At 58.2% G+C, this 57671-nt stretch carries 49 protein-coding genes, 1 tRNA gene and 1 pseudogene (2 of these 51 running past the window's edge); 22 read left to right on the top strand and 29 right to left on the bottom strand.

Going from position 1 to position 57671, the window contains the following annotated elements; translation table 11 throughout:
• Nucleotides 1-1427, top strand: partial view of a DEAD/DEAH box helicase gene (locus tag J8G15_RS08575; protein WP_210547069.1) — the 3' portion only. Its footprint begins 112 nt before the window's first position; 1427 of the gene's 1539 nt are visible here — the last part of the coding sequence; its start codon lies beyond the left edge, outside the window; it ends in the stop codon at nt 1425-1427.
• On the opposite strand, the gene J8G15_RS08570 is transcribed toward J8G15_RS08575, so the two are convergent.
• Nucleotides 1424-2278: a symmetrical bis(5'-nucleosyl)-tetraphosphatase gene (locus J8G15_RS08570; RefSeq protein ID WP_210547068.1), complete on the bottom strand. Its 855-nt coding sequence runs from the start codon at nt 2276-2278 to the stop codon at nt 1424-1426. The genes J8G15_RS08575 and J8G15_RS08570 overlap by 4 nt on opposite strands.
• Before the next feature lie 24 nt (nt 2279-2302).
• Here J8G15_RS08570 and J8G15_RS08565 point away from each other — a divergent pair, with 24 nt between their 5' ends.
• Nucleotides 2303-3595 carry a hemolysin family protein gene (locus J8G15_RS08565; protein ID WP_210547067.1) on the top strand — a complete coding sequence of 431 codons (1293 nt, stop codon included), beginning with the start codon at nt 2303-2305 and terminating at the stop codon, nt 3593-3595.
• A gap of 9 nt (nt 3596-3604) precedes the next feature.
• Here J8G15_RS08565 and J8G15_RS08560 read toward each other — a convergent pair whose 3' ends face one another.
• From J8G15_RS08560 to J8G15_RS08540, 5 genes are all read right to left on the bottom strand, one after another.
• A complete protein-coding gene (locus J8G15_RS08560; protein WP_210547066.1) occupies nt 3605-4618 on the bottom strand; it encodes a diguanylate cyclase in 1014 nt (337 codons plus the stop codon).
• 52 nt (nt 4619-4670) lie between these two features.
• Nucleotides 4671-5219, bottom strand: coding sequence for a hypothetical protein (locus J8G15_RS08555; RefSeq protein ID WP_210547065.1), 549 nt, complete (start codon nt 5217-5219; stop codon nt 4671-4673).
• Between the two features lie 204 nt (nt 5220-5423).
• Nucleotides 5424-5499, bottom strand: a tRNA-Lys gene (locus tag J8G15_RS08550).
• A 55-nt stretch (nt 5500-5554) separates the two neighbouring features.
• Nucleotides 5555-6424 (bottom strand): NAD(P)-dependent oxidoreductase, encoded by an 870-nt coding sequence (locus J8G15_RS08545; RefSeq protein ID WP_210547064.1) that lies wholly within the window; start codon nt 6422-6424, stop codon nt 5555-5557.
• Nucleotides 6425-6474: 50 nt separating this feature from the next.
• On the bottom strand, nt 6475-7452 hold the full coding sequence (locus tag J8G15_RS08540; RefSeq protein WP_210547063.1) for a GMP reductase: 978 nt from the start codon (nt 7450-7452) through the stop codon (nt 6475-6477).
• 169 nt (nt 7453-7621) lie between these two features.
• Here J8G15_RS08540 and J8G15_RS08535 point away from each other — a divergent pair, with 169 nt between their 5' ends.
• Nucleotides 7622-10036: a UvrD-helicase domain-containing protein gene (locus tag J8G15_RS08535; protein WP_210547062.1), complete on the top strand. Its 2415-nt coding sequence runs from the start codon at nt 7622-7624 to the stop codon at nt 10034-10036.
• Between the two features lie 212 nt (nt 10037-10248).
• Nucleotides 10249-11103: a hypothetical protein gene (locus J8G15_RS08530; RefSeq protein ID WP_304621858.1), complete on the top strand. Its 855-nt coding sequence runs from the start codon at nt 10249-10251 to the stop codon at nt 11101-11103.
• 170 nt (nt 11104-11273) lie between these two features.
• Here the strand turns inward: J8G15_RS08530 and J8G15_RS08525 are convergent.
• Nucleotides 11274-12560: pseudogene (locus J8G15_RS08525) on the bottom strand (alkaline phosphatase).
• A 482-nt stretch (nt 12561-13042) separates the two neighbouring features.
• On the opposite strand from J8G15_RS08525, the gene ppsA reads away from it, so the two are divergent.
• Both ppsA and J8G15_RS08515 read left to right on the top strand, forming a co-directional pair.
• A complete protein-coding gene (gene ppsA / locus J8G15_RS08520) occupies nt 13043-15469 on the top strand; it encodes a phosphoenolpyruvate synthase (protein ID WP_210547061.1) in 2427 nt (808 codons plus the stop codon).
• A 150-nt stretch (nt 15470-15619) separates the two neighbouring features.
• Nucleotides 15620-17557 (top strand): PhoX family phosphatase, encoded by a 1938-nt coding sequence (locus tag J8G15_RS08515; RefSeq protein ID WP_210547060.1) that lies wholly within the window; start codon nt 15620-15622, stop codon nt 17555-17557.
• A gap of 598 nt (nt 17558-18155) precedes the next feature.
• Here J8G15_RS08515 and dnaQ read toward each other — a convergent pair.
• From dnaQ to J8G15_RS08470, 9 genes are all read right to left on the bottom strand, one after another.
• On the bottom strand, nt 18156-19241 hold the full coding sequence (gene dnaQ / locus J8G15_RS08510; protein WP_210547059.1) for a DNA polymerase III subunit epsilon: 1086 nt from the start codon (nt 19239-19241) through the stop codon (nt 18156-18158).
• Between the two features lie 58 nt (nt 19242-19299).
• A complete protein-coding gene (locus J8G15_RS08505; protein WP_210547058.1) occupies nt 19300-19848 on the bottom strand; it encodes a hypothetical protein in 549 nt (182 codons plus the stop codon).
• Between the two features lie 15 nt (nt 19849-19863).
• Nucleotides 19864-20283: a helix-turn-helix transcriptional regulator gene (locus tag J8G15_RS08500; protein WP_210547057.1), complete on the bottom strand. Its 420-nt coding sequence runs from the start codon at nt 20281-20283 to the stop codon at nt 19864-19866.
• Between the two features lie 44 nt (nt 20284-20327).
• Nucleotides 20328-20600 carry a hypothetical protein gene (locus tag J8G15_RS08495; protein WP_240538487.1) on the bottom strand — a complete coding sequence of 91 codons (273 nt, stop codon included), beginning with the start codon at nt 20598-20600 and terminating at the stop codon, nt 20328-20330.
• Between the two features lie 46 nt (nt 20601-20646).
• Complete coding sequence (locus J8G15_RS08490) at nt 20647-21711, bottom strand: hypothetical protein (protein WP_210547056.1); 1065 nt, start codon at nt 21709-21711, stop codon at nt 20647-20649.
• Nucleotides 21712-22389: 678 nt separating this feature from the next.
• Nucleotides 22390-22602, bottom strand: a complete 213-nt coding sequence (locus tag J8G15_RS08485; protein ID WP_210547055.1) for a hypothetical protein — start codon at nt 22600-22602, stop codon at nt 22390-22392.
• Between the two features lie 130 nt (nt 22603-22732).
• Entirely contained in the window at nt 22733-23521 is a 789-nt protein-coding gene (locus J8G15_RS08480) for a BPSS1780 family membrane protein (protein WP_210547054.1), read from the bottom strand.
• On the bottom strand, nt 23518-24513 hold the full coding sequence (locus tag J8G15_RS08475; protein ID WP_210547053.1) for a homoserine kinase: 996 nt from the start codon (nt 24511-24513) through the stop codon (nt 23518-23520). The genes J8G15_RS08480 and J8G15_RS08475 overlap by 4 nt, the downstream gene beginning before the upstream one ends.
• 3 nt (nt 24514-24516) lie before the next feature.
• A complete protein-coding gene (locus tag J8G15_RS08470) occupies nt 24517-24780 on the bottom strand; it encodes a hypothetical protein (protein ID WP_210547702.1) in 264 nt (87 codons plus the stop codon).
• A 52-nt stretch (nt 24781-24832) separates the two neighbouring features.
• Between J8G15_RS08470 and polA the strand changes: the two genes are divergently transcribed.
• A complete protein-coding gene (polA, locus tag J8G15_RS08465) occupies nt 24833-27655 on the top strand; it encodes a DNA polymerase I (RefSeq protein WP_210547052.1) in 2823 nt (940 codons plus the stop codon).
• A gap of 24 nt (nt 27656-27679) precedes the next feature.
• Here the strand turns inward: polA and J8G15_RS08460 are convergent, their stop codons facing one another.
• The 3 genes from J8G15_RS08460 to J8G15_RS08450 form a co-directional block, all read right to left on the bottom strand.
• Entirely contained in the window at nt 27680-28747 is a 1068-nt protein-coding gene (locus J8G15_RS08460; RefSeq protein ID WP_210547051.1) for a GGDEF domain-containing protein, read from the bottom strand.
• Between the two features lie 234 nt (nt 28748-28981).
• Complete coding sequence (locus J8G15_RS08455) at nt 28982-29632, bottom strand: response regulator transcription factor (RefSeq protein ID WP_210547050.1); 651 nt, start codon at nt 29630-29632, stop codon at nt 28982-28984.
• Between the two features lie 11 nt (nt 29633-29643).
• Nucleotides 29644-31368, bottom strand: a complete 1725-nt coding sequence (locus J8G15_RS08450) for an ATP-binding protein (RefSeq protein WP_210547049.1) — start codon at nt 31366-31368, stop codon at nt 29644-29646.
• Between the two features lie 296 nt (nt 31369-31664).
• On the opposite strand from J8G15_RS08450, the gene J8G15_RS08445 reads away from it, so the two are divergent.
• Nucleotides 31665-32612, top strand: coding sequence for an AEC family transporter (locus J8G15_RS08445; protein ID WP_210547048.1), 948 nt, complete (start codon nt 31665-31667; stop codon nt 32610-32612).
• Here J8G15_RS08445 and J8G15_RS08440 read toward each other — a convergent pair.
• Nucleotides 32599-33681 carry a LacI family DNA-binding transcriptional regulator gene (locus J8G15_RS08440; RefSeq protein WP_210547047.1) on the bottom strand — a complete coding sequence of 361 codons (1083 nt, stop codon included), beginning with the start codon at nt 33679-33681 and terminating at the stop codon, nt 32599-32601. The two genes, J8G15_RS08445 and J8G15_RS08440, sit on opposite strands and share 14 nt — an antisense overlap.
• A gap of 148 nt (nt 33682-33829) precedes the next feature.
• Here J8G15_RS08440 and J8G15_RS08435 point away from each other — a divergent pair, with 148 nt between their 5' ends.
• The 8 genes from J8G15_RS08435 (at nt 33830) to J8G15_RS08400 (ending at nt 42458) form a co-directional block, all read left to right on the top strand.
• Nucleotides 33830-35509: an IlvD/Edd family dehydratase gene (locus J8G15_RS08435; RefSeq protein WP_240538549.1), complete on the top strand. Its 1680-nt coding sequence runs from the start codon at nt 33830-33832 to the stop codon at nt 35507-35509.
• A complete protein-coding gene (locus J8G15_RS08430) occupies nt 35509-36306 on the top strand; it encodes an HpcH/HpaI aldolase/citrate lyase family protein (RefSeq protein ID WP_210547046.1) in 798 nt (265 codons plus the stop codon). The genes J8G15_RS08435 and J8G15_RS08430 overlap by 1 nt, the downstream gene beginning before the upstream one ends.
• A 1-nt stretch (nt 36307) precedes the next feature.
• Nucleotides 36308-37384: an ABC transporter ATP-binding protein gene (locus tag J8G15_RS08425; protein ID WP_210547045.1), complete on the top strand. Its 1077-nt coding sequence runs from the start codon at nt 36308-36310 to the stop codon at nt 37382-37384.
• Between the two features lie 119 nt (nt 37385-37503).
• Nucleotides 37504-38760: an ABC transporter substrate-binding protein gene (locus J8G15_RS08420; RefSeq protein ID WP_210547044.1), complete on the top strand. Its 1257-nt coding sequence runs from the start codon at nt 37504-37506 to the stop codon at nt 38758-38760.
• A gap of 21 nt (nt 38761-38781) precedes the next feature.
• The gene (locus J8G15_RS08415) at nt 38782-39672 is read left to right on the top strand and encodes a carbohydrate ABC transporter permease (RefSeq protein WP_210547043.1); all 891 of its coding nucleotides are present in this window, start codon (nt 38782-38784) and stop codon (nt 39670-39672) included.
• Nucleotides 39669-40499 (top strand): carbohydrate ABC transporter permease, encoded by an 831-nt coding sequence (locus J8G15_RS08410; protein ID WP_210547042.1) that lies wholly within the window; start codon nt 39669-39671, stop codon nt 40497-40499. The genes J8G15_RS08415 and J8G15_RS08410 overlap by 4 nt, the downstream gene beginning before the upstream one ends.
• Nucleotides 40500-40538: 39 nt before the next feature.
• Nucleotides 40539-41651: a Gfo/Idh/MocA family protein gene (locus tag J8G15_RS08405; RefSeq protein ID WP_210547041.1), complete on the top strand. Its 1113-nt coding sequence runs from the start codon at nt 40539-40541 to the stop codon at nt 41649-41651.
• A gap of 21 nt (nt 41652-41672) precedes the next feature.
• Nucleotides 41673-42458 carry an SDR family NAD(P)-dependent oxidoreductase gene (locus J8G15_RS08400; RefSeq protein ID WP_210547040.1) on the top strand — a complete coding sequence of 262 codons (786 nt, stop codon included), beginning with the start codon at nt 41673-41675 and terminating at the stop codon, nt 42456-42458.
• Between the two features lie 40 nt (nt 42459-42498).
• Here J8G15_RS08400 and J8G15_RS08395 read toward each other — a convergent pair whose 3' ends face one another.
• Together J8G15_RS08395 and J8G15_RS08390 are read right to left on the bottom strand one after the other, a co-directional pair.
• Complete coding sequence (locus tag J8G15_RS08395; RefSeq protein WP_210547039.1) at nt 42499-42873, bottom strand: hypothetical protein; 375 nt, start codon at nt 42871-42873, stop codon at nt 42499-42501.
• Nucleotides 42874-42966: 93 nt separating this feature from the next.
• Entirely contained in the window at nt 42967-43626 is a 660-nt protein-coding gene (locus J8G15_RS08390) for a LysE/ArgO family amino acid transporter (protein WP_210547038.1), read from the bottom strand.
• A 132-nt stretch (nt 43627-43758) separates the two neighbouring features.
• Between J8G15_RS08390 and J8G15_RS08385 the strand changes: the two genes are divergently transcribed.
• On the top strand, nt 43759-44670 hold the full coding sequence (locus tag J8G15_RS08385; RefSeq protein WP_210547037.1) for an HTH-type transcriptional regulator ArgP: 912 nt from the start codon (nt 43759-43761) through the stop codon (nt 44668-44670).
• On the opposite strand, the gene pdxH is transcribed toward J8G15_RS08385, so the two are convergent.
• A complete protein-coding gene (gene pdxH, locus J8G15_RS08380) occupies nt 44667-45305 on the bottom strand; it encodes a pyridoxamine 5'-phosphate oxidase (RefSeq protein WP_210547036.1) in 639 nt (212 codons plus the stop codon). The two genes, J8G15_RS08385 and pdxH, sit on opposite strands and share 4 nt — an antisense overlap.
• A gap of 57 nt (nt 45306-45362) precedes the next feature.
• On the opposite strand from pdxH, the gene J8G15_RS08375 reads away from it, so the two are divergent.
• From J8G15_RS08375 to eda, 3 genes are all read left to right on the top strand, one after another.
• Entirely contained in the window at nt 45363-45854 is a 492-nt protein-coding gene (locus J8G15_RS08375; RefSeq protein WP_210547035.1) for an OmpA family protein, read from the top strand.
• 142 nt (nt 45855-45996) lie between these two features.
• Complete coding sequence (gene edd, locus J8G15_RS08370; protein WP_210547034.1) at nt 45997-47817, top strand: phosphogluconate dehydratase; 1821 nt, start codon at nt 45997-45999, stop codon at nt 47815-47817.
• Nucleotides 47818-47838: 21 nt separating this feature from the next.
• Nucleotides 47839-48471: a bifunctional 4-hydroxy-2-oxoglutarate aldolase/2-dehydro-3-deoxy-phosphogluconate aldolase gene (eda, locus tag J8G15_RS08365; RefSeq protein ID WP_210547033.1), complete on the top strand. Its 633-nt coding sequence runs from the start codon at nt 47839-47841 to the stop codon at nt 48469-48471.
• Between the two features lie 84 nt (nt 48472-48555).
• Here the strand turns inward: eda and gloA are convergent, their stop codons facing one another.
• Genes gloA through J8G15_RS08350 form a run of 3 tightly spaced genes read right to left on the bottom strand, consistent with a single transcriptional unit; the run spans nt 48556 to nt 51341 of the window.
• Nucleotides 48556-48969 carry a lactoylglutathione lyase gene (gene gloA / locus J8G15_RS08360; RefSeq protein WP_210547032.1) on the bottom strand — a complete coding sequence of 138 codons (414 nt, stop codon included), beginning with the start codon at nt 48967-48969 and terminating at the stop codon, nt 48556-48558.
• Between the two features lie 25 nt (nt 48970-48994).
• Nucleotides 48995-49705 (bottom strand): NAD(P)H-binding protein, encoded by a 711-nt coding sequence (locus J8G15_RS08355; RefSeq protein ID WP_210547031.1) that lies wholly within the window; start codon nt 49703-49705, stop codon nt 48995-48997.
• Entirely contained in the window at nt 49599-51341 is a 1743-nt protein-coding gene (locus J8G15_RS08350; RefSeq protein ID WP_210547030.1) for a DEAD/DEAH box helicase, read from the bottom strand. Before J8G15_RS08350 ends, J8G15_RS08355 begins: the two co-directional genes overlap by 107 nt.
• 324 nt (nt 51342-51665) lie before the next feature.
• Between J8G15_RS08350 and J8G15_RS08345 the strand changes: the two genes are divergently transcribed.
• The gene (locus J8G15_RS08345; RefSeq protein WP_210547029.1) at nt 51666-53876 is read left to right on the top strand and encodes a DUF1631 family protein; all 2211 of its coding nucleotides are present in this window, start codon (nt 51666-51668) and stop codon (nt 53874-53876) included.
• Between the two features lie 88 nt (nt 53877-53964).
• Nucleotides 53965-55626: an energy-dependent translational throttle protein EttA gene (gene ettA / locus J8G15_RS08340; RefSeq protein ID WP_210547028.1), complete on the top strand. Its 1662-nt coding sequence runs from the start codon at nt 53965-53967 to the stop codon at nt 55624-55626.
• A 55-nt stretch (nt 55627-55681) separates the two neighbouring features.
• Here ettA and J8G15_RS08335 read toward each other — a convergent pair whose 3' ends face one another.
• The 3 genes from J8G15_RS08335 to J8G15_RS08325 form a co-directional block, all read right to left on the bottom strand.
• Entirely contained in the window at nt 55682-57040 is a 1359-nt protein-coding gene (locus J8G15_RS08335) for a TAXI family TRAP transporter solute-binding subunit (RefSeq protein WP_210547027.1), read from the bottom strand.
• A 62-nt stretch (nt 57041-57102) separates the two neighbouring features.
• A complete protein-coding gene (locus J8G15_RS08330) occupies nt 57103-57579 on the bottom strand; it encodes a DUF411 domain-containing protein (protein WP_210547026.1) in 477 nt (158 codons plus the stop codon).
• 62 nt (nt 57580-57641) lie between these two features.
• Nucleotides 57642-57671 carry the 3' end of a copper-binding protein gene (locus tag J8G15_RS08325; protein WP_210547025.1) on the bottom strand. The gene runs 162 nt beyond the window's last position, so the window shows 30 of its 192 coding nt (coding positions 163-192); its start codon lies beyond the right edge, outside the window; the stop codon is at nt 57642-57644.

The raw sequence follows: 57671 nt of genomic DNA, 5'->3' as shown, positions 1-57671 counted from the left end.
TGACCCCAATCCAGGCCCAGGCAATTCCTGTTGTGCTGGAAGGGCGTGACGTGATGGGTGCCGCCCAAACGGGCACCGGCAAGACTGCTGCCTTCTCCCTGCCCCTGCTGCAGCGCATGCTCAAGCACGAGAACAGCTCCACATCCCCCGCCCGCCACCCTGTGCGCGCCTTGGTGCTGTTGCCAACCCGAGAGTTGGCCGATCAGGTTGCTCAGGCGATCAAGGCCTACGCCCAGCACACCCAGTTGCGCTGCACAGTGGTTTTTGGTGGCATGGACATGAAGCCGCAGACCCTTGAGTTGAAAAAAGGCGTTGAGATTCTGGTGGCAACACCTGGTCGCTTGCTCGATCACATCGAGGCCAAGAACACGGTGTTGAATCAGGTTGAATACGTGGTGCTGGACGAGGCAGACCGCATGTTGGACATTGGCTTCCTGCCAGATTTGCAACGCATCCTGTCCTATTTGCCGAAACAACGTACGACGCTGCTTTTTTCTGCGACCTTCTCCGGCGAAATCAAGCGCTTGGCTGGCAGCTATTTGCAGGACCCGGTCACCATCGAAGTGGCGCGCTCAAATGCCACTGCCTCGACTGTGGAGCAGCATTTTTACAGTGTCGGCGACGACGACAAGCGCCACGCCTTGCACCAGATCTTGAAGCAACGCGAGTTGAAGCAAGCCTTTGTGTTTGTGAACAGCAAGCTGGGTTGCGCCCGTTTGGCGCGCTCGCTCGAGCGTGAGGGTCTGAAGACCGCCGCGCTGCACGGTGACAAGAGTCAGGACGAGCGCTTGAAAGCGCTTGAGGCCTTCAAAAGCGGCGAGGTCGATTTGTTGGTGTGTACCGATGTGGCCGCGCGCGGACTGGACATCAAGGATGTGCCCGCAGTTTTCAACTTTGACATTCCCTTCAATGCCGAAGACTACGTGCACCGCATTGGACGTACCGGCCGCGCCGGAGCGTCCGGCTTGGCCGTCAATTTTGTGTCCAAGAGCGATGCCCGGCTAATCGCAGACATTGAAAAACTGATTAAAGTCAAGATTGAGCTGGAAGCGGTCGAGTTTGACGAAGACCAGCCTGACATTCGCAAACAGGGTCGCATCAACGATGGTCGTCGCATGTACGCCGAAGGCGCGCAGGACGAATCCCGCTACGCTGGTTCCCGCTCGGGTGGCCTGCGTGATGTGTCCCACGAGGGGCAGCATGCGCGGGGTGAACGTGCGCCACGACGCGACTTCAATCGCCCGGCACCGGCCTCCCGTGACCCATTTTTTGACAAGCCTTACGAGCCAACCCCGGTCGCTGAAGAAGGCGCGCCGTCTTGGGAGGCGTCGGCCAAAGCCAATGCGCCTCGCAGTGTCTCAGCCAACATCAAATCAAAGCGCCGTGTGGCTGCGCTGTTCAGGGCTGCGCCTGAGGTGACTGCTTAACCCGGCACCTGCGCTTGCTTGCACTGGATCTGAATAAGCTCCTGTGCAAGACCCGAGCCAGCCCTTGAGTGGCCCAGACGCATGGCGCTCAAGCAACCGCCCCACACGCAACCGGTATCCATCGCCAGAACGGTCGGACGATCGAGCCAACCCAAAGTGGACCAGTGGCCAAACGCCACGGTGACGGCTTCAGTTTGTCGTCCTGGTACATCAAACCAGGGCATATAGCCCTCGGGGGCCGCGTCTAACCCACCTTTGGCTTTGAATTCCATGCGGCCCTCGGCGTCGCAGAAGCGCAGCCGGGTGAGGGTATTCACAATCACGCGAAGGCGACTTGTCCCCGTCAAGGCCTCGCTCCATTGCGCAGGCTCATCGCCATACATCACCTGAAGAAACTCATTCAAGTCGGGGCCGCGAAGCACGCTCTCGACCTCCGACGCCAAGGTGATCGTTTTTTGCGCGCTCCAGGCGGGTAGCACCCCGGCGTGCACCATCAGCACGTCGTGGCCGCTGACGGACTCGAGTAGCGCCATTTTTTGGCCGCGCAGCCAGTCCAGCATCGCGGTTCGGTCGGGTGCGTTCAGAATGTCGTTCAGGGTGTCTTTGCGGTGGGGCTGGCGCACGCCGTGTGCCAGGGCCAGCAAATGCAGGTCGTGGTTACCTAGCACGCACGCCGCGGCTTCGCCAAAGGCCATGAGCCGCCGAAGCACACTTGCCGAGTCTGGTCCACGGTTGACCAAGTCACCTAAAAAGAACAATTTGTCCCGGCTGGGCGAGAACGAAATCTCATCCAGCAAGTGCTGCAGGGCGCTGTCGCAGCCCTGCACGTCGCCAATCAAGTAAAGTGCCATGGTGTTTATTCTCGCTTGCGCTCAATGGAATTTCTGCTGATTGTTTTTTTGACCGTCCTGAACGGTGTATTTGCCATGTCGGAACTCGCGCTCGCGGCGAGTCGCAAGGCGCGTCTGGCAGCCATGGCGGAAGCCGGTGACAAAGGCTCGCAAGCGGCCTTGAAGCTGTTATCCGACCCCAATCAGTTTCTTTCGACCGTCCAGGTCGGCATCACGTCGATTGGCGTTTTGAACGGAATCGTGGGCGAGTCTGCCTTTAGTCCCGCCGTGTCGGCTTGGTTGGAGGGCTTCGGTCTGGCTGAAAGTGTGGCAGATGTGTCAGCCACGGCCATTGTCGTGACTTTGATTACTTTCACCACCATCATCTTTGGGGAGCTGGTGCCCAAGCGAATCGGGCAACTTCACCCGGAAGCCGTGTCGCGCTATGTCTCTCGTCCCATGCTGTGGCTGGCGGCCGCTGCCGGGCCGTTTGTGATGTTGTTGTCCGGCACCACGGCGGCGGTGCTCAAGCTGCTGCGTATTGACACCACTGCTGCACGGGGGGTGACTGAAGAAGATGTGACCGCGAGTCTGGAGGAGGGCGTCGATGCGGGCGTCATTGAACAGCACGAGCATCAAATGGTGCAAAACGTATTTCATCTGGATGACCGAACGCTGACCTCGCTGATGGTGCCGCGTGGGGACGTGGAGTGGTTGGACGCGGGCGACACCGTGCGGCACTGTTTGAGTCAGGAAGGCGTAGGGAGCATGCAGGGCACCCATTCCTGGTACCCGGTCTGTCGCGGCTCCCTGGACGATGTGGTGGGGGTAATCAGCGTGGCGCGGTTGCTTCAATTGGGGGTCGATTCTTTCGAACCCATTGGCCAACACATCATTCCTGCGACCTTTGTGCCAGAAACATTGAGTGGCATGGAGTTGCTGGAGCAGTTCCGGGCCAAAGTGGGACGCTTGGTGCTGGTCGTGGATGAGTGGGGCGTGGTGCAGGGACTGGTGACGCCCCGTGACCTGTTGGAGGCCATCACAGGGGAGTTGCAGCCTCATGAGAAAATTGATGCTTGGGCTACCCTGCGCGAAGATGGCAGCTGGCTGATCGATGGTTTGATGCCAGTGGGGGAGCTCAAAGTCAGGCTCGACATCGATGCGTTGCCAGAGGAGGATGGTGGACGCTATAACACTGTCGCCGGGCTTCTCATGTCTGTCTGTGGGCACTTGCCCTCAGTCGGTGAGCATATCGAGGGCGCAGGCTGGTTGTTTGAAGTCGTGGACCTGGATGGAAAACGGATCGACAAGGTTCTGGCCACCCGCATGGAAGGCTGAGCGGGACGCTCACCCCCGGGCAACAACTGTGTTGCGGCCCTTTTGTTTGGCTTCATAGAGGGCGGCATCTGCGTCCTTGATCAGAGACTCCGGGCAGGTGATCGCTGGATAGCCTGACACTCCTGTTGAGAAAGACGCTTCAAACCACTGGTCGGACAGTGCATGTTTGATGGTCGCAAAGTCCTGACGAATCCGGTCCAAAATGTCACGAGCTTGAGATGAGTCAGAGTCGGGCAAGACGACCAGAAACTCTTCTCCTCCATATCGCCCCACCAAGTCACTTTTTCTCAAGCGCTGTTTGAGCAGCCAGGCCAATCCGCGAATCATCTGGTCGCCAATGGGGTGCCCGTACTTGTCGTTGACATGTTTGAAATGGTCAATGTCAATCATGGCTACGCTCAGCAAGCCATTGGTGCGCGCGGCCAGGTGGATGGCGGTGGCCAACCGATCCTTGATGGCGCGATGGTTGAGTAGACCCGTGAGACCGTCATGCTGCATGGAACGGCGCAGGGCGCGATAGCGCTCAATCTTGCTTTTGACGACGGCATTCAGAAAAACGGGGTTGAATGGCTTGGTCAAAAAATACTCACCACCCAATCGCAGAGCATCCACTTGCAGTCCCATATCGCCCTCTCCAGAGAGGTAAATGATGGGAGTGGACAGAAACTCCGGGTGCTGGCGAATCACGCGCGTCGCTTCAACACCGGTACATTTAGGCATGAACATGTCCATCAGCACCAGATCTGGCTGGTAGCTTCGCAAACTATTCAGGATTTCGGCCGGGTCAGTCACCGCGTGGGACTCGATGCCGCTTTGTTTCAAGGTCCGCTGGATGGAGATGCTGGCCGTCGTGGAGTCTTCCACCACCAGTACGCGAAATGGAGGTTCGTCTTCATGACTGCACAGATCGATCAGTTTTGCCAGAATCTCTGATGGATGGGTGGCCAATCCGAAGCAATGATCTGTTCCAGCGCGAAGCGCTGCCTTGATGCTCGAGAAGTCAGCTTGCAAGTTGTAAACCACCAACGTACCGGTGGCGAATCGGGTGCGAAGTGTTTTGATGTTTTTGCAAGCCTCATCCAGCGGTGTGGCCCCGGCATTCAGTTAAAAATATCTGGGGACCGACCGCATTCAGTGAAAGGTCCTTGAGAAGGTGTTTTTCGGTGTGAATGCCCAAATCTTTCAACTGCGTCAACTGCGTCAACAGCGTCTCAGATGTCGGAGTGATATCGCCAATAAACCAGATTCGAGGCATCGACAACAATTCGGTGGACGCATCAGGCGTCAAGGTGGCGGCCAGTTGCGACACCAGTCGCTGATTGGTGCCTATGAACAGGGTCACCCGGCTCACCAGAGTTTCCAGACCGGAATTCAGTGCCTCAACGGTTGCATGCGGTATCGGGTAACGGTCTGCGTCATCAAACAGGGTAAGCACCTGTTGCTCCAATTGGTGGGCGGTCTGATGCAGTCCCGAGAGTCCCCTGCCTTGAAGAAACTCGGAAAAGCTGGAGATGCAAACCGCAAACTCAACGAAGGGCTCGAACCCAGGCGAAGCCACATAGGTTCGCCACCTGCGGTGCAAGGCATCGCATTTTTGATGAAGATCCGACGGTTGCATTGACATGACTGGTGCGTCAAACGAAGATCAGGAAATTATGTCCGTAACAGCCTGTTACGGGTGGGGTATTTCGGCTGTCGGTTTGCGGCACATCAGAGACTGTTCGCCACTTCAAGGCCTGGGCACTTCGACAGCAGTCCATGCTCTCGCCGTTCGCCGAATAAAAAAGGCCTAGTCGCTGTGTGCAACAAGGCCTTTTTATCGAAAAAATGGTGGGATGTGCGGGGGTCGAACCCACGACAAACGGATTAAAAGTCCGCTGCTCTACCAACTGAGCTAACATCCCATTTTTTACCGCGCCAGTTAATTAGTACGGATCAAAAGTATAGCAGCCGAATCGGTCAATTCATGCCGTTGCGGCTCGCAAGTTCAACAAAAAGACCGGCGTGGTCCAAATCGGCAAGCCCGTGGTCGATTCCATCGGCGTAGAGTTTTTCAAAAAGTTGAGTAATCGGCGCGCTCAGGCCAATCGCCTCGGCCGTGGCTAGGGCGTTTCTCAGGTCTTTGAGTTGGATCGACATTCGGCCATGGGGTGTGAAGTCACGGTCAATCATTCGTTGACCGTGAACCTGCAGAATTCGGCTGTCAGCAAACCCGCCGGTAATGGCTTCCCTGACCTTGGCCATGCTGGCGCCGCCTTTCTCACACAGCAGCAGCGCTTCCGCCACCGCCCCGATGGTGATGCCCACAATCATCTGATTCGCCAATTTCGCGAGTTGGCCCGATCCGTGCGGACCCACGTGCGTGGCTCGCCCGAACACATCCAGCACGGGTTTGATGTCATTGAAGACTGCGACTTGGCCGCCCACCATGATGGCCAGGGTGCCGTCTTGCGCGCCATGGGTGCCGCCTGACACTGGGGCGTCCAGGTGCAGGGTACCCATTTCACTAAGCTGTGCCGCATGGTCGCGTGCCTCTGCGGGTTGGATGGAGGACATGTCCATGACCAGAGCGCCTGGCTTCAGCGCGCGTGCCACGCCTTGGTTGAACAGCACGTCACCAACCACCGGTCCGTTTTCGAGCAGGCAGATCACGGTGTCCACCGACCGCACCGCATCCGCCGCTGCGGCGTGCACCGTGGCCCCCAAGGGGCGCAAGCGTTCGGCTTTGTAGGCGGTCCTATTCCAGACGTGGACGGTGTGCCCGGCCTCAATAAGGCGCAGCGCCATGGGGTAGCCCATGGCGCCAATGCCCAATACCGCGATATTCATGGTTGCTCCTTCCCTGATTATTAAACGGGCGCATGCAGCGCCCGACGGGTTTACATCAGCAGATGCTCTCCGGCGTTGTCGCCACCCAGTGTGACGTAATTCACCTTGCGAATGTCCATCAGCTTTTTGCCGCCGGAGTAGCTGATCGAGCTTTGGATGTCCTGCTCCATCTCGATCAGCGTGTCGGCCAGCTTGCCTTTGACCGGCTCCAGAATGCGCTTGCCTTCCACGTGCTTGTATTCGCCTTTGTTGAAGTCACTGGCCGAGCCGTAGTATTCCTTGAACAGTTGGCCGTCCACCTCCACCGTCTTGCCCGGGCTTTCTTCGTGACCGGCCAGCATGGAGCCAATCATCACCATGGTGGCGCCAAAACGGATGGATTTGGCAATGTCGCCGTGCTCGCGGATACCGCCGTCGGCAATGATGGGCTTGGTCGCCACCCGGGCACACCATTTCACCGCACTCAATTGCCAGCCGCCGGTGCCGAACCCCGTTTTCAGCTTGGTGATGCAAACTTTGCCGGGGCCAATGCCAACCTTGGTGGCGTCGGCGCCCCAGTTTTCCAGGTCAATGACGGCTTCGGGCGTGGCCACATTGCCGGCAATGATGAAGGCGGCTGGCATCTTTTCTTTCAGGTGAATAATCATGTCGCGCACGCTGTCGGCGTGGCCATGGGCGATGTCGATGGTGATGTACTCGGGCACGAGGCCCAAGGTTAGCAACTTGGTCACGGTGTCGTAATCGGGTTTTTTCACGCCCAGCGAGATGGAGGCAAACAGGCCGCGCGCCTTCATGTCTTGCACAAACTTGACGTTGTCTAGATCAAAGCGGTGCATGACGTAGAAGTAGCCGTTCTCGGCCAGCCAGATGCAAATCTCTTCGCTGACCACGGTTTTCATATTGGCTGGCACCACGGGCAGGCGGAATTCGCGCTCGCCCAGCGTCACGCTGGCATCACATTCGGAGCGGCTTTCCACGCGGCATTTGCGGGGGAGCAAGAGAATGTTGTCGTAATCAAAGATTTCCATGGCGTAAGGTCCTGCGTCTAACGGTTGATAGAAGAGCGCTTGGAGTGGACCCGGACCTTGTTCAGCGCAGTCGTGTGGACGGCATAAACAAAAAACCGGGCCACAAATGCTTGGGCCCGATGATTGATTCTATCGAGTTTGTCCGGAGCCTGCTTTCTACAATAGGGGCATGTTTGCAGCCAACACCACTCCGGGCGACCAGAACTCCCCCCTCCTGAATAATCTCAATCCCGAGCAGCGCGCCGCCGTGGCCTTGCCCGCCGAGCACGCCTTGATTCTGGCCGGGGCCGGGTCTGGCAAGACCCGTGTACTCACCACCCGCATTGCCTGGCTGCTGCAAACCGGGCAGGTGTCGCCCGGTGGCGTCTTGGCGGTGACCTTTACCAATAAGGCCGCCAAGGAGATGATGACGCGCTTGTCCAGCATGTTGCCGGTCAACGTGCATGGCATGTGGATTGGCACTTTTCATGGCTTGTGCAACCGGTTTTTGCGGGCCCACTTCAAGCTGGCCAACCTGCCGCAGAGTTTCCAGATTCTGGATACACAAGACCAGTTGTCAGCCATCAAGCGGCTGTACAAGCAGTTCAAATTCGACGAAGAGCGCTTTCCGCCCAAGCAAATGCAGTGGTTCATTGGCAGTTGCAAGGAAGACGGCCAGCGCGCCAACATGGTGGATGTGCGCGACGACGAAACCCGCAAAAAAGTGGAGATTTACCAGCTCTATGAGGAGCAGTGCCAGCGCGAAGGCGTGGTCGATTTTGGCGAGCTGATGCTGCGCAGCTTTGAGGTGCTACGCGACAACGATCCGATTCGCGAGCACTACCAACGCCGTTTTCGCCACATCCTGATTGACGAGTTTCAGGACACCAACAAACTGCAATACGCCTGGATCAAGATGTTGGCCGGCACCGGCGCCCATGGCTCGGTGGACGATGCCGCCAGCTTTAATCCCAGTGGTTGCGTGTTGGCGGTGGGGGACGATGACCAGAGTATTTACGCTTTTCGCGGCGCCCGTGTGGGCAATATGACGGACTTTGTGCGTGAGTTCAAGGTCAAGCACCAGATCAAGCTGGAAGAAAACTACCGCAGCGGCAGCAATATTCTGGACTCCGCCAACGAGCTGATCAGCCACAACAACAAACGCCTGGGCAAAAACCTGCGCACCAGCCAGGGCCCCGGTGAGCCGGTGCGGGTGTTCGAGGCCAGCAGTGACTTTGCCGAGGCGCAGTGGATGGTGGACGAGATGCGCCAGTTGATTCGCGATGACGTGCCACGCAAGGAGATTGCGGTGCTGTACCGCAGCAACGCCCAGAGCCGGGTGATTGAGACCGCCTTGTTCAATCACGGCGTGCCCTACAAGGTGTATGGCGGCCTGCGCTTTTTCGAGCGGGCCGAAATCAAGAACGCGCTGGCTTACCTGCGCCTGTTGGAAAACCCGCGCGATGACACCAGTTTTCTGCGCGCCGTGAACTTTCCGCCCCGCGGCATTGGCCTGCGCAGCCTGGAGCAGTTGCAAGACGTGGCGCGGGCCAATGGCTGCGCCTTGAGCGATGCCGTCAGCGGCCTCGGTGGCAAGGCCGGCACCAAGATTGGTGCTTTTTTGGCCGGCATCGACGTGCTGCGCGAGCAGACGCAGGACAAGAAGCTGAGCGAGATGGTGGTCATGATGCTGGAGCACAGCGGCTTGCTCACTCACTACCGCGCCGACCGCGAGGGTGCCGACCGGGTAGAAAACTTGGAGGAGCTGGTGAACGCGGCGCAAAGCTTTGTGTCGCTTGAGAACTTTGGCCGTGACGCCTCGCTCGTTCCGATGGACGATGAAGGGCAAGCGTTGACACAATCCCCGGCATCACAAGGCTTGGACTTCAGTCAGCCGTTTGTCGAAGAGGCCGCGCCCGACGCCGAGACAGGCGAGACCCTGTCGCCACTGGCCGCCTTTTTGTCGCACGCTGCGCTGGAGGCGGGTGACAACCAGGCCCAGGCCGGACAGGACGCCATTCAACTCATGACCGTGCACTCTAGCAAGGGGCTGGAATTTGACTGTGTGTTCATCACAGGCATGGAGGAGGGCTTGTTCCCGCATGAAAACTCCATGAGCGACCGGGAGGGGCTGGAAGAAGAGCGGCGCCTGATGTATGTCGCCATCACCCGCGCTCGCAAGCGCTTGTACCTCAGCCATTCCCAGACGCGCATGTTGCACGGCCAGACCCGCTACAACCTGAAAAGCCGTTTCTTTGAGGAGTTGCCCGAGCCGGCGCTGAAGTGGATCACACCCAAGAACCCCGGGTTTGGCGCGGGATATGCTCCTGTTTCAGGAGCGGTTTCCGCAGGCTACACAGGCACTAGAGGCTCATTCGGCACAAATTTTGACAAGTACTCGGCACCCGCGCCTGTGCCCGGTCAAAAGGCCGCGCCATCACATGGCATTCGTGCCGGCATGAATGTGTTTCACGCTAAGTTTGGCGAGGGCACGGTGCAAAACCTGGAAGGTACAGGCGACGACGCCCGCGCGCAGATCAACTTTCCCCGTCATGGGGTGAAGTGGCTGGCCCTGAGTGTGGCCAAGCTGACGCCGTTGCCTTGACCTGAGATTAAATAAAGAGCCCCTTTGGCAGGGGCTCTTTATTGGGGTGGTCTTCATCACCCATCTATTGATAGCGAATAGTCAAAGGCAGGCAAGCGCCGGCCGGCTAATTCTTCCAAATTTTTTCTGGCACAAGGGCATACCAAGATCGCTCCTGGTTGTTTTTCAATAAACGATATAAACTGTTTACCTCGTTTAATCAAGGCACACTCATGAACACCACAGAAACCGCTGTCACAGAATCCACTCCTGAAGAGATTGTGTCGGCCCAGTCCGAGTCCACCAGCGTGGTTGACGTCGCACCCGTCAACACCCCCGTCGAAGAAGTCGCCGTGGAGGCCGCCCCCGCTCCCGTCGCCAAAGTACCCGCCAAACGGGCCGCCAGAAAAGCACCGGCGGCTGTGACGCCTACCGCTGAACAGCTGGCACCGGCCCAGGTCGCAAGCAAGCCCAAGGCAATCGCCAAGGCCAAAGTGCCAACCCAAGCCGTGGCCAAATCAGTCAGCAAGCCTGCTGTTAAATCGGCCGTGAAGCCTGCAGCCAAGCCGGCCGCCAAAGCGGTGGTCGTCGCGCCCGTTGAAGCGCCCAAGCAAGCTGCGGCCAAGTCCGTCAAGCCGGCCAAGCGCGCTGCTGCCAAGTCGCCAGCCAAAGCACCCGTCAAAGTCGTAGCCAAAGCTGCAGTTAAGCCCGCAGCGAAGTTGGCGCCCAAAGTGGCTGCCAAATCGGCGCCTAAGACCACCCCTAAAGCACCAGCCAAGGCCGCGCCCAAAGCCGTGACCAAAAAGGTAGCCAAGCCAGCCGCCAAGGTGGTTGCAAAGGCGCCAGTTGCGAAGGCCGTCAAAGTCAAGAAGGCGAAATTGGTGCGCGACAGCTTCACCATTCCCAAGCCTGAGTACGACATTCTGGCCAGCCTCAAGCACCGCGCAGGCAAGCTGGGCAATGCGGTCAAGAAGAGCGAGTTGATTCGTGCCGGTATCAAGGCCCTGGCGTCCATGGCCGACGCCGGTTATGTGGCGGCTTTGAAAATGGTTCCCACCATCAAAACGGGTCGCCCTTCCAAGCGCTAAATGTAAGAAACCACCGGAAGGTGGTTTGGTCAATCAAAGGCGGTCGCAGTCAGCGACCGCCTTTTTCTTTTTCAGCTGCGTTGCGGCGCCAGCGTCTTGGTGTAAAGCGAGGCACCGGCAATGTCCTTGAGTGTGACCGTCATGGCGCGGGTTTTGGCGTCAATGTCGACCTAGCCAAAAAACTGCATGCCGCTGGTGGGTGGGGCGTTCACTTCGGTGGGCGCTTTTTGGTACATGACCTGCATGCCAAAAGTGGCATCGGTCTTGTTGGGACCAAAGCCACCAGCGTTGAGCGGGCCAGACACAAACTCCCAGAAGGGCGAAAAGTCAGTGAACTGGGCTTTGGCCGGGTCAAAGTGGTGGGCGGCCGTGTAATGCACGTCGGCCGTTAGCCACACCACGTTTTTGATGCCCGCCCGTTTGATTTCGCGCAGCAGGTGGGCCATCTCCAGTTCGCGTCCCTTCGGCGCACCGTCTTCGCCGTTGGCAATGGCTTCTCAGCGGTCCTTGCCTTGGGGGTCTTTGCCATCGCCCACATGCAGGCCAATGGGCGTGTCGGCGGCAATCACCTTCCACACGGATTTCGACTGTTTCAAGTCCTTTAATAGCCAAGAGATTTGTGGGCGCCCCATGAAGACCGTGGTGTCCGACTCGGAGGTCTGCAGGTTGTCGGTGTTGGGGCCGCGGTAGCTGCGCATGTCGACTACAAAAAAATCCAGCAGTGGGCCTTGGGGCAAATGGCGGTAGACGCGTTCGCTCTCTACCTAGGCCGTGCAGCGCAAGGGGGCGTATTCGTGGAAGGCCTTGGTGGCTCGGGCCACCAGCAAGGGCACGTTTTTTTCTGTGTAGCGGGCATCTGCACTCAGGTCTTTGGAGTCGGACCAGTTGTTGCACACCTCGTGATCGTCCAATTGCCAGATTTGCGGCACGTCAGCGGCCATGCGGCGCACGTTGGCGTCCATCAGGTTGTAGCGGTAGCGGCCACGGTACTCGTTCAGCGTCTCGGCTACTTTGCGCACCTCTTCGGTGACTAGGATGTTCCATACCGTGCCATCGGCGAGTTTGACCTCGGCCGTGATCGGGCCGTCGGCGTAAATGGTGTCGCCGCTGTGCAAAAAGAAGTCGGGGTTGACGAGGCGCATCTGCTCGTAAATCTTCATGCCACCCCAGGCTTCGTTGATGCCCCAGCCCTGGCCAGCGGTGTCGCCGCTCCAAGTAAAACGCACATCGCGGGCGGGCTGGCGGCCGGTTGCGCCAGGCAGACGCAGGTGGCCGGGCAGGGCCTCGGACAGCACACGTTCGTTGTGCAGGTCTTGCAATACCAATCGGTAAAAAATGTCCTGGCCGGCAGGCAAGCCCGTCAAATCCACGCGCCCGGTGAAGTCGCTGTCTTCCAGCATGTGGGGGCCACGCACCCGGGTGGCGTTGGCAAAGCTGGGGCTGGTGGCCCAGTCCAACCACAGGCGGGCGGGGCGGTCGCTTCGGGTCCAGATGATGGCGCTGTTGGCTGTGGGTCGCCGCTCTGAACGCCATGGGCCATTTGGGGGCGCATGCCATCGCGGGTAATCACGGCCGGCGCGGTTTGCGCCAACAAGTTGGTGGCGCGACCACGCTGGCGCCGCCCAACAAAACGCTGTGATTCAAAAAGTGTCGTCGATCCATCAAGAGTCTCCATGAACAGAGGTGTTTGCCATTGTTTGGGCGCAGGATGTCAGTGCTGTGACGCTCGCGTTGATTGGATAAATTGCTATAGATATGAGAGCTTATCCCTCAGGTGGATCATGCGCTACAGCCCGATTTTGCTCTCAAATACTTCGATATCGAATAAACGGGGACGATGAGTTTGGTGTGACGCGTTCAGTGCAATATTGATGTGGGTCAAAACGACGGCGCCCGGTCAGTCGCAAGATGAAAGGCTAAACCCAAGGAGGAGATTGACATGCCTGAGACCGATTACATCCGCTGGTTCCGTGAACTCTCGCTGACTGATTTACCGGTTGTGGGGGGCAAAAATGCATCCCTGGGCGAGATGTTCCAGCAACTCACCCCCTTGGGCGTGCATGTGCCCGATGGCTTTGCCGTGACGGCACCCGCCAACAAAGACGCTTTGGATGCGGCTGATGCCTGGCCTGAGTTGCACCGCTTGCTGGACAACTTGGACAAAACCGACGTGACGGCGCTGGCCAAAGTGGGTGCCCGCGCGCGGGAAATCGTCTACGGCGCGCCCTTGCCCAAGGCGGTGGAGCAACAGGTGCGCGAAGCCTGGCGCACGCTGAAGGCGGCCAGTGGGGATGATTTGAGTGTGGCGGTGCGCAGTTCCGCCACCGCTGAAGACTTGCCCACCGCCAGCTTTGCGGGCCAGCACGACACCTACCTCAATATTCAAGGTGAAGAGATGCTGATTGACGCCGTCAAGCGCTGTCAGGCCTCACTATTCACCGACCGGGCCATTTCTTACCGCATTGACAACGGCTTTGACCATTTCAAGGTGTTTCTGTCGGTGACGGTGATGCAAATGGTGCGCAGCGACCAAGCCTCCAGCGGCGTGGTGTTCACCATTGACACCGAGTCTGGCCACCCGGATGTGGTGTTCATCACCGGCGCCTGGGGGCTGGGTGAAAACGTGGTGCAAGGCACCGTGGACCCGGACGAGTTTTATGTGCACAAGCCCACCTTCAAACAAGGCTTTCGCAGCGTGTTGAGCAAGACGCTGGGTGACAAGCAGGTGCAAATGGTGTACGCACCAGGCCGCACCCGCGAGCCGGTCATCAATCGCCCCACACCCAAGGCGGACCGCAAACGCTACTGCCTGACCGACGCGGACGTGTTGGTGCTGGCCGATGCCGCCATCAAGATTGAAGACCATTACAGCCAGTTGGCGGGCGAGCGCCGGGCCATGGACATTGAGTGGGCCAAGAACGGGCCGGAGGGTGAGATTTTCATCGTGCAGGCCCGCCCTGAAACCGCCATTTCCCAGCGCAATGCGCTGATGTTGGAGGAATACGTGCTGGACGGCAGCGCCGCCGTGCGAGCCACCGGTCGCGCCGTGGGCGCCAAGATTGCCACCGGCAAAATTCGGGTCGTGAACAGCGCCACTCAATTGGCGGCGTTCAGGCCAGGCGAAGTGCTGGTGGCTGACACCACCACGCCGGACTGGGAGCCGGTGATGAAAACGGCGGCCGCCATCGTCACCAACCGGGGTGGGCGTACCTGCCATGCGGCCATCGTCGCGCGAGAGTTGGGCATTCCTGCCGTGGTGGGGGCGGAGCACGCCAGTGAAACCTTGAAAGACGGCGACTTGGTGACCGTATCTTGCGCGGAAGGCGCGGTGGGCAAGGTGTACGAAGGGGCCGTGGAGTTTCATAAACTGGTGACCGACCTGACTGGCCTGAAGCGCCCCAACACTCACATCATGGTGAACCTGGGCAACCCGGAGCTGGCGTTTCAAGTCAGCCAGATGCCATGCGATGGCGTGGGCCTGGCGCGCATGGAGTTCATCATCAATGAGCACATCAAGGTGCACCCCATGGCGGTGTTGCACCCCGACCGCATCACCGACGTGGCCGAGCGGGCCAAGGTGCAAGCGCTGTCGGTCGGCTATGCCGATGGCGCCAGCTACTTTGTGGAGAAGCTGGCGGAAGGCGTGGGCACCATTGCCGCCGCCTTTTATCCGCGACCGGTGATCGTTCGCCTCTCGGACTTCAAGAGCAACGAGTACGCCGCACTCTTGGGTGGGCGCGACTTTGAGCCGCATGAAGAAAACCCCATGATTGGTTTCCGGGGCGCGGCGCGGTACATCCACCCGGCTTATGCGGAAGGGTTTGCGCTGGAATGTGCGGCCATGTTGCGGGTGCGCGAGACCATGGGGCTGACCAACCTGAAGCTGATGGTGCCGTTTTGCCGCCGCCTGGACGAGGCCCGCAAGGTGCTGGCCGCGATGGAAAGCCATGGCCTCAAGCGGGGCGAAAACGGGCTGGAGGTCTACGTCATGTGCGAGATTCCCAACAACGTGCTGCTGATTGACGAGTTCTCGGAGTTGTTCGACGGCTTCTCCATTGGCTCCAACGATCTGACTCAACTCACGCTGGGCGTGGACCGGGACAGCGCCATCGTGGCTGACTCGTTTGACGAACAAGACCCTGGCATGCGCAAAATCTTCAAAATGGCCATTGAAGGCGCCCAACGCAACAAGCGCCACTCCAGCATTTGCGGCCAAGCCCCAAGCGACCACATTGAGGTGGCCCGCTATTTGGTGGAGTTGGGCATTGACAGCATCAGCCTGACGCCCGACCGGGTGCTGCAAACCATGCAGGCGGTGCAAGAGATTGAGGTGGCACTGGGTCGCCTTGCGCGCCCAGCAAATTAAGGATGGGTACGGGTCGGGGTGATTGACGATGGGTGGGGTGTTTTCACCAAAATGTCACATCACTTTCTTACGATGGGCGCTGGTTTGTTCCAGCCCGCAGTCGCTGCTTTGGCGGTGAATTGCTTATTTCCACCCCATTTGAGAGTATTCATGCCCAATTTGTCCCAACCGTCCCGCCGCCAGGCCCTCAAGTTTCTTGCCAGCGCGCCCATGCTTCCTTTGGGCGTGATGTCGGTCTCATCACTGCTGACCGCTTGCGCGTCAACAGGTGGCACCGGCGCCGCCATGGCAATGGGCAATTACCTGTCCACCGCCTTCACGTCGATGGCCGTCCCCACTTTGGCCGACCCAGCGGCCATGGCGGCCACCACCGTGGGTTCGAGTCTGAATGTCATGCTGCGCGACGGCAGCAAGCAGAGCTACAAGCTGGCCTACCAGCCCTTTTTCATCACAGGTGACAGGGTGTCTGACGGCAAAGGCGGCTCGATTTTGAGCGGCGGTTACTACGACATTTTGAACAAGCCCATCATTGATCGCTCCGTGGCCGGAAAAGAGCGCCAGTTCTTCTCGGATTGCCCTGATGGCACTTCGCTGTTGCAGTTGGCAAATGCCAAGGTGTCGGGTGTCAAAGGCAAGCCCGTATTTGCCGTGGTCCAGTTTGAATACACCACGCGCGACCAAAGCAACGCCGAAGCCTACGGCACCTTGCCGTCCCCCATTGCCGTGTTGACGCTGGACCAAGACCAGGCCACTGGCAAGCTGAGCTTGGTGAGTTATCACAACGTGGACACCTCCTCGGTGAACGGCTTGTGGATCACTTGCGGCGCCAGCCTGTCGCCATGGAACACGCACCTGTCGAGCGAGGAGTACGAGCCTGACGCCTTCAACACGGGCGACAAGCGCTTCAAAGCGTTCAGCAAAAATTTGTTTAGTGATGAGACCGTAGGAAACCCCTACCACTACGGGCACTTGCCTGAGGTGACGGTCAACCCGGACGGCACAGGCTCGATTGCCAAACATTTCTGCATGGGTCGCATCTCGCACGAGTTGGTTGAAGTCATGCCCGATCAGCGCACGGTGTTGATGGGTGACGATTTCACCAATGGTGGCCTGTTCATGTTTGTGGCTGACAAAGCGGCGCAGTTGTCTGCCGGTACCTTGTACGTGGCCAAGTGGCACCAGACCTCCGGTGTTGGCCCGGGCAGCGCAACACTGTCGTGGATCAAGCTGGGCCATGCCACCAGCAAAGACATCGAAAAGCTGGCGGATTCGATCAAACCGTCGGACATCATGGACGTGAAAACGGCTGACCCCAAAGACGCCAGCTACACCCAAATTCCGTTTGCCGGCAAGACCAACTGGGTCAAGCTCAAGCCCGGCATGGAAAAAGCGGCGGCGTTCCTTGAAACCCATCGCTATGCGGCACTCGTGGGCGCCAGCCTGGGCTTTAGCAAAATGGAAGGCACCACGGTCAACGCCAAAGACAAGATCGCTTACTCAGCCATGAGTTACATCAAGGACTCCATGCTGAATGGCTCGGGCGACATCAAAGTACAGGGCCCTCAATCGGGCGCGGTGTATGCGCTCAACCTCAAAGGTGCCCAAAAGGACCGTGCCGGTATGGCCATCGACAGTGACTGGGTTCCGGTGGACATGGCCGCGCCTGCAGCGTTGATTGGTGAAGATTTGGCGACACCTGACGCACTGGGCAACATTTCGCACGCCGACAAGATCGCTAACCCCGACAACATCAAGTTCTCGGAAAAAATGCGCACCTTGTTCATTGGCGAAGACAGCGGACGCCATGTGAACAATTTCTTGTGGGCATACAACGTGGACACCAAGCAGTTGTCGCGGCTGATGTCTTGCCCGGCAGGCGCGGAATCGACCGGTTTGCAATCTGTGGACGACATCAATGGCTGGACTTACATCATGAGTAACTTCCAGCACGCGGGCGACTGGGAAAAAGGCCTGCACGACAAGGTACAAGCCACGCTGGACCCATTGGTACGTGCCAACTACAAAGACAGATTTGGGGCGGCTGTGGGCTATTTGACGGCGGACCGCAGCAGCGTGAAACTGGGATGAGGTCGAGGCGGGCAACCGCCACCCAAGGAAAGGGTGCTTCGGCACCCTTTTTTGGCTTCAACACTGGGGTGTTATTTGACTTGGCGCAGGCCGGACTGGAGGGGCAGTCTCTGAACCCGAACGTGGCGAGTCAGCCGGCGGGAACGCGAGGGTGACCATCGCAGCCCATTCGCCCCCGGGCCAGCTGCGGAACGCCACTGATCTTTCCACTCCCCCAATCCGCAAGCCGTTGATTTATATAAATCGAAAATACGTTCAGGCATTTGAACTTTTCACTTGTCGGCCACTAAACATTCCACTTTTCCGACGCGTGGGCAAAGCGGACGTTCGTAAACTAAAGCCGAAGGGCTGCAACGCGGGCGGAAGCAGTCATTGAGGTTTTTCCCATGGCAGTCTTGTGAAGACTGACAGCTGCTGTAGGGTTAATGACAATGCCTGCCCGATACCGGCCACTCAGCCTGCAGGCTGTCAGTCGGAAATTTGGCGATGATTTCAATAATCTCATCGCCCGCCACCATCCGTCCTAAGAGGGGTCAACGGTCGGAATGTGAGTGGCCCAACTACTGGTAACGTGAAGGGCATGAGGCCGCGCTCAGACTCAATTGCACCAGTAATCTCCATCACCGAAGCCCATTGGAACTGGTTCAGTCCTAGTATTCCATTTGAGCTGATCCTTCCATCGCTGAATCCAGAGTGCCTCAAGGCCAACGGCTATGTCCTTAGGATGCAAGGCGGAAACATTGCTTGGGAGTTTTCGCTTGAGTTCGTCGACTGATATGGACCATACGGCAAGCGGACCGCGGCCGGCATCAAGTTCAGACAGGTAGATGTTGCGGGTAGATTCCTGGTGATGAATGGTTTTGTGCCGGATCCAGCGGGCATTCAAAGCCGTGCTAGTCACCCATTTCCCAAGGTATCGAACTTGGCCTGCGTGGTCTGCGACTGCATAGAGCAAAGGTCCAACGACGCCTTTCCAACGCATCTCGTTGACTACCCGGTGGTCAATGATGCGCTTATGCATATCGCGATAGAAGAACGTTTCTGCGCGACTGGCCGTGAGCTCAATCGTTTTTTCCATGCCGAGTCGTTCCGGTGTGATTGTTTGACCTGCAAATGGTTTGGTTATTGGGGTTCTTGTTCGGATGGGCGAGATGGATTCGTCAGTTGGATTGTCAAATAATCTGAAATAAACATCAGCTAAGAGTTGCGCGTCTTCCAACGCGGAGTGGTGGCCTCGCTTCGTCGAATTCCCGGATCTTTGGATCAGAGAATCTAGCGACGCCGATTCCCCAGGATAGCGGGACTTGGCCAGATTCACTGTGCAAACGATGTCTGCAATCTGTTGCAGACGATCGCTGTAGCCAGCGGCTTCCAACTCCGCATTGATAAACCCGGTGTCAAAGGGTGCGTTGTGCATCAAGCATTCCGACCCCTGCAGGAAAGTCATAAAGCCTTCTGCAATGTCAGCAAACCGCGGCTTATCGGCTAGAAATTCAATGCTTAGTCCATGGACCTTCTGCGCATAGGGATCGATCGCACGTCCGGGGTTGAGGTACGTGTGGAAGCTCTTTCCCGTCAGCTTTCTATTTATGGCCTCAACTGCGGCCAGTTCGACAATTCGGTGACCTCCACTTGCGCTGAGCCCAGTCGTTTCTGTATCAATAAAGATTTGGCGTTTTACCATGTCGTTTCCTTGCGTTGACTGGGTTCAATTCTCCTGCACTTATCGCCGCCATGAGGCGTTAGTTGGTACGTTTCTTCTTGCCACCATCCCATAACGGAGTCATCTCGCGGGTGAGAATTCGTTCGATAACTTCCAAAGACTGGTTAGAGTTCATGTGATGCGACAACTCATCTCGCTGCCCGAAGAAATGAATCAGTTCGGAGTGAACGGCATAGCGAAATGTGTATGGCCCCTTTGCTTGCCTTATTCCGTCCGCGATATTAAAGACTGTGCCACCACTCTTTGTTGCATGTGTCCAGTAGTAGCTTTCTGGCTCGTTCTTGGGCTCGTTCAACTTTCTTCGTATCCATCGGTACAGTGGCCGTTCGACCTCTTCTGTCTTGCCGATGTAGCAAATTGCTCCCGATCTGTCGATTACAAAGTAGATGAACGGGCCTGATTTTTCACATTCTTCAAGTGGCCTGGTATCTGGCCCATGAGTGGGTCTTGGCGAAAGTATGGGGAAATCCATGTGGGCAAAGTCTGCTTTGTCTCTTTTGAATGTGCCTGGTTGTAGATCGGTGAATCTCCAGCCAAGATAGGTTGGGATATCAGTAAAGTTGAGCATAGTGCCTTTAGTCAGTTAGTGAGTCGTTGAGGACTGGGCAATGATGTTCAGAAACTCATCTAGGCGTTCTCGTTCCTCGGTGCGCAGACAAGCTAGGTACGGTCCGCCGGCGGCAGAACGCAAAGCTCTGACCATGCGCAATTCATCAGATGTCACTGCGGCATCAAGATGGCTTTTGATTGCGTCCCAGACATCGGGGTAATACTCACGCAGACACAGCTTCAGAAGATGGGCAGGATCCGTGTTGACTGCCTTTGCAAATGAGCCAAGTTTTGCCAGTGGGAGTTTAGTTTCGCCACTCTTGAGCATACTGATCATGTTTGGTTTTCCAAGCCCTGCTTCGTTGGCTATTTCCTTGCGCGTCTTTCCGCTTTTCTCAATGAGTGAAGTGAGAAAAATGGCAACTTCGTATCCCGTGGCAGCCGATGTTTGCATAAGCCTGAACTCCCTGTTGTTGGTAAAGTATTGGATCTGTGAGATCAATGACCGGCAATCCGTTGGGTTCGATGCCCAGCTGTTATGACCTTGAGGTCATCAGACACCACGGCATAGACATCCAGGTGATCGTTGAGAAGACTAGCCAAAGGTCCTGCGTAGGCCTTGACTCGGCGCCTGGATAATTTGTCGAAAAACATCTTGGAAACACCTGCCCCGGCTCGCTCACAGGAGCCGAACTGTAAAAGTAGATCAAGCAACATTGGCGGAATGGCCCGTTGCTTCGACCGTTTTTGAGCATGTTTGCTGATTTGCATGACGGTTACTCCTAGGGTTTCGGTTGGACAAGAAATTCGGGGGATGTCAGGAGGCGGATTGCTGTTGAAGCTGGTTTAGCTGCCACTGGCAGTTAGAGATTTCAGACTTGAGCGCAGCCTCTCTGGCGCGGAGCTTTAAGAGATTGGCGGGAAGTTCCAAAAGCGTGGCCAGTTGTTCCATCAACCCGCTGTTTTTTATGTGTTCGTGGTTCAGTCCGTATAAATCGTCAATGCGACACGCTCTTAGTGCAGTCGTAACCGCGTCCGTCAATGCCGCACGGTCTTGAGATTTTTCGCCGATGAAAGCCAAGCGGTCACACAACATCGAAGTGAATTCGTCGAAGCTGGAAAACTTCGAAGTGGAGAGGTCAAGTTCGGCCGATATACGTCCTGTTTGCACAGGAAGATACCTGCCCTTATCAATAAGCCATTGCTTGGCGACCTCTGAAGTAATGTAGGTCCGGCGATCATTTTTGGAAATTTCGAGAATTGGTGCCGTCTTACGGCTGATGTAAGAACGCAAAGACATCTCTTCCATACCAGAGAGCATGGCCAATTGCCTGATGGATAGGTCTCCAATACGGCCATCTTCATCTTTACCTGCATAGCTAAAGTGATAGAAGTCCTCTTTGCCTTCCAGGATCAAGCGGGCGTTTGCTAGTTCACACAGGTAAAGGCAGCGCTTTATTCCATCCTGTAGCCCTTTGTGCCCCTCGCCCGGGTCCCATTCCGCGACATAGTTTGATTTGAATAAATCGACTAGATATGCGGCAATCCACGTATGAATTGAGTCCCATTTGAAATCGTCGCTTCGAGTGCCCGTTACGGCGTAGAAACCGTAATCAAAATAATCTTCACATACGGGGGCAATGGCAAACTTCGATGCCTGCTCGTAAGTTATGCCGATTTCGTCAGGGGTACAACCTGCGTCCCAAAACTGAAACGAATGAACAGGGTCAAGCATGGGTAAAGGAGCGTCTTCAGCCGACATGTGCCGCAGCTTTCTCATCTCCAGCAACACAATGTTCTGGATGTCTATCCGCAATTGCTCGCGAGTGAAAGGGAGCGGGAAGACTGGGCTGCGGCTAGCTGAGGTTGATTGATTTTCCATGAGTACTCCATATTGGCAATATTGCCATTATTGCACACAAGAGCAATAATAGCAATATTGTTAATGTTGCCAGCATAGTAAAAATACAACGGACGTATCGCTTGGCTCGTACGGACCAGATCTACAGGCTAAGAACCCGGTTTAGTGGTTTCTTACGGGTCCCCTTTCGCGTTGGTCCAGGTAGAAGCTAATTTTGTGCTCGTCGGCAACCTTGAGGGTCAACGTCCAATCGTGCTCCCAAGAATCAGCTCCGCTTTTCCTCCACCACTAACCATCCGGTCGCTTCGGGCACCAAGCATGGCAGCCATAAATGATTCCTAGATAGTCGGGAAAAATTTGAAATTGAACTTCCAGAAAGCAGCCGATGGCGAGCGTCAGCAAACGCTGCGTACTTGACTTATAAAAGCGCCGAGTGACCGACTGCAATGTGTCTTTTTGAGACATCCAGCCGTTTGTTGCGAATGACAGCTTGCGGAATCACGATTGCCACGCAACTCTCGGCGGAATGCAAGGTACTAGCCGCTCACCTAGCCGCGAGATAGCTCATGCACGGCGCACGAAGCCGTGACGTGCTGCAAAGACTGAATAAATTGGCGAAGCGGAAACAGTGAAATGTTTAGTGGCCGATAGTGGAAAGATCAGTGGCATTCCGCACCAGCTGGCGAGGGCGGGGTGATTTCAGAGATGAAATCGTGTTGATGCCGGGCGAGTGGTGCGCGACAGCAGGCTGCAGCAGCGGCGAGCGCGGGGCGTGTCGTGGTCATCCAGATCGATGTTGCCGGGCAGTGGGCGGCCCCAGTCGGCCAAGGTGGTGGCCAAAACCCGTTGTGGTCTGACGCTGTGGTTGGTGTGGCGGGTGGCGCTGACGGAAAGATTGAATGAATTGTTCATGGCTCAGCAGTTACAAATGTGCAGAAGCCGACATTGGCTCTGCGCAGTCTATAAATCTGCTGTGACGCCGGTATGACACCCCGTCAATGGGAAGCAAGCACAGAGAGCCCCCGTGGCAGGGGCTTCTTGGTTAGGACTTGATTTCGACGATGTCGTCGGGCAACTCAAAGCAGTCGCGAAAACTGAAGTAGAGCGAGGTGAAGAACATGGAGACCATCACCATGAGAAGTGGCAGCATCAGGTCTCCGGCCAGCGCCGGGCTGCCCAGCAGGGTGGCCACGAGGGTGATGGCGAGAACCAGCAGCATCAGCACTCCGATCCAGCTCAGACCAAACACCACAAAGGCCCAAAAATTGCGAAGGCAAGCCACGATGCTAAAGAACAGGCTTTTGGCCGGTGTCAGCCCATGCCAATGCACCAGCGCTGGCGCATGCCAGAACAACAGCGATAAAGGCATGTGCAGGCCAATGAACACCCACATGGCCGATTGAAAGTTGCCTTCCAGCAAGACCTCACGTTCAGGCATGCTGCCACCGAGGTAAACGCGGGCAAAATCGCCGTCGTCAACCAGCCAGGAGGCGCCAATGGCGACCAGAAAGCCCAATGAATAAAGGCCGCCCAAGGTCAGCATGGCGCGAGCCTCGCTTTTGCCGGCGCGAAAAGCCGCGACCAAAATAACAGGCATGGGAAAGCGGCCTTGTGTGGCCTCCCGTGTGGCAGCCATCAGGCCCAGCGTGGCGGCTGGCAGGAAAGTCATGGCCAACATGAAACCAATCCACGGAACCAGACTGGCCACCGTCATGATGGCCATGAACATGAAAAAGAGACCGGCCAAGGCCAAGGGCTGCTTGAAAAAGGTCTGGATTCCGAGTTTGACCCACAAGGCGCCTGTGCGGGCTGGTACAACTTTGAGTTTCATGCGGTTGTCGCTAGGTCGTTCATGGACAGCGCCGGGCTGACGCGACCGCGCAGCACTCGCTCAAAGTGGCTGGGGTCGTGGGCTTGGAGCATGCTGGCTTCTCGGGGTAAGTGGTAGTCCCACAAGCGGGAAATCCAGAAACGAAGGGCGCCGGCGCGCAACATGGCGGGCAGCAGTTCGCGCTCGGCGGCGGTCAGGGGGCGCACGGTGCCGTAGGCGGCCATGAAGTTCTGCGCCCGCTCTGCATCATGGGCACCTGTGGTCAAGTCAATACACCAATCGTTCAAGGTGACCGCAATGTCAAACAGCCACGCATCGACGCCGGCGAAATAAAAGTCAAAGAAGCCGGTCAGGTGGGGTTGCCCGTTCACGGTGTCGAACATCACATTGTCCCGAAACAGATCGGCGTGAATGGGGCCGCAAGGCAGCGCCTTGTAGGCGGACGACTGGGCCACATGATTTTGATAGGCCAACTCGCTTTGAATCAGTTGAACTTGCGCCGCTGTCAAATAGGGCAGTACGACTGGAACGGTTTCATTCCACCAGCTCAATCCGCGCAAATTGGGCTGCGACAACTCGAAATCTCGACCCGCCAGGTGCATCTTGGCCAGCGTGGCCCCAACGGCCGCGCAGTGGGCTGCGGTCGGTTTGAGTTCGCTGCCACCGGTCAGTTTGCTCACGACCGATGCGGGTTTGCCTTTTAGCTCCAGCACCAACTCGCCCTTGGCATTGGCTGTTGGGTCGGGCACGGGAATGCCGTGCGTCGCCAGGTGCTTCATCAAGCGCAGGTAAAACGGCAGTTGCTCAAAGCTCAGCCGCTCGAACAGGGTGAGCACGTAGTCGTTCGTTTGCCCGTCCAACTCGGTGGAGACAAAGTAATTGGTGTTCTCGATGCCGCCAGAGCAACCCTTCATCTGGGTCAGGTCGCCCAGCTTGAGTTGCTTGAGCAGGGCAGCGGCTTCTTTTTCAGTAACTTCTGTGTAAACCGCCATCGCTCAAAAACCCAGAATTTTCCAGCTGCGCTCGCCGCTGTCGGGTTTCACGTCATAGGAGGGCATGCCGCCTTTGGGTTGAACGGTGATGGTTTTGGTTTCTCCACCCACCCGCAACTCGTCAATGCGGCTGCCGGCGTCTTCAATGCGAATACGCTCGGTGCGTTTTTCGATCGCCGTGCTGGGCGCCGCCTGAGGGGCGGGAGTCTGAGCCCAGCTGGGGCTGATCAAGGTGAGAAGTAGGGGGAGGAGGAGGGCTAGGCGCATGGGGCAATTGTAGAACCACCCCCGCCCCCCTGCTCGCAGGCAAAATGCTCCTATGAACGACTCTCAAAACAAGCCCAAAACCCTGCTGCTGGTGGACGGTTCCAGCTACCTTTACCGTGCTTTTCATGCCATGCCGGACTTGCGGGCCGTGCCGGGCGACGCGACCAGCGCGCCCACGGGGGCCATTCGCGGCATGATCAATATGCTGCAAAGCCTGCGTAAAGACGTGCCTGCAGACTTTGCAGCTTGCGTGTTTGATGCCAAGGGCCCCACCTTCCGGGACGATTTGTACCCCGAGTACAAGGCGCATCGCTCCCCCATGCCAGACGACTTGCGGGCCCAGATTGAACCCATTCACGAAGTGGTTCGCCTGATGGGCTGGAAGGTCCTGGACGTGCCCGGCGTGGAAGCCGATGACGTCATTGCCACCTTGGCCGTGACGGCCGCCGGTCAGGGGGTTCAAGTCATTGTGAGTAGTGGGGACAAAGACTTGGCGCAGTTGGTCAATTCGCACATCACCATCATTGACACCATGAACGGCCGTCGCCGCGACGAAGCCGGTGTGGAAGCCGAATTCGGCGTGCCTGCCCGATTGATGGTGGACTACCAGGCGCTGGTGGGCGATGCCGTTGACAACGTGCCCGGCGTGCCCAAAGTGGGGCCGAAAACGGCCGCCAAGTGGTTGCAGCACTACGGATCTTTGGACGAGGTGGTGGCCCACGCCCACGAGATCAAGGGCGTGGTGGGAGAGAATCTGCGCAACGCGCTGGACTGGCTGCCCATGGCGCGCCAGCTGGTCAGCATGAAGACCGATTGTGATTTGAAAGCCTGGTTGCCCGATCTTCCTGCTATGGATTCAATAGCTACTGGCGCCATGAATACGGGGGCTTTGGCGGTATTTTATGAAGAATATGGCTTCAAGGGCTTGGCCAGGGCTCTGGGGACCACGTCCGCAGGCAATGCCACGGTCAAGGCAGGGGCTGGCGCTGGCGCTTCCAAAAATGCAGCGCGCGAGCCGGACTTGTTTGACAGCCCCGACGAGTCGGCCACGGCGCCTGTGAGCCAGGTCAGCAATGTGGCCTACGAAACCGTGTTGACCTGGGCAACGTTTGACCAATGGCTGGCGACCGTCGAGGCCGCTGACTTGGTGGCCGTGGACACCGAAACGACCTCGTTGGACGAAATGCGGGCCGAAATTGTGGGTATCAGCTTCAGCGTGAAGCCTGGCGAGGCGGCTTATATTCCGGTGGCCCACCGCTACCCGGATGCGCCTGAGCAGTTGCCGCGCGAGGAAGTGTTGGCCAAACTCAAGCCTTGGCTGGAAAACGGCGCCAAGAAGAAGTTGGGGCAAAACATCAAGTACGACCGCCACGTCTTTGCCAACCACGGTATTGAGGTGCAGGGCTACGCCCACGACACCATGCTGCAGAGCTACGTGCTGGAGGTGCACAAACCTCATGGGCTGTCCAGCCTGGCGGAGCGCCACCTGGGGCGCAGCGGCATCAGTTTTGAGGATTTGTGCGGCAAAGGGGTAAACCAGATTTGCTTTGACCAGGTGGACATTGCCAAAGCAGCTGAATATTCGTGTGAAGACTCTGACCAGACACTGGACGTGCACTTGGCGTTGTGGCCGCAACTGGAGGCGGATGACAAGTTGCGCTTTGTCTACGAGCTGGAAATTACCAGCAGCGAGTCGCTTTACCGCATCGAGCGCAACGGGGTCTTGATTGACGCGCCCACCTTGGCGGCGCAAAGTCACGAGTTGGGCGCCCGGATTTTGCAGTTGGAGACGGAAGCCCACGCGTTGGCAGGACAACCCTTCAACCTGAGTAGTCCCAAACAAATTGGCGAAATTTTCTTCACCAAGCTCGGCCTCCCCATCGTCAAGAAAACTGCCACCGGCGCCCCCAGTACCGATGAAGAGGTGCTGGAAAAACTGGCGGAAGATTTTCCGCTACCCGCCAAAATTCTGGAGCACCGGGGCTTGGCCAAGCTGAAGGGCACGTACACCGACAAGCTGGCCCAGCTTGCCCACCCGCGGACCGGGCGGGTGCACACCCACTATGCGCAGGCCGTGGCTGTGACTGGGCGTTTGTCCAGCAACGATCCCAATTTGCAGAACATCCCGATTCGCACCCCGGAGGGGCGTCGTGTGCGCGAAGCCTTTGTGGCGCCAGCGGGGTGTGTGATTGCCAGCGCAGATTACAGCCAGATCGAACTTCGAATCATGGCCCACATCAGCGGCGATGCCGCGCTGGTGCTGGCATTTCACGATGGCATGGACGTGCACCGCGCCACAGCCGCCGAGATTTTTGGCATTGGCACGGGGGAGGTCACCACCGAGCAGCGCCGCTACGCCAAGGTCATCAACTTTGGCCTGATTTACGGCATGAGTGCCTACGGGCTGGCGCGCGCCTTGAGCATTGACAACACGGCCGCCAAAAACTATATCCAGCGCTACTTTGACCGCTACCCCGGCGTCAAAAACTACATGGACCACACCCGCCAGACCGCCAAGGCACAGGGCTATGTGGAGACCGTATTTGGACGGCGCCTTTACCTGCCGGAGATCAATTCACCCAACGGCCCCCGTCGCGCCGGCGCAGAGCGGGCGGCCATCAACGCCCCCATGCAGGGAACGGCGGCCGACCTGATCAAGCTCAGCATGGTGAAGGTGCAACAGGTACTGGATGAGGAAAAGCGTGGTACCCGCATGATCATGCAGGTACACGACGAATTGGTGTTTGAGGTGCCTGAGGCCGAGGTTGAGTGGGTTAAGCACGAAATTCCTCGTTTGATGGCCGGGGTGGCCAATCTTAAAGTGCCTCTATTAGCCGAGGTCGGAGTGGGCGCGAATTGGGATCAGGCTCACTGATCTTTTGGGGTGAGCGCGCCGTCGTCAGCTCAGCGGAACGGGGCGGCTGCGGGGCGTGTCCGGGTCGATGTCCCAATCTTCTTGGCTGGCTGATTCATAGCGGGCGCGACCCCCTGTTTTTGCCCGGTACATGGCCGCATCAGCCGTATTGACCAACAGTTTGGCATTCGTGCCGGAACTTGGAACCACAGTGGCGACGCCAATGCTGATGGTCACATTCTTCGCGGTTGGCGAGGCAGCATGGGGCATGGCCTCGCGGCGAAGGCGGTCCAGGCATTTTTGGGCGGTTTCACACGCGTGGGCATCGTCGGCGCCAGGTAGCAGCAGCACAAATTCTTCGCCACCGTAGCGCACGGCCATCTCGCCCGCGCGACGCACACAGTCTCCCAACGCGTTGGCGACTCGCCGCAGGCACTCATCGCCGGCCAAATGACCGTAGTGGTCATTAAAATTTTTGAAATGGTCAATGTCGACCATCAAAAGACTGAGTGGCAACTGGGCGCGACTCGCGCGTTGCCACTCAACGTCAAGCGCCTGATCAAAACTGCGCCGGTTGGCCAGGCCTGTCAGGCCATCGGTGGAAGTCTGCTTGGTCAGAATCTGGTTGGTGGCTTCCAGCGTTTTTCCCCGGCGAACCATGTCCGTCACATTGACCCGTGCTGAAATCAAATACCCGTCGGGGGGGCGCGTGTGCTGAACATTGACCCAGACGTCACCGGCAAGCTCTTGAAGCTCGGCGTCCCCTGCATTGTGGCGCTGGGCCAGGTGCTGAGTCAGCCACTGGTCTTCGCAACCGATGGCGGCTGGAATCAGGTGGCGCCGCAAATTGCCACGCATCAAGGCTTCATAGGACTGACCAATGTGATCCGGGATGTGAAAGTCCGCCAGAACGTGGTTGACGCTCTTGTTGTAAAGCACGAGCCGGTCGTTGGCATCCCAGATTTCCAGGCCGATTTTCAGCTCATTGAGCGTGGACGCCAGAAGTTTTCGGCTCGCTTTCAAGGAGTTTTTGGTCGCTGAGCCGTTTCGGGGCGGCTCGGTACGGCCCCTCTTGCGGCTCAGGGAATTGCGCAGGGTGTCAAACAGGCCCATAACACCCTCGTTCTGTCTCTTGTCGGGCCAGATTCTGCCGCGCACACTCTGCGATACCTCCGCTGTTGTGGCCAATCTCAGTGCGGCTTTCGTCCTTGCAAGAGGTCGTCAAGCGGCCTTTTTCAAAGCTGCAGGACGGCATTCCAAGAGTGCGGGTCACAAAGGTCATACAGCGCAAGAATACCTGATTTGCCTCAAACAGGTCCCCGAATTGAGCGATCTTGTCGGATGCCATCACACACTGGTGAGCCCGGTTCGAATTGCATATTTGGTGAGTTCGGCCACATTGTGCAAATCCAGTTTAAACATGATGTTGCGACGATGCACGTCCACAGTGCTGGTGGCAATGTGCAACTCTTCGGCAATTTGAGGAGACGTTAAACCGTCGGCAAGCAGGCGAAGCACCTCCGTTTCGCGCCGCCCCAGGCGTTTGTTGTCCCGAGGGCCCATTGAGCCTTTGTGACCACGTCGACTGGCTTCTATCAGGGTCGCGGTGGCTTCCGGGCACAGAAAGATTTTTCCTTGCGCAGCACTTTTAATGGCTTGAAGCAATTGATCGCCCGCAGCAGACTTCACCACATAGGCGGTTGCCCCGGCTTCCATCATTTCCATGACAAATTTCTGGTAGTTGAAGGCTGACAACGCAACCACATGCACCTGGGGGAATTGGGCGCGCACCTGGCGCGTGGCCTGAATTCCGTTCACTTCGGGCATGCTGATGTCAATCACCAGCACGTCCGGCAGGAGTCTTGCCACGGTTTGAAGAACTTGCGACCCATTGCCCAGCTCGCCCACCACTTCAACCTCGGGTTCTCTGGCCAGCATCAAACAAAGCGCTTCCCTGAACATGGTGTGATCATCAACCAGCAAGACGCGAATGGGCATGGTGACAGCTCCTAGCCCTTGTTGTCTGACGCGTGGGCGGCCAGCAGTGGAACCTTGATGAACACCGTGGTGCCGTCACCCGGGTTGCTGCGAATGCTGACTTCGCCACCCATCAATTGAATGCGCTCACGCACACTCAGCAAACCAAATCCGCCCTGACCGTTGGTGGCCAGGGCCTGATCGGGGTCAAATCCTGCGCCAGCGTCGCTGACTGTGACGAGCAGTTGCTGGTCTTTGGTGCGCTCGGTGCGCACGACGGCGTGAGCGACATCGGCGTGTTTGGCGGTGTTGATTAGCAGCTCCCGAATGGCGCGAAACAGGGTGGCGCTTACATCGGGGTCAAGTGGTTTGGGCTTGCCATCGTCCTCGGCGACCACGTCGAGTTTGTACATTTTGTGCATTTCGTCGGCCATCCACTCCATGGCCGCTGGCAAACCCAGTTCGTCCAGCATGGGCGGGCTGAGTTGAAACGCCATCACGCGCACTCGGCGGTTGGCTTGATCCACGGCCTTGGCACAGTCATCCATGGCAATCTGCATGAAATCGGGAACGGGCAACTTGCCCATGGTTGCAATCTTGAGCTTGATCAAGGCCAGCATCTGCCCCAAATCGTCATGCAGGTCCTGGGCCAAGGAGCGGCGCTCACGTGCTTCAGCCACAGCGAGTGCCGCTGAAAGGGTGCGCAATCGGTCAGTTTGAGCCCGCGACTCGGTGAGGTCCAGGTTGGCCCCGTTGTCCGGGTGGGTTGAGTGCCCGGCTTCGGAGATGTCTGTGATGTCGGTGAAGGAGATGACGACGCCGTCCACCTGAGATTTCCCGTTGAAATAGGGCGACACACGACGCAAAATCCGACGCCCGCTTTGACTCGGCTGGGGCGTGGTGACCATTTGGTAAACCAACTGATGTGACGTTTGGCTGGACATGACGGCAACGGCAGTGTCCATTAATGCATGACCGGCTTGAGTCAGTGAGAAGTCGCCCAGCGGTCGACCCCGATCACTGGGCAAAAACGGAACAAACGCTGTGACCGCCGGGGTGAATCGTTGGATACGAAACGTACGATTGATGCAAAGTGTGGCCATGTTGCCGCTATCAAACAAGCTTTTGAGTTCTTGCTCGGAGGCAGCCAGTGCGTGTAGCTTCGCGCCGAGCTTCAGGTTGATCGACGTCAGTTGGTCATTGGTGGATTTGAGGTTCTCTGCGGCAATTTCAAAGCGCTCAATGGTGGTTTGCTGGTCGTCCCGGGTGGCCTGCACGACTTCTTCCAGGTGACGAACCAGCGTGGCCTCGGCCGTGTCGGCAGCGGGCAGGGCCGAGGCTTGGCCTTGCTGGCGCAGTACCACCAAATACAAGGTGCCCGACTTTCCGCTGGAGTGCGGCGTGACCGTGATCTCGACCGGCATATAGCCCTGGGCGCACCGTATTCGAGCGCCCGTCGTGACCACAGTCACTTGGGTGGCAGCGGCCTCGTTCAGGGCGTCGCGCAGCCGCGCGTGCAGTCCTTCGCGGACCATGAGCAATAAGTTCTTCACCGGCACACCGCGTCGGCGCAGCAAAAAAATTTCAGTGGGGCCGCAGTGGTACAGCACCGCGTTGTCAGCATTGACCAGAATTGCCGCCGGTGAGAACCGATCCAAAATCAGTTTCTGTGTCACCCCTGCCAGCTCGCTGAGGGGCGGAGTGGCGTGAGAGGTCGCAGTCTTGACGGGCCGGCGGGTGACGGGCAGATTGGACAAACTAAACCCTCCCTGGCTGCAATGTGGCTGACGCAGGTTGAACCATTTCGCCCCGATGTCTCCACGCATCTTTGGGAAAGCGCCCGGAATCGCACAAGAAGACCGGAAATACCGCGAATTTTGGTCTATTTTAGGCAGTTGAGGAATCTTATCAATGCGTTTTGTCAGATGTGCTGCATGCCGAGGACAACGGTGACCATCCCTGCGCAACGAGTTGGGGGTGACCGGGGCACCTTGACCGAAAAAGCCGGTGAAAATAAGCAACAACCTGCTCTGACCCTTTTGATTGCCTGCCCGTGAACAACCCTGTCCTCTCCGCACTCTTGCCCGTGATGCTGTTGATTGCTATTGGTTTTATAGCTGGTCGTGCAGGTTGGATAAGGGCTGAGGCCACAAAAGATCTCTCAAATCTGGTTTTTATGGTGTTGACGCCAGCCTTGCTGTTTCGAACCATGAGCACGGTGCATGTGGAAGACCTCAATTTCAAACCGGTGGCCATGTACTTTGTGGCCGCTGCGATTCTGTTTTTTGCCATGTTCTTCTGGAAAGGTGCGACCCGACGGGCTGCCGTGTTGGGGCTGGGCGCCACCTTCAGCAACACGCTGGTGATTGGTACCCCGCTGATCGGACTGGCCTACGGTGAGGCGGGACTAATCACCTTGTTCACCTTGATTTCCGTGCATGCGCTGGTGCTGTTGACGATGGCTACAGTGGTGCTGGAGTTGTCCGTGGCCCGCGAGGACGCGGCGAGCGGCGCTGCGGCCGGGCGCCCGATGTTTCGCACCATTTTGACGGCGATGCGCAACGGCATCATTCACCCGGTGCCGCTGCCCATCATTGTGGGACTGCTGTTTGCGCAGACGGGGCTGGTGGTGCCCGAGGTGGTGGACAAACCGCTGCAATTGCTGGGCAATGCCTTTGGCCCGCTGGCGCTGGTGCTGGTGGGGGTGACCATCACGAATGGGCGAGTCGGTAAGCAGCTCAAGGCCGCCTTGGGGCTGAGCTTGATCAAAAATTTGGTGTTTCCCGCCATCATGGCGGCTGTGGGGTGGGCCGCGGGCATGCACGGCCTGCCTCTGAGCGTGATGATTGTGGCCGCCGCTTTGCCGATAGGCGCCAATGTATTCATGTTTTCCCAGAAGTACGAAGTCGCTCAGGACCTCATCACCGCCAGCCTGGCCGTTTCGACGGTCATTGGCGTGGTGACCATTTCCCTGGTGATGGCGCTGGTCAGCTTGATTTAGGCGGCAGCCGGGTGGTGTTGCGCATAATCAACGTCGGCTTGAGAGAGTTTGAGACGCCGTTGCACAACGGTTTTAAGTCCAGGTCGCTCAATATTTTCAGGCCGGCGTTTTGACCAATGTCATAGCGGGGTGCCGCCATCGTGCTGATGCCACCGCCCAACTGGCCGGCGATGGGGAAGTCGCCAAACCCGAGCAAGGCCAGATCAGTGGGCACATGAATGCCGGCCTCCTGCGCTTGCAACCACGCACCAGCAGCCAAGTGATCGTTGGCAAAGGCCATGCCGTGGGGCAATTGGGCCGGGTCTAGTCCCAGCAAGGCTTTTCGTCCCGCCGCCATCGGTTCGCCACGCTCGGCCCTGATGATGCGCACCGTGGCGCCGGCCCGCTCGGCCGTCGCCGCAAATCCCTCGCCGCGCTCATGGGCGCGAAAGTCTTCTTCCACGCCACTGTCCACATAAACCAGGTCGGTGTGACCGCACTCCAGCAGATGTTGGGCCATGGTTTGGCCCACGCTGCGGTGGTTGAAGCCAATCTGGATGAACTCCACCTCTGCGGGATCTTTCTCCCAAATCTCGATGACCGGCGTGCCACTGGCCTGTGCCTGTCGCAACAGGGCCATGGCCCCGTCTGTGTGGCGCAACCCGGTGACCACGAGAGCGGCTGGGGCCCAGCCCATCACGGCGCGCAACTGTTCCTCTTCGCGTTCCAGGCTGTAGTTGGTGGACGCCAGCAGCAACTCCAAGCCGGCGGGTTGCAACACATCAGACAGGCCCTGCACGGTCTCGGCAAAGATGGAGTTGGCGACGTTGGGAATGATGGCGGCCACGATGGCAGAGCGGCCACTGGCCAAAACACCAGCCTGCTTATTGGGCGAGTAGCCCGTGTCGGCCAGGGCTTGGCGGATGCGCTCCCCCGTTTCATCGGACACCCGGTGGGGCTCACGCAGCATGCGGGACACCGTCATGGTGGTCACGCCCGCGCGCCGAGCCACGTCAGCCAAAGTGGCCTTGCCATGGCCACGGCGGCCAACCGACGTGACAGCAATTTTGGGTGAATCAGGGTTTTCCATGATGATTTTTACTCAGATTGTCGTTAATGTTAGCGCTAACATAAAGTCCTTGTTATTAATCTGAATCAACCGTAGGTGTATCACTATCTTGAACGATCGAAAAACACTGGCTGAACTGCGCAGCCGCCGCTGGTTTGCCGACACCGGCATGCGCGGCTTTGCACACCGACAGCGCATGCAGCAGCAGGGCGCACGCCGGGAAGACGTCATGAATCGCCCGATGATTGCGATCATCAACACCTGGAGCGACCTGTCACCGTGCCACGCGCACTTTCCCCAGCGGGTGGAGTCGGTCAAAAAAGGCATTTTGGCCGCCGGTGGCTACCCGGTAGAGCTGCCCGCCATGAGTTTGGGTGAGGTCATGGTCAAGCCCACCACCATGCTGTACCGCAACTTTCTCGCCATGGAAGTGGAAGAGCTGTTGCGCAGCCTGCCTTGCGATGGTGTGGTGATCTTGGCTGGGTGTGACAAGACGACGCCGGGCACCCTCATGGGCGCGTTCAGCATGGACATTCCCACACTGTTTGTTCCTGCCGGGCCCATGCTCAATGACCGCTACGTCAAAGACGGTGTCTCGCGCAGCATTGGCGCAGGCACCCACACCCGCATTTTCTGGGACGACTACCAGGCGGGAAAGATTGATGCTGCCGAGCTGCAGCATCTGGAGAGCCGCATGACGCGCGCCCCCGGCACCTGCAACACCATGGGCACGGCCTCGACCATGACCGGCATGGTGGAAGCACTGGGCCTGACTTTGCCCGGTGCCAGCAGCATCCCCGCCATGGACTCGGCCCACACCCGCATGGCCACCACCTGTGGCGAGCGTATTGTCGAGATGGTGTGGCAAGACCTGAAGCCCTCCCGCGTGGTGACGCGTGGCTCGTTTCAAAATGCCTTGGCCGTGCAGATGGCGCTGGGCGGCTCCACCAACGCAGCGGTGCACGTCATAGCCATGGCAGGGCGCCTGGGCATTGAACTGAGCCTGGATGATCTGGATGCCATGGCGCAAACGGTGCCCGTGTTGGCCAACTTGTTTCCCAGTGGTGACCGCTTGATGGAAGATTTTTATTACGCCGGTGGCCTGCCTGCGTTGATGAAAGTCATTGAACCCTTTTTGTCCACCACCGAACTCACGGTGGCAGGCAGCACGGTGGCGCAAAACCTGTCGAAAGCCGAGGTGCTGGATCCCGATGTGATTCGTCCGCTGGACCGCCCGGTGAGTCATGCCGGCGCTTTGGCCGTGTTGAAAGGTAACTTGGCGCCCAACGGTGCGGTCATCAAGCCCAGTGCCGCCAGTGAAAAGCTGCTGAAGCACCGGGGCCCGGCCTTGGTGTTTGACAACCAACCCGAGATGCTCAAGGCCATGGCTGACGAGGCCCTGGATTGCGACGAAAACACCGTGTTGGTGCTGCGCAATGCTGGCCCCGTGGGCGCACCCGGCATGCCGGAGTGGGGCAATTTGCCCATTCCCGCCAAGCTGCTCAAACAAGGTGTGCGCGACATGTTGCGCCTGAGTGATGCCCGCATGAGCGGCACGCACTACGGCACCTGCGTGCTGCATATTTCTCCTGAAAGTGCGGTCGGTGGACCGCTGGCGCTGGTGCGAACAGGCGACATGATTGACCTGGATGTGGCGCAGCGACGCCTGCATTTGGAGGTGTCGGCCGAAGAGCTGGAGGCCCGGCGGGCCGCCTGGATACCCACCTCAGCCTTGCCAATGCGTGGCTTCACTCGCTTGTACCAGCAGCATGTGACCCAGGCGCATGAAGGCTGCGACTTCGACTTTTTGCAGGGCAATTCGCCTACCCCTGAACCGGTGATTTTCTGATGAACAACCCTTTCAAAACCTTGTTGGCGCGCAAAGACCTGCCTGCCGGCTACCCGGTCGGTTCCTGGGTCATGTCGGCCAGTCCGGTGGTGGCCGAGGCCATGGGCTGCGCCGGTTACGACTGGGCGGTGCTGGACATGGAACACACACCACTGGACATGATGGAGATCATCTATCTGCTGCAGGCCGTGGCGGGCACCCCCATGGTGCCCATCACCCGCGTGCCGTGGAATGACGCCGTGATGGTCAAGCGGGTGCTAGATGCCGGCGTGCAGACGGTGATGTTTCCCTTTGTTCAGTCGGCTGAAGAGGCCCGGCGGGCGGTGTCTGCCGCCAAATACGCCCCCGAGGGTTCGCGTGGCATGGCAGGCATGAGCCGCGCCTCCCGATTTGGCACGGTCAAGGACTATTTCAAGGTGGCCAACGCGGGGGTGAGCGTCATTGTGCAAGTTGAAACCCCAGAGTCCATGGCCTGCATTGAAGAAATTGCGTCCGTACCGGGCGTCGATTCGATCTTCATGGGGCCGGGTGATTTGAGCGGCGCCATGGGCCATGTGGGAGATTTGTTGCACCCCGAGGTGGTGGCGCTGATGGCCGATGGCGTGAAGCGCTGTCACCAGGTGGGCAAGCCCGTGGGCACCGTGGGCGGCACGCCCGAGGCGGTGGCCTTGTACCGGGCGGCCGGGTTTGACTACATTGGTTGCGGCTCTGACTTGGGCTTGCTGATGCGCCAAAACGCTGCTGTGCTGTCGGCCATTCGGGCGCAGGACATTCAAATTCAAAGTCAAGGGTATTGAGATGGCAAGCGTAGAACTCCAACAGGTTCGAAAGACCTACGACGGCAAGAACGTCATCATTCACGGCATGGACTTGCACATCGAGCACGGCGAGTTCGTCGTGTTCGTGGGCCCCTCGGGCTGCGGCAAGTCCACCTTGTTGCGCATGATTGCCGGCCTGGAAGAGATCAGTGGTGGTGATGTGGTCATTGATGGCAAACGTGTGAATGATGAGCCCCCGCGCAACCGCGACATCGCCATGGTGTTTCAGGACTACGCGCTGTACCCGCACAAGAGCCTGTATGACAACATGGCCTTTGGCCTGCGCCTGCGGGGGACGCCTGCCGACGAGATTGACCGCCGGGTGATGGACGCGGCCCGCTTGTTGCGCATTGATCACATGCTGGACCGCAAGCCCGCCGCTTTGTCAGGCGGGCAGCGCCAGCGGGTGGCCATTGGCCGCGCCATCGTGCGCCAACCCAAGGTGTTTTTGTTCGATGAGCCGCTGAGCAATCTGGACGCCCAGTTGCGCACCGAAATGCGCACCGAGATCAAGCGCTTGCACCAGCGCTTGGGCGCCACCATCATCTATGTCACCCACGACCAGGTGGAGGCCATGACGCTGGCCGACCGCATTGTGGTCTTGAGTGCGGGGCACAAGATGCAATACGACACGCCCAAGAACATCTACAACACGCCTGCCGCCTTGTTTGTGGCCGGGTTCACCGGCTCGCCGGCCATGAATCTGGTGCCCTGCACGCTGGCAGACGGCCAGGTGGTGCTGGGGAATTGCCGCTTTGTCTTGCCGCCGGCTTTGGCCCTTGCCGGCGCCACAGCCAAAGACTTGCGATTTGGGATTCGGCCCGAGAACGTTGCCCTGGACGCTGGCGATGGCCGGGTGCCGGTGTCGGCCAAAGTGGCACTCACCGAGCCGCTGGGGGCTGAAACCCTGGTGACTTTGAGCGTGGGCAACTGCGAACTGGTGGCGCGCTGCCCAGCCAGTTTTGAGTTGAATCCAAGTGAGTCATTGACGGTGTACTTGAGCCTTAGCCATATGCATCTGTTTGATGCCGATTCCGGTTTGGCGTTGGTCGCTTGACTGAAATTGGTTTGCTATTAAAAAGAGAGCTTCTCCCGAACGGTATATCTGGGCCGGAGGCCTAAAAGCCATGAAATTCTTGAGTTTAGTTGTTTGATATTTATACCAAGGAGACTGCAATGAAACGTTCCCATCTCGTCACGCTGGCACTGGGCGCCAGCCTGGTTGCTGGCATGGCTTCGGCCCAGCAAACCACTTTGCGTGTGTTCTCGGGCGGCCAAAACCAGCGCCCGGATTTGATGCGCAAGTTGTTTGACCAGTTCCAGGTCGCCAACCCCGGCATCAAGGTTGACATCGAAACCGGCGGGGCGACGTCAGAATTGCAGCGCCAATACCTCAGCACGGTGCTGAATGCCAAAGATTCGGCCATCGACATCTTCCTGATCGACATCGTCAACCCCAGCCAGTACTCCAACGCCGGCTGGATTGAGCCGTTGGACAGCTATGTGGGTGGCACCGCCGCCTTGAAGCCGTATTTGCCTGTTTATGCCAATGCCAATGTGGTGAACGGCAAAGTTGCGGCCATGCCCGCGTTTGCGGATGCCATGTTCATGTACTACCGCAAAGATTTGCTGGAAAAGTACAAGCTGGCTGAGCCGAAGACTTGGGACGAGTTGAGCGCAGCCGCCCAGACCATTCAAAAAGGCGAGGGCAACCCGAACCTGCAAGGCCTGAGCATCCAGGGCGCACCCATTGAAGGCGCCGTGTGCACCTTCTTGCTGCCTTACTGGAGCGCCGGCAAGTCGTTCAATGACGCCAATGGCAAGCTCACGCTGGACAAAGAAGCGGCCACCAAAGGCATGGAGATGTGGCTCAAGCTTGTGGACCAGGGCGTGATGAAGAAAAACATCGCCGAGGTAACCACACCGGCCACGGTGAACGAGTTCAAGGCTGGTCAGGTGGCTTTTGCCATCAACTGGGGCTTTGCCTGGGACCGTTTCAAAGACGACGCTGACAGCCAGGTCAAGGGCAAGGTAGGCGTGATGCCATTGCCCGCAATGGCTGGCGGCAAGAGCGCCACCTGCGTGGGTGGCTGGCAGTGGGCGGTGAGCTCCTTCAGCAAGAGCAAAGCTGATGCCGCCAAGTTGGTGCAGTTCATGGCCTCTCCCGCATCAAGCAAGTTTCTGGCGGTTGAAGGCTCCTTGTTGCCCACCGTGGAAAGTGTCTATACCGACGCTGATGTGATCAAGGCTGTGCCTTGGTTCAAAGATGCCGCCAAAGTGGTGGTGGCCGGTCGTGCCCGTCCCATTAGCGCGCGCTATGGTGAGGTGTCTGACGTGGTTCGCACCACCACCAGTGCCATCTTGGCCCGGGTCAAGACACCGGCCGATGGCGTGGCAGAAATCGAAGGCAAATTGAACCGCGTCATGCGCTAAGCGAACCAGGACTGCAGACCCATGTTGAGCAAATTACGCGATCCGTCCGAGAAGGCACTGGCCTGGCTGCTGTTGGCACCGGCTTTTATCTTGATCGGGCTGATTGTTGTCTACCCGATCGGCAAGCTGATTTACAACAGCTTTTTTGACTTGCGCCTGTCTGGTGGGGGCGGTGGCGCCCTGTTTTTGGGCCTGCAGAACTATGCGGATGTGATCAAAGACGCCGATTTTTGGAATGCCACCAAAAACACGCTGCTGATCACCTTGATCACGGTACCCGGTGCTTTGGTGATGGGCTTGGGGCTGGCCCTGCTGGCCAACCTGCCTTTTCGCCGCAAGTGGCCGGTGCGTCTTTCGCTGCTGCTGCCTTGGGCTTTGCCCTTGAGCTTTGCTGGATTGATATTTGCCTGGTTTTTTCACACCGAGTACGGCGTGGTGAATGACATTGTTCGCCGCTTGGGCCTGCAGACCGAGCCCACCATGTGGTTGCTGCGCCCCAACTGGGCGTTCACCGCGATCTGCCTGACCATCATCTGGAAAACCTCGTCCTTTATGGCGCTGATCCTGCTGGCTGGGCTGCAAATGATTCCAAAGTCGCTGTATGAAGCGGCGGAAGTGGATGGCGCCAACAAGTGGCAGCAGTTCTGGCAGATCACCATTCCCATGTTGATGCCCAGCATCATCGTGGCGCTGATCTTTCGAACGATTACCGCCTTGCAGACCTTTGATATTCCCTACACCATGACCCGGGGCGGCCCGGGCAACACGACTGAAACGCTGGCCATGCTGATTCACAAAACCACGATTGAGTACCTGGACGTGGGTTACGGCTCCACTTTGGCGGTGGGCATGTTCCTGCTGTCGATTGTGGTGACCTCGTTTTACTTGCACCGTGTCGGGAGAAACGCATGAACTGGAGCTGGTCATCCATGCAACTGCGCGTGATTGCCGCCGGTCTGGTGGTCATCAACGGCTTCTTTCCCGCCGTCTGGATTTTGTTCACCTCGCTCAAAAGCGAAACCGAGCTGGTTCAGAAGCCCATCACTTGGTGGCCGCAAAACGTCACCCTGCAAAACTATGTGCAGGCCTTCACCGACCAACCCTTGCTGCGTTACCTGAGCAACAGTTTGATTGTTGCGCTGGGGGCCACCGCACTGTCTTTGCTGGTGTCGGCCTGCGCCGCGTATGCGATCGCCCGGCTCAATTTAAAGTACCGCCAAGTTATTTTGACGACCATCATCGCATCCAGCATGTTCCCGCTGGTGACTTTGTTGGTGCCCATTTTTGAGACCTTCAGGGCCATGGACTTGCTGAACACCTACACCGCACTCATCTTGCCGTATGTGGTGCTGAACCTGCCGGTGTGCACGCTGGTGCTGGTGAGCTTTTTCCAGAGCATTCCCAAAGACCTGGAGAACGCCGCCATGATTGACGGCTGCACCCGCATGGGTGCGTTGTGGCGCATTGTGGTTCCCCTGGCCGCGCCTGGCGTGTTCACGGCCGGCATTCTGGCCTTTGTGAATGCCTGGGATGAGTTCTTGCTGGCCTTGTCGCTGAACTCGTCGGCCAGCATGCGCACGCTGCCTGTGGGCATTTCGCTGTACCAGGGCGAGTTCACCTTCCCCTGGCCCATCATCTCGGCGGCACTGATTGTTGCCATTGTTCCGATTGCGGTGCTCATCGCCGTGTTTCAGGAGCGTGTGGTGGGTGGTTTGACGCAAGGCGGCCTGAAAGGCTGACGTTTTTCTAGTTTCTCTGGTTTTTCTAATTCATTCATCATGAAAAAAATTCGCTACGGCATTATTGGTTGCGGCAGCATGGGCCGAGAACACATCGAGAACATCCGGGCCATGTCCGGCACGACGGTGACGGCCTTGGCCGACACCAATGAAAAAAGCCGTGAACAGGCGGTGGCCTTGCTGGACCCGGCCCCGGCCGTGTTTGAGAACTACGCCGATTTGCTGAGCAGCGGCTTGTGTGACGCCGTGGTCATTGCCACGCCCAATTTCACCCATGTCGAAATATTGCGGGCAGCGCTGGCGACCGATCTTCACATCCTGGCGGAAAAGCCTTTGTGCACCCGTGTGCAAGATTGTCATGAGCTGGTCGAGTTGGCCAAAGGCCGCAAGGCCCTCGTGTGGGTGGCGCAGGAGTACCGCTACATGCCGCCTGTGGCCGAGATGGTGCGCATGGCCCATGCCGGCGCGGTAGGGCAGATTCATCAGGTCAGCATTCGTGAACACCGCGAGCCGTTCTACCCCAAGGTTGATGACTGGAACCGATTCACCGAAAACACCGGCGGCACGCTGGTGGAGAAGTGCTGCCACTACTTCAACCTGATGGACTTTGTGTTGGGTGAGCACCCGGTGCGCGTCTTCGCCTCAGGGGGCCAACGCGTCAATCATTTGGACGAGCGTTACGACGAACGCACGCCAGACATTCTGGACAGTGCCTTTGTCATCGTGGAGTACCCCAGCGGTGCCCGCGCGATGCTGGATTTGTGCATGTTTGCTGAAAACTCGGTCGATAACGAGCACATCAGTGTGGTGGGCAACGAAGGCAAGCTGGAGTCTCTGTTGCCGTCTTTGACGCTGCGCTACGGCCGCCGTGAGGACTGGGGAACGCGCAAAGTCTGGGGCGAGCCCTCCGGCAGCGGCAAAGGTGTATCAGTGCGCCGGGTGTGGGACACCAACATCAAATACCCCGGTCAGCACTTTGGGGCATCGTTCATTGAACATGAAAAGTTTGCCCACGCGCTGCGCAACGGCCTGCCACCCGAAGTTTCGCTGGAAGACGGGCTCCGCAGTGTGGCCACGGGTGTGGCCGCCCACCTGAGCATTGCCGAAGGGCGCGCAGTGGCCCTGAGCGAAGTGCTGCCCGCCGGCTGGTAACTGAATATTTTTGAATTGCTCATGAGTTACACCCCTTACCCTTCACTGCGCGATCGCGTTGTTTTTATCTCTGGCGGCTCATCCGGCATTGGTGCCGAGTTGGTTCGCGCTTTTGCCGCGCAGGGCAGCCGTGTCGCTTTTTGCGGCACCAAGCCCGATGGTGGCAAAGCCCTGATTGACGAGCTGAACCAGGCTGGGCACACGCAGTTGATGTATGAAGCCTGCGATGTGCGAGACATTCCCGCCTTGCAGGCCTATTTAACCCGCGTGGGAACCGCTTGGGGCCCCATTCGCGTGCTAGTCAACAACGCGGGCCGGGATGACCGCCACTCGCTGGACGAACTGACGCCCGAGTACTGGGACAACTGCCTGAATTTGAATTTGCGGCACCAAGTGTTTGCCACACAAACTGTGGCAAGGCAACTTCGCGAGGCCAAGGTCGGTGGCTCGGTTATCAATATGGGCAGTATCTCGTGGATGCGCGGCCGCCCGAACCTGATTGGCTACACCGCCAGCAAGGCCGCCATCTCGGGCATGACTCGGACGCTGGCGCGTGAGTTGGGTGTGGACGCCATTCGCGTGAACGCACTGGTGCCTGGTGCCATCGTGACAGAGCGCCAAACCGCGCTGTGGCGCAACCCGGAAGAGGACCAAAAGTTCATTGACCTGCAATGCCTCAAGTTCCGCCTGGACAGCGCCCATGTGGCGCGCTCGACGCTCTTTCTGGCGGCCGACGACAGCGACGGCATCACGGGTCAGAACCTGATTGTGGATGCGGGTTTGGCCCAGGTGTCTGTGGCTGGGTAGTCAGGAGCCTGCTTTCAAATTTTCGCCTATGGTGTTGCTGCTAGCCAAACAGATCATCCATCTCACTTTGCGAGAGTTTCCCGCCACCCTCAGGCTCCGAGGCTTGCGCGGCAGCAGTTTTATCAACCTCCTTGGTGGGGGTGGAATCTGTTGCGTCATCGTCCTGAGTGGGCTCCTGCTCAGCTTGGGGCGGACTTTCAACCAGTTCAAGGTGCCGTGGGTCGACCCGAAACAGGCGAATGTCCAGACGGGTTTCGTCGGCTGAAAAATAGACCGTCGGTTTGCGATTGAGATTGCCATCAGTTTGAATCACGCCGACACGCCCAGCCAAACCTTGTCGGTCACGCGGCGTCAAGACGGATAATCGCTCTTGCGTAAAGCGTACTTTCGCATTCAGTGGAAGTGCAGTTGTCATAAATCGATCTTACAGAGGCGGATAAGTTTTCATCCACATCAGATCAGGATCGCATCTGGATAATTTCACAGGCGCCTCAAATGGCGCCTTGAATCACAGACCGAGTAGACCCCAGCCCAGCGTCAGGGCCGTTCCCCACATCATCAGGGCCACCAGCCCGTCAAGCACGCGCCAGACCTGGGGCGAGCGCAGACGCTGCCCCAGCCAGAACAGGCTCAGGCCCAAGCCCAAAAACCAGATCACCGAGCCTGCCGCCGCGCCCAGGCCAAAAACGGCGTTGCCGGGCGTGCCCCAGGCGATGGAGGCGGTGCCAATCAGTACGGCGGTGTCCAGCCAGGCGTGCGGATTGAGCCAGCCAAAGGCGAGCGCTGAGGCTGTGGCTTGGCGACGGGTTATGCGCCCAGCAGAGTGATCAACCTGGATGTCGGGCAGCGCGCCCGATTCCCCATTGCGGCAGCGCACAAATGCTTGCGCACCGTAGTAAATCAAAAAGGCAATGCCAGCCAGCACCAGACCCACACGCACGCCCTCGGACATTCCGCCCACATAGGCAATTCCCAGCACGCCCAAGCCAATCAGCAGCACGTCTGAGACGATGCACACCGCGACTGTCAGCCACACATGTTGGCCGCGCAGCCCCATGCGCATGACATGGGCGTTTTGCGGGCCCAGCGCCATGATGAGCGACAGGCTGAGCAGCAGGCCGGCATTGAAGGCGGGGGCGAAGGCAAAGGCAGGGGAGAAACTCAGCATGTGAAGCTCGGTGAATCAAAGAATGAGAAATAAATCAAGACGAAACGCAGTGTGCCGCGAATCGTCTTCTTATTGAATCTAACTAAATTAAACTAGTAATACATAAAAAATATTTAACTAAGTAAATTTGCCATGCTGGACGCCCGACAACTCGATGCCTTGGCCGCCGTGCTGGAATACGGCGGATTTGGCCCTGCCGCACAGGCACTGAATCTCACGCTGGCGGCGGTGTCGCTGCGCATCAAAGGCCTTGAGTCGGCTCTGGGTCAGCGCCTGTTGGTGCGCGGCAAAACCGTGCGTGCCACACCGGCAGGCCAGGTGCTGCTGGCCCACATCAAACAGCTTCGATTGATGGAGTCGGATTTACTGGCGGGATTAAGCGGCGGCGGGGCAGGTGACAAAGCACTGTGGCAAACCTTGAGCGTGGCAGTGAATGCGGACTCATTGACCAGTTGGTTTTTGCCGGGGCTGGCCAGTTCGCTGATGCGCCACCATCTGTTGTTGGACGTGGTGATTGACGATCAGGATCACACCCACGACGCCTTGAAACACGGTGATGTGATGGGCTGCGTCAGCGCGCTTGCTCAACCCATGCGCGGCTGCCTGGCCGAGTCGCTGGGTGTCATGCGATACCGCTGCGTGGCATCCCCGGCGGTGGTCAAAAGCTGTCATACCCAAAGCGGCGCTCTGTCGGTGCACCGTTTATTGGCCACGCCAGCAGTCATTTTCAACCGCAAAGACGCTTTGCAGGATGCCTTCTTGGCGCAACACTTCAACTTGAGTTCTCCCCACTACCCGCGCCATTTTGTACCAGCGGTTGATGCGTTTGAGAGTGCCTTGGAACACGGTCTCGGCTGGGGCATGGTGCCGGACGTCTATTTGACAGACCGTGCCGGCCCGCTGCCGCTGGCTCAAATTCTGCCAGGATCCGCGGTGGATGTTTCTTTGTATTGGCACCACTGGGAGCGAGAGCCCGCGTCTGCGCAGCGGTTGACGCTCGCAGTCAAGCAAGCGGCAAGTCGTGCCTTGATTGCCGTAATTTAGGGCGCAAGGCGTTCGCGCAACCAGTTTTTTTCCGTGGTAAGCGTGTAGAGCAGGCGGTCATGCAAGCGGCTTTTGCGACCTTGCCAAAACTGCCAGTTGTCCGGGACCAGGCGATAACCTCCCCAGTGCGGCGGGCGGGGTGGTTGCAGAAGGAATTGAGCGCCATATCTGGCGGCATTGGCGACCAGCACGCTCCGGCCCGAAATGACCTGACTCTGCGGCGAGGCCCAAGCGCCAATGCGGGAATCCAGTGGTCGGCTGTGAAAGTATTCGTCGCTTTCCTTGTCGCTGACCTTTTCCACCCGCCCTTCAATGCGCACCACCCGTTCCAATTCCACCCAGTGAAATTGCAAGGCGGCGAAGGGGTTACCCGCCAACTCCTGACCTTTGCGGCTGTCGTAATTGGTGAACCAGGTGATGCCGCGTTCGTCGTAGCCTTTGATCAGCACGACGCGGGTACTGGGGCGCAGATCGCTGGCCACGGTGGCCAGCGTCATGGCATTGGGCTCAGGCACTTCAGAGGAGATCGCCTCTTTGATCCACTTGTCAAACTGGTCCATGGGATCGGGGGGGGACGCGTCCTCGTTGAGTTCGGCACGTTCGTAGCTTTTTCGGAGGTCAGCGATGGAGATCATAGGCTCAGTATAAAAGGCGTTCGTACAATTCTGGCTTCTTCAATTGGGGGACGAATAATGTCTTCTCAGCGTGATGACAACCAAGGGGTTGTATTTGGAATTTTGGGTGCGGTGGTTGTCTTGGCCGTGGCGTTGGCAGTCGGTTTTGGGCTGGGCAAGAAAGGCGACAAGGTCATGCCAGTGACCCTGCCTATGAAGGCAGCCGTATCAGACGCCGCCGATGGTGCCCGTGTGATCGTGGAAGGTGGCGTCGTTAAGTTCTACTTTGCCTCCGGCAATTCAGACCTGGCTGCTGGCGCTTCTGAAGCCGTGGTGGACGCGATTTCGGCCGTAATGGCAGGTAAATCTCTTATCGTGAGCGGCTTTCATGACTCCACGGGTGATGCTGCAAAAAACGCTGAGTTGGCCAAACAGCGCGCGTTTGGCGTTCGTGACTTATTACAAGGTTTGGGTGTGGCCGCTGACAAAGTTGAGTTGATGAAGCCGGAAGAGACCCTGGCTGACGGCGACAACGCTCAAGCGCGCAGCGTCGAAGTCAGTATCAAATAAGGTAACTGCTTGTCCGCATCTCTTAAAAAAGCCCGACCTGTTCGGGCTTTTTAATTTTGGTAACCAACTCGTTACTCCCTATTGGCAAAATATCCCTGCTTCAGGAGTACCATGAGGTTTGTAATTTAGTTACCAACTTATCATGAAACTCCACACCACTGTAGAAACAGTCACAGCGCGAATCCAGGAGCGCAGCCGCCCCACACGAACCGCTTATCTGGAGAGGCTGGCGAAAACGGCGAGTCGACCGCCTGGCGCGCAGCGCCTAGGTTGTGCCAATGTCGCGCATGCGTTTGCGGCACTGCCCGTCAATGACAAGCTGAGGGTTGTCGCCGAGCGCGCACCCAATATCGGCATCGTGACGGCCTTCAACGACGTACTGTCGGCCCACGCACCCATGCAGCAGTACCCGGACATCATCAAGAACGAAGCGCGCAAGCACGGCGCCACCGCGCAGGTGGCCGGTGGCGTGCCAGCGATGTGCGATGGCGTCACGCAAGGCACCCCTGGCATGGAGCTGAGTTTGTTTTCGCGTGATGTGATCGCCATGGCCACGGCCGTGTCGCTCAGCCATGATGTGTTTGACGCGGCGTTGTTGTTGGGTGTGTGTGACAAGATCGTCCCCGGCCTCTTGATTGGCGCGCTGCATTTTGGCCACCTGCCGACCGTGTTCATCCCGGCCGGGCCCATGACCTCGGGTTTGTCCAACAATGAAAAATCCAAGGTTCGTGAGAAGGCCGCACAAGGCTTGGTGGGCAGGGAAGAGTTGCTGGAAGCAGAATCTGCGGCCTACCACAGCTCTGGCACCTGCACGTTTTACGGCACCGCCAACAGCAATCAAATGCTGCTCGAAGCGATGGGTCTGCATGTGCCGGGTACGGCGTTCATCAACCCTGGCGCAGCGGTGCGGGAAGAGCTCACTCGGGAAGCCGTGCGCACCGTGCTCGACATCACCAAGGGCAAGCGCTTTGCGCCGATTGGCCACGTGGTGGACGAACGTTGTATTGTGAATGCCATGGTCGCTTTGCTGGCCACTGGCGGTTCCACTAATCACCTGATTCATTGGGTGGCCGTGGCACGCGCCGCTGGCATCGTGATTGACTGGGATGATTTCTCTGCATTGTCTGATGTGGTGCCATTGCTCAGCCGTGTTTACCCCAACGGCAGCGCCGACGTGAACCAATTTCAGGCGGCGGGTGGTCCTGGCTATGTGATCCGCGAATTGCTGGATGCGGGCTTGATGCACGCCGATGTGTTGGCTGTGCGCGCGGGCGGTTTGCGTGAGTTCACAGGCATTCCAGCTGCTGCGCCCAACGGCATGCTGCAGTGGACTGATCCCGGTGTTAGCAAAGATGACTCCGTCGTTCGTCCTGCCAGTGCACCATTTAGCGCGACTGGGGGGCTCAAATTGTTGCAGGGCAATCTCGGTCGGGGTGTGATCAAGGTGTCGGCTGTGCCGGAGGATCGGCATGTGGTCGAAGCCCCTTGCCGGGTGTTTGACTCGCAGGAAGCGTTGCACCACGCCTTTAACGCCAACGAATTGAATCAGGATGTGATTTGTGTGGTGCGCTGGCAAGGGCCTCAAGCCAATGGCATGCCGGAACTTCACAAACTCACACCACCCCTGGCGGTCTTGCAGGGCAAGGGTTTTAAAGTCGCGTTGGTCACCGATGGCCGCATGAGCGGCGCGTCGGGCAAGGTGCCAGCCGCCATTCACCTTTCACCCGAGGCGGCGGCTGGTGGACCCTTGGCGCGGGTGCGTGATGGGGACATCATCCGTTTGGATGCCAATGCAGGCACTTTGGCGGTACGCGTCACAGATGCAGAATGGAATGCTCGCCCACTGGCGGTGATGCCCGCCGAATTGTGCGAGGACAACAGTGTCGGCATGGGCCGAGAGCTTTTTGCCGGTATGCGCCGCAGTGCGCTGACTGCCGAGCAAGGTGCTTGTAGCTGGCTTTGATTAACCCTAGAAAGAGACGATATGACCCGATTGACTGCCTTGCAAGTGATGCAGGACGCTCCCGTGATCCCGGTAATTGTGCTGAACGACATTGCCCACGCGGTGCCAATGGCTCGGGCGTTGTTGGCCGGCGGTGTGCGCATGTTGGAGGTGACACTTCGCACCCCTCAAGCGCTGGCATGTATTGAAGCCATTGCCCGCGAAGTGCCTGAGGCCGTGGTCGGCGCAGGCACGGTTCGCAGCAAAGCGGATGCCCAAGCGGCCGCAATGGCGGGTGCCCAGTTTGCCGTGAGCCCTGGTTACACCTCCGCCGTGGGTCAAGCCTGCCGAGATGCTGGTCTGGCTTTGTTGCCTGGTGTGGCGACGGGCAGCGAGATCATGATGGCGCAAGAAGACGGATTCACCGAGCTCAAGTTCTTTCCCGCCATGCAAGCTGGCGGCCCTGCCATGCTGAAAGCCTGGAGCGGTCCGTTCTTTGATGTCAAGTTTTGCCCCACCGGTGGCGTCACCCTTCAGAACGCACCGGATTTGCTGGCTCTGCCGAATGTGGTGTGTGTGGGCGGATCCTGGCTGGTGCCGGCAGAGGCCATGATTAAGGGCGACTGGGCATTGATCACTGAACTGGCAGCAGCCACTCGTTTACTAAAGAAATAGGGCTATGGCCCTTGTAGGTCTTGCGTAAATAGCTACTTAATCAATAGCAAAACCGGGGCTTGGCCCCGGTTTTTTTGTCTTTGATCAGGCGTTCAGTCCGCCGCCGGCGCCATCCTCGGTGCGCTGAATCAATTCAATTTTGTAGCCGTCAGGGTCGGTAACAAACGCGATGACGGTGGTGCCGCCTTTGACAGGTCCTGCGTCACGGGTGACATTGCCGCCCGCGGCCTTGATCTTGTCGCAGGCTGCATAGGCGTTAGGCACACCTAAGGCGATGTGACCATACGCCGAGCCCAAGTCGTAGGATTCGACGCCCCAGTTGTAGGTGAGTTCTAGTTCGGCTTGTTCCGGGTTGCTGGCGTAGCCGACAAACGCGAGGGTGTACTTGTACTCGGTGTTCTCAGAAGTACGCAAAAGTTTCATACCGAGCACCTCGGTGTAGAAGTCAATCGAGCGTTGAAGGTTGCCGACGCGCAGCATGGTGTGTAGAAATCTCATGCGCCGCATTGTGGCGCATACGTGCCTACCTTGTGGGCCAAGTGGGCTTGGAGCCGTCCCATAGGTCACCGGAGAGCAGAACGCGGGCGCCGTTTTGCGTGCCTCTGACCGCTTCCAGCAGGGCCTGTCCCACTTGTCTGGCGGGAATGGCCTGGTAGTTCAGAGGAATCAGGGGTTTCAATAAGCGCATGGCCAAGCTGCCCAACTGCTCACCGGGTCGTTTGACTTGGTTCAGTGCGGCTCGATCCCCAGTCAGAAGGGACGGGCGGGCAATTACCAAAACGGGAAATTGGAGTGCTCGAAGGGCGGCTTCCATCTCTCCCTTGACTCGGTTGTAAAACACGGTGGAGTCAGGGTTGGCACCCATGGCGCTGACGACGCCCAGCTTGCGGGCGCCCGCTTGGCGAGCCGCGCGTGCGACAGCCAAGACGGCGTCAAAGTCAACGGCTCGAAATGCCGCTTCACTCCCGGCCACCTTGATCGTGGTTCCGAGGGCGATGAACACGTCATCGACGTGTTCTATCCCGGGTAATGAAGTCAGGTTCGAGAAATCCACCCCATGGCTGAAGAGCTTGGGGTGGGTAAGCGCCAAATGACGGCGCCCCACGGCATGAACCGCCGTGTAGTGCTTATCGGTTAAAAGACCCGCGAGAACCGCCTGGCCCACGAGACCCGTTGCCCCCGCCACCAAAGCCACCCGCTCCGCCGCCGGAGCGACCGCCGTTGCCACCACCATAACCACCACCTCCACCATTGCGGTTGCCACCACCAAAACCACCACCGCCGCGGCGGGCGCCGCGTTCAGCCATCATGTCGACACTGGTCCGCATGGGATCAGGCTGACCTTGTGGCGGGCGTTGAGATTGGTTCTCGCCGCCATAGCCGCCACCGCCACCGTTGCCACCACGGCCTTGCACTGGGCGCTGGGTTGGGTTGCGGGGTGCAAATTCTCCGGCTGGAGCATGGCTGCGAGGCGCATGACTGCGTTGACCGCCGGCATTGCCGCCACGGCCACCACCACCACCACCACCGCCACCGTTGCCACCACGGCCACCGCCGCCATTGGCAGGGCGTTCGCCTTGCGGGCCCTTGCTGTCACGCACGCGTTGCAGCATTTCAGTGCGGGCTGAGCGAGCCGCTGCTTGCATCACGTCGCGGCTTGGTGGCTTGCCAGCACCGCCCCAAATGGTTTGGCGACCCATGGCGATGGGCTCTGCTTTTTCACCGGGTTCAGGCATGAAGCCTTCAATCACCTGGACTGGAATGTCTTGCTTTGTGTAGCGCTCGATGGCTTGCATGAAGCCTTCCTCGTCCAGGCAAACCAGGTTCACCGCCGTGCCGTCAGCACCTGCGCGGCCTGTGCGGCCAATGCGGTGCACATAGTCTTCGCACACATTGGGGATTTCGTAGTTCACGACATGGGGCAGATCATCAATGTCAATACCGCGAGCGGCAATGTCAGTGGCAACCAACGCGCGGATGTCACCGCTCTTAAACCCGGCCAGAGCCTGCGTACGGGCTGCCTGGCTCTTGTTGCCATGCAAGGCCATCGCCTGAATACCATTCTTGGTCAGGAATTCGGCAACATTGTTGGCGCCGAACTTGGTGCGGGTGAACACCAGCACTTGACTCCAGTTGTGTTCCTGAATGATGTGCGCCAGGATGGCTTTCTTTTTGCCACGGCCCACCGGGTGAATCAGCTGCGTAATACGCTGCACCGTGGTGTTGCGAGGCGTCACCTGCACGCTTTGTGGATTCTTGAGCAAGGTTGCAGCCAGATCGCGAATTTCGTCGCTGAAGGTGGCAGAGAACAACAGACTTTGCTTGTTCTTGGGCACAACAGCCAGCACTTTTTTCACGTCATGGATAAAGCCCATGTCCAACATGCGGTCGGCTTCGTCGAGCACCAAAATTTCGACTTGGCCCAGATCCAGCACGCCTTGTTGCAATAGATCCAGCAAGCGACCCGGTGTTGCCACCAAAACGTCGACGCCTTTTTTAACGCGGCTGATTTGTGGGTTCATGCCAACACCACCAAAGATGACGGTGGAGGACAGTTCCAAGTATTTGCCGTAGGTTTGCACCGACTCTTCGACCTGCGCGGCCAATTCGCGGGTCGGCGTCAGGACCAGGGCTCGGATGCCGAGGCCGCCGAATTTGTTTTTGTTGGTTTGCCCCTGACTGAGCTTGTGCAGCATCGGCAGCACGAAGGCGGCTGTCTTGCCGGTGCCGGTCTGGGCGCCGCCCAGCAGGTCGTGACCTTCAAGGATCACGGGAATGGCCTGAGCCTGAATGGCCGTAGGTGTCTCGTAACCTTGCTCAAGCACGGCTTTAACAATGGCCGGGGCCAAATTCAATTCTTCAAAGTTCATTTAGTGTGGCGCCCATCCGGGCGCTAGGGCATCGGCCTGCTCCGTGTTTTGAGCACTGAGTCAGTCAAAGGCAGATGGGATACATAGACGGAACGTTTGCGAGAGGCATTGTTCCCAGCAAGGTGCTGACATTGTGGGCAACTGAAGCGCCACAACTCTTCATATTATCGCACGCCCTTCATAAGATGGGCAAACTCGCGTTAAAACCGGGTAATCGCAGGTGGTTGCCTGCGATTCGAAACAATATGTTGCAATCACTGGGCAGGCTCTCGCCCTCCGTGCAAAATCGGGCAGGGGGCGATTGGTGCTGAAGTAAGGACGTGAATGAAAAATTTTTTACTTCGCAGTATGGGTGTGGCCGATGTCGAGTCGGGGCAAACAGCCTCACTTCCTGCGTGCCTAGAAATGGTGCTGCAGCGTTCCGATGCACTGATGCAAGGGGTGCTCGATGGCTTGCTGATTTCTAGCGCCCCTGCGCAGAGACCTGTTGGATTGGCGAGCAAAGTGGCACCATCGTCAGCAGCCGTCGAATTTCTCATGAGCCAAGCACCGGCGGTTAAAAAATCCTTTGTCAAACGGGTCCGTCGCAGCATCTATCAGCCGGTGACCCAGGACGCGCAGGACCAGACGGCCGTTCGCTTTGAAGACCTTCAGCTGCTGGACTCCAGCCAGATTGACGGCAATATTGAGTTTGCCCTGGCCCAGCAAGAAGTGGATCGAAGTGTGGACGAGGTGCTGCCTGCACTCAACGCGCTGGTCAGCAGTTTGTTGGGGTGGACGACCGTTCAAGGTTCACTTAACCCAATGAAGCCTCAAGCATTCGTGCGGGCATTGCAGGAGACGCTGCTCAAACACTCACCGGATGCGTCGTCGCGGTCGGCGTTGATATTGCCCGCCGCGGGTTTGCTGGGCATTGGTTTGCGTCAGTTGTACAAAGAAATCACCGCGTGGTTGCGTGCACAGGGTGTTGAGCCCGCCGCTTCCGCCGCCACATTGGCCGGGCGCCTGAGCAGGGCAGGCGAGGGATTTGCCAGCGACGACGGCAACTCACTGGTTCGAAGGGTGTTGACGATGGATAAGCTCAGACGCCTGCTATCGGGCGAGCTCGACGATGCACCATCGCCTGGTTTTTTGCACACGATGCCGGCCTCCTTCGTGGCCATGGAAGACTTGAAGCTGATAGAACCGATGATGCGCCGACTGTCTGAACGCGCCGCAGCCCTTGGCAAAGAGCCGAAAACGCCTCGCGTTCGCAAGCCGGCCAATGTTGGTCCGGCGGCAGCAAGCGAAGGACCGCAGGGGAAGCAATTGGGCCGCCAGCTGACCGAAGAAGTGGTTGGCATGATGGTTGAGCGCCTTTCGCAAGACAATCGGCTCTTGCCCCCCGTCAGTCACCTGATTCGCTCGATGGAGCCGTTGTTGCTGACCCTGGCGCAAAATGACCCGCGTTTCTTCAGCGAACGCCAACACCCCGCCCGTTTGCTGCTTGATCGCGTCATGGACCAAAGCTTGGCCTTTGGCGCCGAGGCGGAGGATGGATTTGCCTTGTTCCTGAAAACGATCTCGAAGGCTGTTGTCAGCTTGATTGCCAGCAAAGGGAGCGCCGACGAATTTGCCGTGGTACTGCAAACCCTGGAGGCGGGTTGGGCGCGCGACGAGGCCGCGCACCGTCAACAATTGGAAGACGCGGCGCGTGCCTTGCTGCATGCCGAGCAACGCAACCTTCTGGCCCAGCGCTGGGCCGATGAATTCAAAGTCCGCATGCAGGACAAAGTGGTACCTGACTGGCTGTCAACCTTTTTGCGCGGGCCGTGGTCTCAGGTGGTAGCGCAAGCCGAACTGGCCTGCAAAGACGGGCATTCAGACCCGGGGGGCTACGTTGAGCTGGTCGACGAGCTTTTGTGGAGCGTACAGACCGAGCAGACCCGGCACAATCGTCCCCGCTTGGTCGGCCTCGTGCCAAGCATGCTGATCAAGCTGCGCCAAGGCTTGCAGGTCATTGACTTTTCTTCCGACCGACTGACTGTGATTTTTGACGCCTTGATCACTGAGCATGAAAAGGCATTTGAAGGCCCGCGAATGGGCGACTTGTCAGCCACCGACGATGGTCTGGACCAGAGTTTGGCACTTGATGCGGATGCTTCACCCCAAGCCGATGCGGGAAGTTTGTGGATGGCAACGAGTGAAGCATTGGAGTCTGGCTACTTTACCGAGCACGCTGATCCAGCAGACGACTCATCGACCTACCGCGTGTTTTCCGCCCGGGATTTGAGTATTGGGGTGTGGGTGGAGTTGATTGTCGAGGGGCGGTGGTTGCGCGCTCAGTTGACTTGGGCCAGTCCTCACCGCACGCTCTTCATGTTTGTGGCGCGAGGCGGCACAGCGCACTCGATGTCACGTCGCACCATGGCGCGACTGCGCATGCAGGGGGCAATTCGAGTGGTTTCAGAAGGTCACCTCGTGGACAAAGCGCTGGACGCCGTCGCCCAAGCTGCGCTTCGCAATGACAGTGAGGAAGGTCGAAACCGTCATTGATTCACGGTTTGAACGGGCAGGAGTCAAGGATGAATGGGGTATGCGTCGATAATGGATGGTTTTCACCCACAGACTACGCGCAGGACACATGGCTCAATACGTATTTTCCATGAACCGCCTCGGCAAGATTGTTCCGCCGAAAAAGTTCATTCTCAAAGACATTTCCCTTAGCTTCTTCCCGGGCGCCAAAATTGGCGTACTGGGCACCAATGGCTCCGGCAAGTCCACTTTGCTGAAGATCATGGCCGGTGTGGACAAAGAGTTTGAAGGCGAAGCTGTGCCGATGGCTGGCCTGAACATTGGATACCTGCCGCAAGAGCCGCAACTCGACCCCGACCAAACGGTCCGCGAAAGCGTTGAGGCTGGCATGGGACAAGTGTTTACCGCCAAGGCCCGCCTGGAAGAAATCTACGCCGCCTATGGCGAAGAAGACGCCGACTTTGACGCACTCGCCGAAGAACAGGCAAAGATGGAAGCCATTATTGGCAGCGCTGGCACCGATTCAGAGCACCAACTCGAGATCGCTGCTGACGCCCTGCGCCTGCCCCCGTGGGATGCCAAGGTTGGCCTCCTGTCCGGTGGTGAGAAGCGTCGTGTGGCCCTTTGCCGCCTGCTGCTCTCCAAGCCCGATATGCTGTTGCTTGACGAGCCAACCAACCACTTGGACGCGGAGTCCGTGGATTGGCTGGAGCAGTTCCTGCAGCGCTACCCCGGAACCGTGGTGGCCATTACCCATGATCGCTACTTCCTGGACAACGCCGCTGAGTGGATTTTGGAGCTGGACCGGGGCAACGGCATGCCTTACAAGGGCAATTACAGCGACTGGTTGCAACAGAAGCAAGAGCGCTTGGTGATGGAGCAAAAGGGCGAAGAGTCCCGTGCCAAAGCCCTGAAGAAAGAGCTGGAATGGTCTCGCCAGAACCCCAAGGCGCGCCAGGCTAAAAGTAAGGCCCGCTTGGCCCGCTTTGAAGAACTGAGCGATTTTGAGTACCAAAAACGCAACGAGACCAACGAGATTTTCATCCCGGTGGCTGAACGCCTCGGGCAGGAGGTCATTGAGTTCACGAACGTCACCAAGTCCTTTGGTGACCGCGTGTTGATCGACAACCTGAGCTTCAAGGTGCCACCAGGCGCCATCGTCGGCATCATCGGCCCCAACGGCGCCGGCAAGTCGACGTTGTTCAAGATGATTGCCGGCCGCGAGCAGCCAGATTCTGGCGAAGTCAAAATCGGCCAGACCGTTCGCATGGCTTTTGTGGATCAAAACCGAGATGACTTGGCCAACGACAAAACGGTTTGGGAAGATGTCTCCGGCGGGCTGGACATGCTGAATGTCGGCAAGTTCCAGATGGCCAGCCGGGCTTACTGTGGCCGGTTCAACTTCAACGGGGCAGATCAGCAAAAACGTGTCGGCACACTGTCCGGTGGTGAGCGCGGCCGCCTGCATTTGGCCAAAACGCTGATTGCCGGCGGCAACGTGCTGATGCTTGATGAGCCGTCCAACGACCTGGACGTGGAAACCTTGCGCGCACTGGAAGACGCGCTGCTGGAATTCGCGGGCTCTCTCATGGTCATTAGTCACGATCGTTGGTTCCTGGACCGCATTGCCACCCACATCCTGGCCTGCGAAGGCGATAGCCAGTGGACCTTCTTTGACGGCAACTACCAAGAGTACGAAGCCGACAAGAAGAAGCGTCTGGGCGAAGAGGGTGCCAAGCCCAAACGCATGCGCTTCAAAGCACTGAAGTAAGCTTTACTTTGCGGCTTGAAAAGCCCTGTCCCTGCGTGCAGGGGCAGGGCTTTTTTCATGGTGAGGTCGGCGTGCCCAGGTTGGGTTGTTGTCGCGTCAGTTTTTTGCGTACCAGCTCGATGTGGTTGCGCAGGGCGTAAAGCTCGTCGGTGTACGACAAGGGCACGGTAGTTCTTCCGGCCCGGGTTTCCAGCTGGCTGAGTTCGTCCAGCAGGTCTGACAAAGTAGCATTGCCGTCTATAGCTCGCTCCTCGATGTCGCGCAATTGCCCGTACCAGCGGAACACGCGAGAGCGGATTCGGAACTCGTACAGTGGCGGGACAATGCGGCTTAGGGGCAGCAGCACCGCCACAATAATGCCCAGTGCCAGCCACATGCGCTCCATCAGGTTGGCGTAGGAGAAGGGCAGATAGCGCTGCATCAAAGGAACACCACTGCGTAGCGTGCGCTCTGCCTCACCCGACAAGGGGAACTCGGTGGCGCCCACATTGGGGAACTCCCTGGCCCGGTTGAACCAACCTGCAGGACCGTGAAAGGCCAGTGAGGCTTGTGAGAACAGCTGGAGTACCGCAGGGTGAACCGGCTCCCGGGCCATCAATGTTGTGGTTGGCGCAATCAGTCGAACGTCATGGGCAGGCACGTTGCTCGCCAGGTTGACCACACCACGAGGCAGAGTAACTGGCCGTAAAAACGGCAAGCGGCGCGAATAGGCCTCACTTTGCGCAAAGTTCATTAATTTCACACCGGGCGACTGAAGTAGCATGCGAACCATGGGGGATTCGGGGGCTGAGACAAAAACCAGTGCATCCAATTGGCCATTCAAAAAACCGACAGTGGCCGGGGTTTGCTCAAGGTAGGACAGCGTCAGGTTCTTCGCCTCCATGCGGTTGGCGTCGAATAGTTTCTCCATCAAAGCCGGTACGCCGCTGCCCACTGTGCCCACGTTCACCCGCAAGCCCTTTAATTGCGGGAGCGTCTCCAACGGACGATCCATGCCGTTTCTGGCCTTGGGCGCCACAGCCTCGCGGTAAAACAGCCAAACGGGTTCGACGAACAGGCTGCCCAAGGACACCAGCGCGTCCTGGGCGGTGTCGGGCAAGGTGCTGGTGCCATCCTGAACAAAGCCAAGATCAACCTTGCCGGCCGCGAGCCACCCCAGGTTTTGGGCTGACCCTTCGCTGGGCAGTAGCTTGACCTCAATGCCGTAAGCGGCCAGGGATTGGGCATAGCGTTTGCCAAACTCGTCGTAGGCGCTTTGGGCAGGGCCGGTGGCGAGGGTGACATGTTTGGGGGGTGTCGGGTCCAGCCACCAGTAGGCCAGGGCCAGCAAACCCAATGTCAATAGGACAAAGGGGCCGGCAGAGGTGATCATCTCCCGGATGGAAAGTAGGGTGTAGCGAATGGTCTTGGACATGCGGCGCCATTATCGACGCCGCCGCCCCGCAACCGAGCCCCGCCAGTGGCGTTGACTGCCGATTAAACGTTATAGCTTTTGTAAATGATGGAGGCACCATTGCGTTGAACCAGAAGCACCGAATAAGCATTTTTTTGGCCGCCGTATTCCGGTCCATCCATGCCGGGTGAGCCGATGGGCATGCCGGGGACTGCGATGCCGACGGCTTTGGGGCGCTCTTTCAAGAGACGGTGAACCATTTCGGCGGACACATGGCCTTCGACGACGTAGCCACCCACTAAGGCGGTGTGGCAGGAGCCAAATTTGTTGACAAGTCCTAGTTTGTTGCGCATCGCTGTTTTTTCGGCCTCGCCAACCTCGTGGGTCGTGACGCTGAATCCGTTGGACTCCATGTGCTTGACCCAGTCTTTGCAGCAGCCGCAGGTCGGGGATTTCCAGACTTCAACAGTCGGTTTCGCCGGCGACTGTGCCAAGGAGTGGGTGGCAATACCCAAGGTAAGGAGAGAAGTCGCTGATTGGAGAAGGATTCGTCTTTGCATAGTGATGCTCCTGGTTTGTAAGTGAAATCGGTCACTGGCCTAGATAGGGTGAGCGGGAGGTGCTACTGATTTAATAGTATTTCGGGCGGGGA

The sequence above is a fragment of the Rhodoferax sp. PAMC 29310 genome (genome assembly GCF_017948265.1).
Taxonomy (GTDB): Bacteria; Pseudomonadota; Gammaproteobacteria; order Burkholderiales; family Burkholderiaceae_C; genus Rhodoferax.
This window is presented reverse-complemented; position numbering and strand designations above follow the sequence as displayed.

What these genes read in the sequence shown, in the direction of transcription:
- J8G15_RS08570 (WP_210547068.1), bottom strand. Translation starts at nt 2,278, where the DNA reads ATGGCACTTTACTTGATTGGCGACGTGCAGGGCTGCGACAGCGCCCTG.
- J8G15_RS08565 (WP_210547067.1), top strand. Translation starts at nt 2,303, where the DNA reads ATGGAATTTCTGCTGATTGTTTTTTTGACCGTCCTGAACGGTGTATTT.
- J8G15_RS08555 (WP_210547065.1), bottom strand. Translation starts at nt 5,219, where the DNA reads ATGTCAATGCAACCGTCGGATCTTCATCAAAAATGCGATGCCTTGCAC.
- J8G15_RS08545 (WP_210547064.1), bottom strand. Translation starts at nt 6,424, where the DNA reads ATGAATATCGCGGTATTGGGCATTGGCGCCATGGGCTACCCCATGGCG.
- J8G15_RS08540 (WP_210547063.1), bottom strand. Translation starts at nt 7,452, where the DNA reads ATGGAAATCTTTGATTACGACAACATTCTCTTGCTCCCCCGCAAATGC.
- J8G15_RS08535 (WP_210547062.1), top strand. Translation starts at nt 7,622, where the DNA reads ATGTTTGCAGCCAACACCACTCCGGGCGACCAGAACTCCCCCCTCCTG.
- J8G15_RS08530 (WP_304621858.1), top strand. Translation starts at nt 10,249, where the DNA reads ATGAACACCACAGAAACCGCTGTCACAGAATCCACTCCTGAAGAGATT.
- ppsA (WP_210547061.1), top strand. Translation starts at nt 13,043, where the DNA reads ATGCCTGAGACCGATTACATCCGCTGGTTCCGTGAACTCTCGCTGACT.
- J8G15_RS08515 (WP_210547060.1), top strand. Translation starts at nt 15,620, where the DNA reads ATGCCCAATTTGTCCCAACCGTCCCGCCGCCAGGCCCTCAAGTTTCTT.
- dnaQ (WP_210547059.1), bottom strand. Translation starts at nt 19,241, where the DNA reads ATGGTAAAACGCCAAATCTTTATTGATACAGAAACGACTGGGCTCAGC.
- J8G15_RS08505 (WP_210547058.1), bottom strand. Translation starts at nt 19,848, where the DNA reads ATGCTCAACTTTACTGATATCCCAACCTATCTTGGCTGGAGATTCACC.
- J8G15_RS08500 (WP_210547057.1), bottom strand. Translation starts at nt 20,283, where the DNA reads ATGCAAACATCGGCTGCCACGGGATACGAAGTTGCCATTTTTCTCACT.
- J8G15_RS08495 (WP_240538487.1), bottom strand. Translation starts at nt 20,600, where the DNA reads ATGCAAATCAGCAAACATGCTCAAAAACGGTCGAAGCAACGGGCCATT.
- J8G15_RS08490 (WP_210547056.1), bottom strand. Translation starts at nt 21,711, where the DNA reads ATGGAAAATCAATCAACCTCAGCTAGCCGCAGCCCAGTCTTCCCGCTC.
- J8G15_RS08485 (WP_210547055.1), bottom strand. Translation starts at nt 22,602, where the DNA reads ATGAACAATTCATTCAATCTTTCCGTCAGCGCCACCCGCCACACCAAC.
- J8G15_RS08480 (WP_210547054.1), bottom strand. Translation starts at nt 23,521, where the DNA reads ATGAAACTCAAAGTTGTACCAGCCCGCACAGGCGCCTTGTGGGTCAAA.
- J8G15_RS08475 (WP_210547053.1), bottom strand. Translation starts at nt 24,513, where the DNA reads ATGGCGGTTTACACAGAAGTTACTGAAAAAGAAGCCGCTGCCCTGCTC.
- J8G15_RS08470 (WP_210547702.1), bottom strand. Translation starts at nt 24,780, where the DNA reads ATGCGCCTAGCCCTCCTCCTCCCCCTACTTCTCACCTTGATCAGCCCC.
- polA (WP_210547052.1), top strand. Translation starts at nt 24,833, where the DNA reads ATGAACGACTCTCAAAACAAGCCCAAAACCCTGCTGCTGGTGGACGGT.
- J8G15_RS08460 (WP_210547051.1), bottom strand. Translation starts at nt 28,747, where the DNA reads ATGGGCCTGTTTGACACCCTGCGCAATTCCCTGAGCCGCAAGAGGGGC.
- J8G15_RS08455 (WP_210547050.1), bottom strand. Translation starts at nt 29,632, where the DNA reads ATGCCCATTCGCGTCTTGCTGGTTGATGATCACACCATGTTCAGGGAA.
- J8G15_RS08440 (WP_210547047.1), bottom strand. Translation starts at nt 33,681, where the DNA reads ATGGAAAACCCTGATTCACCCAAAATTGCTGTCACGTCGGTTGGCCGC.
- J8G15_RS08435 (WP_240538549.1), top strand. Translation starts at nt 33,830, where the DNA reads ATGCGCGGCTTTGCACACCGACAGCGCATGCAGCAGCAGGGCGCACGC.
- J8G15_RS08430 (WP_210547046.1), top strand. Translation starts at nt 35,509, where the DNA reads ATGAACAACCCTTTCAAAACCTTGTTGGCGCGCAAAGACCTGCCTGCC.
- J8G15_RS08425 (WP_210547045.1), top strand. Translation starts at nt 36,308, where the DNA reads ATGGCAAGCGTAGAACTCCAACAGGTTCGAAAGACCTACGACGGCAAG.
- J8G15_RS08420 (WP_210547044.1), top strand. Translation starts at nt 37,504, where the DNA reads ATGAAACGTTCCCATCTCGTCACGCTGGCACTGGGCGCCAGCCTGGTT.
- J8G15_RS08415 (WP_210547043.1), top strand. Translation starts at nt 38,782, where the DNA reads ATGTTGAGCAAATTACGCGATCCGTCCGAGAAGGCACTGGCCTGGCTG.
- J8G15_RS08410 (WP_210547042.1), top strand. Translation starts at nt 39,669, where the DNA reads ATGAACTGGAGCTGGTCATCCATGCAACTGCGCGTGATTGCCGCCGGT.
- J8G15_RS08405 (WP_210547041.1), top strand. Translation starts at nt 40,539, where the DNA reads ATGAAAAAAATTCGCTACGGCATTATTGGTTGCGGCAGCATGGGCCGA.
- J8G15_RS08400 (WP_210547040.1), top strand. Translation starts at nt 41,673, where the DNA reads ATGAGTTACACCCCTTACCCTTCACTGCGCGATCGCGTTGTTTTTATC.
- J8G15_RS08395 (WP_210547039.1), bottom strand. Translation starts at nt 42,873, where the DNA reads ATGACAACTGCACTTCCACTGAATGCGAAAGTACGCTTTACGCAAGAG.
- J8G15_RS08390 (WP_210547038.1), bottom strand. Translation starts at nt 43,626, where the DNA reads ATGCTGAGTTTCTCCCCTGCCTTTGCCTTCGCCCCCGCCTTCAATGCC.
- J8G15_RS08385 (WP_210547037.1), top strand. Translation starts at nt 43,759, where the DNA reads ATGCTGGACGCCCGACAACTCGATGCCTTGGCCGCCGTGCTGGAATAC.
- pdxH (WP_210547036.1), bottom strand. Translation starts at nt 45,305, where the DNA reads ATGATCTCCATCGCTGACCTCCGAAAAAGCTACGAACGTGCCGAACTC.
- J8G15_RS08375 (WP_210547035.1), top strand. Translation starts at nt 45,363, where the DNA reads ATGTCTTCTCAGCGTGATGACAACCAAGGGGTTGTATTTGGAATTTTG.
- edd (WP_210547034.1), top strand. Translation starts at nt 45,997, where the DNA reads ATGAAACTCCACACCACTGTAGAAACAGTCACAGCGCGAATCCAGGAG.
- eda (WP_210547033.1), top strand. Translation starts at nt 47,839, where the DNA reads ATGACCCGATTGACTGCCTTGCAAGTGATGCAGGACGCTCCCGTGATC.
- gloA (WP_210547032.1), bottom strand. Translation starts at nt 48,969, where the DNA reads ATGAGATTTCTACACACCATGCTGCGCGTCGGCAACCTTCAACGCTCG.
- J8G15_RS08355 (WP_210547031.1), bottom strand. Translation starts at nt 49,705, where the DNA reads ATGGTGGTGGCAACGGCGGTCGCTCCGGCGGCGGAGCGGGTGGCTTTG.
- J8G15_RS08350 (WP_210547030.1), bottom strand. Translation starts at nt 51,341, where the DNA reads ATGAACTTTGAAGAATTGAATTTGGCCCCGGCCATTGTTAAAGCCGTG.
- J8G15_RS08345 (WP_210547029.1), top strand. Translation starts at nt 51,666, where the DNA reads ATGAAAAATTTTTTACTTCGCAGTATGGGTGTGGCCGATGTCGAGTCG.
- ettA (WP_210547028.1), top strand. Translation starts at nt 53,965, where the DNA reads ATGGCTCAATACGTATTTTCCATGAACCGCCTCGGCAAGATTGTTCCG.
- J8G15_RS08335 (WP_210547027.1), bottom strand. Translation starts at nt 57,040, where the DNA reads ATGTCCAAGACCATTCGCTACACCCTACTTTCCATCCGGGAGATGATC.
- J8G15_RS08330 (WP_210547026.1), bottom strand. Translation starts at nt 57,579, where the DNA reads ATGCAAAGACGAATCCTTCTCCAATCAGCGACTTCTCTCCTTACCTTG.